This window comes from Kitasatospora hibisci (assembly GCF_043950205.1).
Lineage (GTDB): Bacteria > Actinomycetota > Actinomycetes > Streptomycetales > Streptomycetaceae > Kitasatospora > Kitasatospora hibisci.
Map to the genome: position 1 here is coordinate 6,778,454 of NZ_CP171642.1, position 56,534 is coordinate 6,834,987.

The window sequence follows — 56,534 nt, forward strand, 5'->3', positions numbered from 1 at the left end:
CGACCTCCACGGTGAGCACCCGGTTGTAGAAGAGGCGCAGTTGGACCGGGGAGCCGGCGTGCACCAGGGCGTTGGTGATCAGCTCGCTGGTGAGCAGCTCGGCCCAGTCGGCGAGCGGGCCGAGGCCCCACTCGGTGAGCGTGTCCCGGGTGAACCGGCGGGAGTGCGCGACCATCGCGTGGTCGTCGCTGAGCGGCAGGGTGGCGATCCGGTCCGAGCCGGCCGGCCGGACCTGGGCCAGGATGATCGCGATGTCGTCCTCACTGGTGCGGCCGGTGAGCTCGGCCAGCACGGCGTCGCAGGTCTGCTCGAGCGAGCGGCGCCGGTCGGCGACGGTGCGGCAGAGCAGGTCGAGGCCCTCGTCGAGGTCGCGACCGCGCCGCTCGACCAGCCCGTCGGTGTAGAGGCCCAGGATGCCGTCCTCCGGGAGGGTGAACTCGACGCTCTCGAAAGGGACTCCGCCGACGCCGAGCGGGGCGCCGGCCGGCAGCTCCAGCAGCCGGGCCCGGCCGTCGGCCTCGGCGATCACCGGGGGCAGGTGGCCGGCGCAGGCGGCGGTGCAGTGCCGCTCCACCGGGTCGTACACGGCGCAGACGCAGGTGGCGAACTGGCCTTCGCCGAGCGCCGTGGTGGCCTCGTCCAGGCGGTGCAGCACCCGCGCCGGGTCCAGTTCAAGGGTGATCAACGTCCTCGCCACCGTGCGGAGTTGGCCCATGGTGGCGGCGGCGCGGATGCCGTGGCCCATGACGTCGCCGACCACCAGGGCGACCCGGCCGGAGGAGAGCGGCACGACGTCGAACCAGTCGCCGCCGACCTCGCTGACCACGCTGCTGGGCAGGTAGCGGTAGGCGATCTCCAGCCCGAGGGTGCGGTGGATCTCCTGCGGCAGCAGGCTGCGCTGCAGGGTCAGCGCGGTGTCCCGCTCGCGCCGGTAGAGCCGGGCGTTGTCCATCGCGAGCGCGGTGCGCGCGGCCAGTTCCTCGGCCAGCGCCCGGTCGGCCTGGCCGAACGGGACGGGATTGCGGATCCGGATGAACTCCGCGCCGCCGAGCACGATTCCGCGTGCCAGCAGCGGCACCATGAGATAGGAGTGCACCCCGGCGTTCACGCCGGGCTCGACGCGGTCGGGCGAGGCGACGATCCGGCGCAGTGCCTCCTCGTCGACCTCCGAGACGAGGATCGAGCGCCCGGTGCGCAGGCTCTCGGCGTAGACCTTCGCCGACTGCGAGGTCTCGCCGACCTGGTCGGCGGCCGCGGACAGCGTCCCGTCGGCGCTCGCCTCGCCGACCGCTACCGCCCGCATCAGCACCGAGCCGTCGTTCGGGACGGGCCCCGGCTCGTCGCCGCTGAGCACCGTGTCGCGCAGGTCGACGGTGACGAAGTCGGCGAAGCGCGGGATCACCACCTGCACCAGCTCCTCGGCGGTGCGGTGCAGATCGAGCGTGGTGCCGATGCGGGTGCTGGCCTCGTTGAGCAGTGACAGGCGCTGCTGGGCCGCCCAGGCCTCGTCCAGGGCGCGCTGGCGCGCGGCGGCGGCGTCGCGCTCCCGGGTGAACAGCAGGGCGTTGTCGATCGACACCGCGGCCCGCACCGCCAACTCCCCGGCCAGCGCCAGGTCGTCGTCCTCGTACGGGCGCTCCACCACGGTCCGGTAGAAGCCGGCGACGCCGACCGGTGCGCCGCGCGCGATCAGCGGCACCACCATGAAGGAGAGGACGTTCTGCTCGCGCACGGCCGCCGTCCGCACCGGGTCGTCGGCGAACCAGGCCATGCCGGCCTCGTCCATCCGCGGCACCAGCACCGGTTTGCGGTGCCGCAGGCTCCACGCGTACGGCGAGCCGGGCCGGAACCGGTGTATCCCGCCGGTCCGGTCGATCGGCTCCAGGGTGGAGCCGTGCACCGAGTGGAACGCCATCCGGCGCAGCACGGCCGAGCCGTCCGGCATGGTGCGGGCCTCGCGCTCGCCGCGGACCAGGTCGTCCAGCACCTCGACCACCACGGTGTCGGCCAGCCGGGGCGTCGCGACCTCGGCCAACTCCCGGGCGGTCTGGACGAGATCGAGCGTGGTGCCGATCCGGGCGGAGGCGGCGTTGACCAGCGCCAGCCGCTCCTGGGCGGCCTTCGCCTCGCGCAGCGCCTGCTGGCGGGCCAGCACGGTCTGGTGCTGGCGCAGGTAGAGCCGGGCGTTGTCGATGGCCACGGCCGCCCGTGAGGACAGCTCGTCGCCGAGGGTGATGTCCGCCTCGGCGAAGGACTCCCGCTCGCCGCGCCGCGAGTACACCACCATGCCGAGCGTGGTGCCGCGCGCGACCAGCGGGGTGATCCGCACCGAGCGCGGCCGGTCGCCGAGGTAGGCCTGGCGGCGGCTCTCGGCGATCCCCTCGCTCAGCAGCGGCAGCTCCCAGGAGGGCACCACCACCGTCCGTCCGGTCGTCATCGCCCGCGAGTACGGCGAGTCGGGCGCCAGCTCGTAGACGGTGTCCACCGGCAGGGCCTCGGCCGGGTAGAGGGGGTCGGCGGTGGCGAGGGCGAGCCTGCGCACCAGGTGCGGGGAGGCCGGGTCGAGCGGCTCGACGTTGCGGCCCGCCACCAGTGCCTCCAGGGCGAAGACACCGCTGATGTCGGCGACCCGCGGGACCATCGCGTCGGCCAGCTCGCGGGCGGTCTGCCGCAGGTCGAGCGTGGTGCCGATGGACGCGGTGGCGTCGACGAGCAGGGCCAGGCGCTCCTGGGCCCGCGCGGCCCGGGCGTCCGCGCGGAACCGCTCGGTGATGTCGACGACGGTCGAGCTGACCCCGAGCACCTCGCCGGCCTGGTCCTCCAGCCGGAAGTACGAGGCCGACCAGGCGTGGTCGTGCGCCGGGTCGCCGGGGGTGCGGCCGTGCGAGCGGGCGTCCATGACCGGCTCGCCGCTCTCCAGCACCTGCCGCATCACCGCCTCGCTCTCGGCGCCGTTGAGCCCGGGAAGCAGCTCGGTGAGCCGGTGCCCGAGGTGCTGCTCGACGGAGAGGCCGTTCACCCGGGCGAGTGCGTCGTTCAGCCGGACGAAGGCGAGCCGGGTGTCGTACACGGCCATGCCGACGGGGGACTGCGTGAAGAATCCGTCGAGAATGGCGAGGTCTGCCTGGATCCGGCGAAGCGTGGTGACGTCGGAGGCCACGGCGAGCACCAGCGGGCTGCCGCCGGGCCCGGCGATCGGGTGGGTGCGGAACTCCAGGTTGACGTGGTGGCCGTCCCGGTGCCGGACCGGGAACACGCCCGACCAGCCGCGGCCGTCCAGGATCTCCTGGAACAGCTCCAGCACGTCGGGCCGCTCGTCGTCGGAGACCAGCAGCTGGGCGGCCTTGGCGCCGATCGCCTCGTCGGCGGTGTAGCCGAGCAGCGCCTCGGCGTCGTCGCTCCAGTGCAGGATCCGGCCGTCGGCCTCGATCAGGGCGGTCGCGATCGGCACCATCAGCAGGGCGTCCGGGCGTGGCCCCCCGCCCGGCTCGCCCCGGCGCGACCGGCCGGGCCCGTCGGCATCCCGCTGCTCGTTCACCATGGCCAGAGAACCGCCCGGAGATCGTTTCCACCAGCCCTGCCATCTTCCCACGCAGGCCCGGCCGCCCGCTCGTTCCGGCGGCGGCCCGGTCGGCGGCCCGGTCGGCGGCCCGGTCGGCGGCCCGGCGGGCTCCGGAAGGGACGGCCTAGTCCAGCGCCTCCAGAACGACGGCGTTGGCCAGGCCGCCCGCCTCGCACATGGTCTGCAACGCGTAGCGGGCGCCGCGCTCGCGCATCGCGTGCACCAGGGTGGTCATCAGCCGGGTGCCGCTCGCGCCGAGGGGGTGACCGAGGGCGATCGCTCCGCCGTTGACGTTCACCTTCGCCGGGTCGGCCCCGGTCTCCTGCAGCCAGGCCAGCACGACGCTGGCGAAGGCCTCGTTCACCTCGAACAGGTCGATGTCCGCGAGCGAGAGCCCGGCGCGCTGCAGCACCTTCTCGGTGGCGGGCAGGACGCCGGTGAGCATCAGCAGCGGGTCCGAGCCGGTCACCGCGAAGGAGTGCAGCCGGGCCAGCGGGCGCAGGCCGAGCCGGGCGGCCGTCTCGCTGCTGGTGATCAGGACGGCCGAGGCGCCGTCGTTGACCGGGCTGCTGTTGCCCGCCGTCACCGACCAGTCGATCTGCGGGAACCGCTCGGCGAAGGACGGGTCGGCGAAGGACGGTCGGAGGCCGGCCAGCACCTCGGGCGTGGTGCTCGGCCGCACCGATTCGTCCGTCGTGACCGCGGTGCCGTCCGGCACGGTCACCGGGGCCAGTTCCGCGGCGAAGCTCCCGGCAGCGTGGGCCCGGGCGGCCTTGGCGTGCGACGCGGTGGCGAACTCGTCCATCGCCTCGCGGGTGATCGACCACTTGGCGGCGATCAGCTCCGCGCTCACGCCCTGGGGCACCAGCCCGCCGGGGTAGCGGGCGGCGACCGCCGTGCTGAACGGGTCCGCACCGGGCGGCACGTTGGACCACATCGGCACCCTGCTCATCGACTCGATCCCGCAGGCCACCACCAGGTCGTACGCCCCGGCGATCACCCCCTGGGCGGCGAAGTGGACGGCCTGCTGGGAGGAGCCGCACTGCCGGTCGACCGTGGTGGCCGGCACCGACTCGGGGAGTCCGGCGGCCAGCCAGGCGTACCGGGTGGTGTTCATGGCCTGCTCGCCGACCTGGTCGACGCAGCCGCCGATGACGTCGTCGACGAGCGCCGGGTCGACGCCGCTGCGGGTGATCAGGGTTCCGAGGGTGTGCGCCAGCAGCTCCACCGGGTGCAGGCCGGAGAGGGCGCCCCCCGGCTTGCCCTTGCCGATGGGGGTGCGGACGGCTTCGACGATCACGGCGTCACGCATGGCGACCGCCTTCCTGTGAGGCTGGTTGGATTTCCAAACTTACTAGAGAGTAGTGAGTTTGGGAATCCAACGCTATGGAGTTGCGGGAGGGCGGACCGCCCGCGTGCCGCCCGCCGGCCCGGCCCCGTCCTGGCCGTTCTGCAGCGAGCGGAGCAGGGCCACGCCGGCCGGATCGACCGAGCGCCGGCTGTTCGTCAGGGCGACGACCCCCACCTGCTTCACGGGGTCGAAGGCGACGAACGAACGGAAGCCGCCGGTCCCGCCGTTGTGCCAGATCTGCAGGTGTCCGCCCTGGCGCTGGTGCAGGCGGTGGCCTAGCCAGCCGAGGTGCGCCCAGGCGAAGGGGTTGACCCGGTGGCGGACCTCCCGGGTGAGAGCGATCGCGGGCGCCAGGGGCGAGTCGTCGTCCGGGCCGGACGCCAGCTGGGCCCGGATGAGGACCGCGAGGTCGCTCACGGTCGAGTGCAGGCCGCCCGCGCCGACCAGGTCCGCCAGGTACCAGGCGGGCACCGGCCGGCCGCCGGGCGTGTGGCCCCGGGCGAGCCGGGCGGACCGCTCGCCGTCGACCGCCACGACCGTGTCGGTCAGGCCGAGGGGGGCGCAGACCTCGCGCGCGATCAGCTCCTCGTACCCGAGGCCGGACCGGTGCGCGAGGGCCAGGCCGAGCAGCCCCGCCCCGAGATTGGAGTAGCGGAACCCGCGCCCGGGCGTCGTGCGGAGCCGGGTCCGGGCGAGCCCGGCCAGCAGCACGTCACGGGTGCAGTGGCGGTACGGGTCGGGCTTGTTCGGGCGGAGCAGTGCGGGCAGCAGCATCCCGGCGGGCAGCCGGGGCAGTCCGGAGGTGTGGGTGGCGAGGTGCCGGAGGGTGATCGGGGTGCCGCCCTTGGCGGGTACGGCGGCGCCGTCCGGCCGTGCGTCCGCGAGCACCGAGGCGAGCGGCTCGTCGAGTGCGGTCGAGCCGGCGAGCACCAGTCGCGCCAGCACGAGCGAGGTGAACACCTTGGTCACCGAGCCGATCTCGAACAGCGTGTGCGGGCCGGGCACGTCGCCGGCGGGATCGGCGCCGGTGGTTCCGGCGCGCCCGGCGCCGCGGATCTCCACCGCGCCGCCGGCCAGTCCGGCGACCACCGCGCCGACGTGTTGGCCGGCGAGCCGGTCGGCGGTCTGCTGGACGAGGCTGCCGAGGTCGTTCATGGCGGCGAGCCTAGGGGCCGCCGCTCGCGCCGTCGTCCGCCGTGGCGACGATTCCCCACCCCGCCGGTCTGCCGCCCGGGCCGCTCCCCGCGGTCCGGGCGGGTCCGGGCAGTTCCCGCCGGGCTGCGGCGCGAACTGCCCGGACCCGCCCCAGCAGGGGGCAGCCCGGTCTCCGGGTGCGCGCGGCAGTGCCGCGTGCCCCGCCGTGGAGCCGTCGGGCCGTCAGCAGCCCAGGTTCGAGCCCGGGACGGTGCCGAGCATCCGGGTGAAGTTCTGGTACGCGTCGATCCGGCTCTGTACCTGCGCCGGGTTGCCGCCGTTGCACTCCAGGCTGCCGTTGATGCTGCGGATCGTCTCACCGAAGCCGTAGCCGTTGACCATGGCGTTGTGCGGGGTCATGGTGCCCGGCCCGGTCTGGGTGTTCCAGTACCAGAGCGCGGTCTTCCAGGCCACGGCCGGATCGGTCTGCACCAGGTTGGGGTTGTGCAGCAGGTCGATGCCGAGGGCGTCCCCGGCCGCCTTGTAGTTGAAGTTCCAGCTCAGCTGGATCGGGCCGCGCCCGTAGTACGCGGCCTGCCCGGCCGGGCACCCGTACGGCTGCGAGGTGTCGCAGTAGTGCGGGTAGTTGGCGGTGTTCTGCTCGACCACGTACACCAGGCCGCCGGTCTCGTGGTTGACGTTGGCGAGGAAGGCGGCGGCCTCCTGGCGGCGGACGGTGTCGCTGCCGGTGGCGGCGAAACCGGGGTAGGCGCCGAGCGCGTCGAGCAGGCCCTGGTAGGTGTAGAAGGCGTTCCGGTTCGGGAACATCTGGTTGAACTGCGTCTGGCTGACCGGGAATCCGCCGGGGTTCGGGGTCGTGGTCGGCGTGCCGGTGGGCGTCGGGCCGCAGGAGTACGGCTCCCAGTACCAGGTGCTGATCACCGGGTCGTAGCCGGGGTTGTCGTGGGTGGCCCGGTAGAGCCCGCCGTTGGTGTAGCGGACGATGCTCCCGGTGGTGTAGGTGCGGCCGGCCACCCAGGCCGGGTGGTCGCAGCTGCCCGGGGTGGGCGTGGGCGTGGGGCCGCTGCCGCCGCAGGCGCCCTGGTCGGACCAGACGCCGGAGCCGGCGGTGCTGGGGGCCTCGTTCTGGGTCCACCACTTGGCGTACCAGTTGTGGCCGCCGTAGGAGACGGTGGCTCCGCCGGTGTAGGCGGTGGCGGCGTTCCAGGACGCGGCGCAGGTGGCGGCGCCGGCCGGGGCGGTGGGCAGCAGCAGTGCGAGCGCGAGCGCCGTGATGACGGCGGAGAGCAGTGCGAGCAGGCGTTTCACGGACACTTGATCACCCCTTGTGCGGTGGGGGCCGCACGGTCGTGGAGGCGGGAAGGTTCGGCGCAGGGAGTGGTGCCGAGGCACGTGGTGGTGCCGGGCGGGGTAGGGACGGGCGTCGGGGCGGGGCGGCCCCGCGGTGTGAGGGCTCGTCGTGGGGGACGGGCCGACCGGGGTGCGGGCCGGGTGCGGGGCTGACCGAGACTCAAGCGGAATGGTCTATACCTGTCAAGGGGTTGGCCCGGCGCATCCGCGGATTCGGCCTGAATCGGGCGGTGGGGTGCGCGGACCGGACCGGATCGAGGGGGCGGCCGGGCGCGCAGGTGGCCGGCGGCGCCTGGCGGGTCGTCGCGGCCCGCCGGCTCCGGGCGCCGGGGCGGGTCTGGGAGGATGTCCGGATGGACCAGACCCCCGGCCCCGCCGCCCCGCCGCCCGGCGGCCTCGGCGCGCCGATCCGGGCCGGCATCCCCGAGCACGGCCGGGTGCCCAAGTACTACGCCGTCAAGGGCCGGCTGGAGGGGCTCCTCGACGAGCTGGGCGAGGGCGGCGTGCTGCCCACCGAGCGCGACCTCGCCGCCCGTTTCGAGGTGGCCCGCGAGACGCTCCGCCAGGCCCTGCGGGACCTGCTGATCCAGGGCCGGATCCGCCGGCGCGGCCGCAGCACGGTGGTGGCAGGGCCCAAGCTGGAGCAGCCGCTCTCGCTGGCCAGCTACACCGAGGGCGTCCGGCGGCAGGGGCGGATCCCGGGCCGCACCCTGATCGGCCTGGAGCGGTTCGCCGCCGACCCGGTGCTCGCCGGGCAGTTGGGCCTCGCAGCGGGGGAGGAGGTCTGGCACCTGGAGCGGGTGCTGCTCGCCGACGGCGAGCGGGTCGGCCTGGAGAGCACCTGCCTGGCGGTGGCCCGGGTCCCGGCGCTGGACCGGGAGTTCGACCCGGGCTCGTCGTTCTACGCCTTCCTGCGGGAGAAGGCCGGGGTCGAGTTCGGCGCCGCCGACGAGCGGATCGAGACGGTGCTGGCCTCCCCTCGGGAGGCCCTGCTGATCGGGACGCCGCCCGCGCTGCCGATGCTGCTGCTGCACCGGCTCACCCGGGACGACGCCGGCGTCCCGCTGGAACGGGTGCGCTCGCTCTACCGCGGCGACCGGTTCAGCTTCACCACCCGCCTCGAAGTCGACTGACGCGTCGGCGCGGGCCCGACCGGCGCCGCCGGGCCCGCGCGTGAAGCGCCTCGCGCGGCGTCGCCGCCGGGGTCGCCGCACCGGCCATCTCGGCCGTCGCGCGGGGCACCTCTTCGATCACCGAATGATAACGGGTCTGGACCGAATTCGAGCACTGTTCACGCCCGGGACGAAACCGCGGCGACCGCCGTCCATCCGCCGCTCCGACCGTTGTCACCGCTCCTCCTCCGCCCCCTTCCCCGCCGTGACGAAGCATCAGGAGACGAACGTGACCGCCGGATTCCCCCGCCGCAGCCTGCTCCTCGGCGCCGCCGCCGTGCTCGCGGCCGGCCCGCTGGCCCGTACCGCCGTGGCGGCGACCGCCACGGCCCGCACCCCGAAGGTCCTGGTCATCGGCCTGGACGGCACGATGCTCGACCGCATCAAGGACGCCGACGCGCCCAACCTGGACGCGCTGATGGCCGGCGGCCTCACCGCCGCCAGCAGCCTCTACGCCAACCCGATGGCCGCCACCGCCTCCGGCCCCGGCTGGTCCACCATCGCCACCGGTGTCTGGCCGGACAAGCACAAGGTCAAGGACAACAACTTCACCGCGCCCGCCTTCGCGGCCTACCCGGACTTCCTGACCCGGATCGAGAACGCCGTCCCCGCGCTGTCCACCTACGCCGTCGCCTCCTGGGCGCCGATCGCCGACACCATCTACTCCGGCAAGGTCGACACCCGCGTCGCCACCCCGTCCGCCGAGTACGACACCGGCACCACCGCCCGCGCCGTGGCCAGGCTCCGCGACGGCGATCCGGACGCCGTCTTCGTCCAGCTGGACAACGTCGACCACGCGGGCCACTCCAGCGGCGCCGCGAGCCAGGCCTACCTGGACGCGATCCACGGCGTGGACGCCCAGGTCGGCCTGATCGTCGCCGCCGTCCGGGGCCGTGCCACGTACGGGCAGGAGGACTGGCTGATCATGGTCACCGCCGACCACGGCCACACCGACGCGGGCGGTCACGGCGGGTCCGCCTGGAGCGAGCGGCAGACCTTCGTGATCGCCAACGGTTCCGCCTTCCCGGCCGGTTCGGTCCGCCACGACGTGCGTATCGTCGACATCGCGCCCACCGCCATCGCCCACCTCGGCCTGGCGATCGACCCGGCCTGGCAGCTCGACGGCAGCCCGATCCCGACCCTCGTGCCGGACGCCTTCGACTCGCTGCGCCCGCAGCTCACCGGGCCGGTGGACGAGACCGGCATCGCCGCCGGCACGATCGGCTTCACCCACACCCCGCCGAGCGGCTGGTCGGTCGACAACTCGGCGATGGGCACCGGCGGTGTCACCGAGTGGCGAGGCTGGTCCTTCACGACCGACGAGTTCTGGACCAAGACCCAGCGCGACCAGTACCGCGAGCTGAACGTCCGCTCCCGCAACGTCTTCGCGGTCGCCGACTCGGACGAGTGGGCCGACAAGGCGTTCAAGGGCAACTACGACACCACCCTGGTCAGCCCGGAGTACCCGGTGGCCGGGCTGAGCAAGGTCCCGGTCTCCTACACCGCCTACTACCAGCAGGAGGGCGCCCAGACCGCGCAGGTGCTGGCGGTCTGGGACGGCGGCACGCCGGTGCCGGTCAAGAGCCACACCGTCGAGACCAACGGCCGGCAGAGCCTGGTGCTGACCGTTCCGTCGAGCGCGAGAAGGCTTCGGCTGCGGTTCCGGTACACCGGCAGCAACAACTGGTACTGGGTCCTGGACAACGTCCGGGTCGGCTGACCGGGCCCGGCAGCCCCGGGGCGGGGCCCGGACGACGGGCGGCCGCGCCCCGGGGGGATCCGGGGGCTCACCCGGTGGCGGCCAGCGCGGCCCGCAGCCGCTCGGCGACCTCCGCCGCACCCGACTCGTCCGGGTACCTCGCACGCGGCCAGAAGAAGCCGCGCAGCCCGTCCTCCGGGTTGCGCGGCACCACATGCACGTGGAGGTGCGGCACCGACTGGCTGATCCGGTTGTTGGCCGCGACGAAGCTGCCCGCCGCACCGAGCCCGTGCTCCACGGCCGCCGCGACCCGCTGGACCTGGAGGAAGAACGGGCCCACCTGCGCCACCGGCAGGTCCGTCAGGGTCCGGTGGTGGGCGCGCGGCACCACCAGGACGTGGCCGGGGAAGAGCGGCCGCCGGTCCAGGAAGGCCACCGCCGCCTCCTCGTCGAGCACCCGGTGGGCGGCCTCGGTGCCCGCGACCACCGCGCAGAAGACGCAGTCCATCCGCCCATTCAACCGAGCGCCCGCCCGCCCGGCGCGTCCGCGAACCCCGGCCCGTGCGGATTCACCCGCCCGGCCGCCGCCCGGCCGCCGGGCCGTGGGCGCGTGCGGCTACTCGTAGCGGTACAGCAGGGACTCGCGCTCGGCCTGCTCGATCGCCTCGACGGTCAACGAGGGGTCCCGCAGGTGGGAGAGGGTGACCTCGGCCGAGCGCGGCTGCTCGTCCTCGGCGAGCCAGCCCTCCGGTTTCCACGCCGAACTGCGCAGGAACGCCTTCGGGCAGTGTGCGTAGACCTCCTCGACCGCCACCACGATCGCGCTGCGCGGCGGCTTGCCGACCGCCGTCAGGTGCTCCAGCAGGCGCGGGTCGGTGGAGACGCAGGCGCGGCCGTTCACCCGGAGCGTGGTCTCCCGGCCCGGTACCACGAAGATCAGGCCGACCCGGCCGGTCTCGACGACGTTGTGCAGGGTGTCGAGCCGCTTGTTGCCGGTGGCGTCCGGTATCGCCAGGGTGTGCTCGTCCAGCACCGAAACCAGCCCGGCCGGCCCGCCGCGCGGCGAGACGTCGCACCGTCCGGCCGCGTCGGCGCTCGCCACGAAGACCAGCGAGGAGCAGGCGATCAGCCGCCGGGCCACGTCGTGGACGCGGTCCACCTGCTTGCGGCGGGCGAGGTCGCTCGGCTGCTCGTAGATCTCGCGCAGCTGCGCGGCCTCGCGGACGGCGTCCGCGCGGAGCGACTCGAACAGGCTCGCCGGCGTGCCGCCGGGCGTCGCGGGCCCGGTGGTTGACGGTGTGACGGTCCCCGGTGTTGTGGTCATGCCGGGGAATTTAGCGGAGCTCCGCCCGGCGGCTTCGACCGCCGCTCACGAATGCCCCGGATGCCCCTGTCCACCAGCGGCTTTGCGCCGATAATGGGGCCAAGGGCTCCCGTGGGAGGTGGTAGCCGTGATCGTCAGGATCTGGGCCGGCCAGGTCGTTGCCGGGCACATCGAGGAATTCTGCAGCGTGCTGCTCTCGCAGGTCATCCCGCAGCTCGGGGAGACGGACGGCTGCCTGGGCGGTGAGCTGCTGCGCTCGGTCTCCGAGGACGGCCACCGGGTGCTCGTGGTGAGCCGGTGGCGCGACGAGGAGGCCCTACGCGGGTACGCCGGGCCGATGTGGCGGATCCGGCCGGTCTGGTCGGAGGGCGAGCTGCGCTACCTCGTGCACCCGCCCGAGGTCACCCACTTCACGCCGGTGGCGGCCGCCCGTCCGGCCTGAGCCGGCACGCGCCTCAGGCCGGACGGGGTTCCTGTTCTGGCCGGCGTCTCGGACCGGCAGCCGTCAGACGATCAGCGGCACCGGGTGGATCTCGTCCGCGGGGTGGCCGGTGCGCTCGTGGATGCGCTGCACGGCCTCCTTGGACGGCGCCTCGGAGAGACAGTAGACGGTGCCCGAGGCCGGGTCGGCCCAGGCCTGCTCGAAGTGCACGCCCTCGTCGCCCTCGATGGCGAGATCGGCCTGGTGGGCCATCCGCAGCTGCTCCTCGGTGATCCCGGTCATGCCGTGGTGGACGTCCATGAACTTCGCCATCGCCCTCGCACCTCCTGGGTCCGGGCCGGCGGTCGCCGACCGGCTACCACCAGCCTGCGCCCGCCGCACCTCGGCCCGCCACCGGGGGCGGGCCCGCCCGCGCGCCGGCCCCGGTCGCCCGGGACACCCGCGCCCATTCCCGGCCCGCGCGTGAAACAGGCCACAGCGGAAGCCTCTCCCTCGGCCCCTGCGGGCCATGGCACAATGACGTCAGCAGTAGCAGTGACGTTCAGCGCACTCCGGGGTCGGTGAAAATCCGAACCGGCGGTTACAGTCCGCGACCCGTCCGCAGCCAGCGGCCGGTTGACCAGGTGAAATTCCTGGACCGACGGTTAAAGTCCGGATGGGAGGCGTGCGCGGCGGACGAAGAGCAGTACCCGAGGCACCCCTGACGGGGCTCGGGGAGGTGTGCGACGGGAGAGCCCTCTCCCCTCGGTTCCGGCAGCCCGGCGACGGGTCCTGCCGTCGGCCGTGCCGCGCACCGTACGGCTGCGCCCGTCCGCATCCTCTCCCGTGCCGCCCCGGAGTCCGCGCCCCAAGCGCGAGGAGAACCCGGGTGTTCACCGGCATCATCGAAGAGCTCGGCGAGGTCGTGTCGATCGAGGAGATCGGCGACTCCTCGCGGATCCGCCTGCGCGGCCCGGTGGTCTGTCAGGGCGCGCACCACGGCGACTCCATCGCGGTCAACGGCGTCTGCCTGACCGTCGTCGACACCCCTGAGCAACTGGCCGCCGGCACCGGTGAGTTCAGCGCCGACGTGATGGCCGAGACGCTGCACCGCTCAAGCCTCGGCGAGTTGAAGCCGGGCTCCCGGGTCAACCTGGAGCGGGCGATGGCGCTCGGTGCCCGGCTCGGCGGCCACCTGGTGCAGGGTCATGTCGACGCCACCGGATCGCTGTTGAGCCGTGAGCCGGGCGAGCGCGACGCCGACGGGAACCTCCGTTGGGAGGTGCTGCGCTTCTCGCTGCCGGCGAGCATCTCCCGCTACCTGGTGGAGAAGGGCTCGATCACCGTGGACGGCGTCAGCCTCACCGTGGTCGAGGCCGCCCGGGACAGCTTCACCGTCAGCCTCATCCCCGCGACCCTGGCGCTGACCACGCTGGGCGCCAGGACCGTCGGCGAGAGCGTCAACCTGGAGGTCGACGTCCTCGCCAAGTACGTGGAGCGCCTGCTGGAGTCGCGTACCCTGCCCGCCGGGCTCGCCCCCGCCGAGACCGCCGAGGACGCCTCGTGAACTGGCTCAACGGCACCGTCCACCTGGTCGGCCAGGACGTCTACCGGTCCGACATCATCGGCAACCTGCTCGGCCTGACCGCGCTGGCCTTCGGCTGGCGCCGTTCCCGGCTCACCTGGCCGGTCCAGCTCCTCTCCGGCGTCGTCCTGGTGGGTGCCTACTGGAGCGCCCACCTGAGCGGCGGCGTCGGCAAGCAGGTCGTCGTCATCCTCGCCGCCGTCTGGGGCTGGACCCAGTGGCAGCGCGGCAAGCAGGAGAGCCGGCGAGCCACTCCGGCCCGGGCCGGGGCACCGGGCCGAGAGGGCCCGGAGGCGGGCGGGCGAGCAACCGACGGGGACGTCCAGGTGCGGTTCGCGACCGGCCGTGAGCGCGCCGCGCTGATCGGCGGCACCGCGCTGGGCACCCTCGCGGTCGGCACCCTGTTCACCGTCTACCCGCTGTCCTGGGACGCCTGGCCGGACGCCTACATCTTCGTCGGCACGCTGGCCGCGATGGTGGCCCAGGCGCGCGGCTGGGTGGAGTTCTGGTTCGCCTGGGTCGCGGTCGACCTGGTCGGCGTCCCGCTCGCCTTCAACAACGGCCTGGTCTTCTCCGGCCTCACCTACAGCATCTACTTCGTCCTGGTGCTCCTCGGCCTGCGCGCCTGGTGGCAGCGCGGCCGCACGGTCCGCCCGGCGAAGGACACCGTCCTCCAGGGAGCCTCCGCATGAGCACCGACCGCGTCACCGAAGAAGACCTCGTGCTCGACCCGGTCGAGCGGGCCGTCGCCGACATCGCGCTCGGCCGGGCCGTGATCGTCGTCGACGACGAGGACCGCGAGAACGAGGGCGACATCGTCTTCGCCGCCTCCGCGGCCACCCCCGAGCTGATGGCCTTCACCATCCGCTACAGCTCCGGCGTGATCTGCGCCCCGATGACCGGCGAGGAGCTGGACCGGCTCAAGCTGCCCCCGATGACCCAGGTCAACGAGGACCGCAAGGGCACCGCCTACACCGTCTCGGTGGACGCCCGTGAGGGCGTCGACACCGGCATCTCGGCCGCCGACCGCGCCCGCACGGTCCGGCTGCTCTCCTCGCCCGGCACCGAGCCGGGCGACCTCACCCGTCCCGGCCACGTCTTCCCGCTGCGCTCCGTCGAGGGCGGCGTGCTGGTCCGCCCCGGCCACACCGAGGCCGCCGTCGACCTGGCCCGGCTGGCCGGGCTGCCCCCGGCCGGCGCCATCGCCGAGGTGGTCAACGACGACGGCACCATGGCCCGGCTGCCCGAGCTGGTCGCCTTCGCCCGCGAGCACGGCCTGGCGATCATCTCGATCGAGGACCTCATCGCCTACCGCCGCCGTACCGAGCTCCACGTGGACCGGGCCGCGATCACCGCGCTGCCCACCGCGTACGGGGAGTTCACCGCGGTCGGCTACCGGGGCAGCATCGACGGGGTCGAGCACCTCGCCCTGGTCGCCGGCGGGCTGGACGCCGACGGCAGGCTGCCGGACGGCGAGGACGTGCTGGTCCGGGTCCACTCCGAGTGCCTCACCGGCGACGTGTTCGGCTCGCTGCGCTGCGACTGCGGCCCGCAGCTGGAGGCCTCGCTGCGCCGGGTCGCCGAGGCCGGCCGCGGCGTCGTCCTCTACTTGCGCGGGCACGAGGGCCGGGGCATCGGCCTGGCCCACAAGCTGCGCGCCTACGAGCTGCAGGAGCAGGGGCGCGACACCGTCGACGCCAACCTGGACCTCGGGCTGCCCGCCGACGCCCGCGACTACAGCATCGGCGCGCAGATGCTCGGCGACCTCGGCGTGCGCTCGCTGACCCTCCTCACCAACAACCCGGAGAAGCTCGCCGCGCTCACCGAGCACGGCCTGAAGGTCAAGGGCCGCGAGGCGGTCCAGACCCCGGCCGGCGAGCACAACCTGCGCTACCTGCGCACCAAGCGCGACCGGATGGGGCACGACCTGCCCGGCCTCGACTCCTGAGGCCCGAGCCCTGACCCCCGGCCCCGCCCGCCCGGCGGAGCCCTCCCCTCCACGCACGATTCCACGTACCGCAGCACCGAAAGGGAACAGCAGATGAGCGGCCACGGAGCCCCCGAGCTGACCATCGAGAACGCCGCCGACCTCAAGGTCGCCGTGATCGCCGCGCAGTGGCACGAGCAGGTGATGAACGGCCTGCTGGACGGTGCCCACCGCGCGCTCAAGGAGCTCGGCATCGCCGAGCCGACCGTGCTGCGGGTGCCCGGCACCTTCGAGCTGCCGGTCGCCGCCAAGCGCCTCGCCGAGCGCGGCTACGACGCGGTGATCGCCCTCGGCGTGGTCGTCCGCGGCGGCACCCCGCACTTCGACTACGTCTGCCAGGCCGCCACGGCCGGCCTCACCCAGGTCAGCGTCGACACCGGCGTCCCGGTCGGCTTCGGTGTCCTGACCTGCGACGACGAGCAGCAGGCGCTGGACCGTGCGGGCCTGCCGGGTTCCGCCGAGGACAAGGGCCACGAGGCGGTGACGGCGGCCGTCGCCACCGCCGCCGTGCTCCGCACGCTCTGACCGACCCGCCCCGCACGGGCCCGGAACACCCCCGGACCGTGGACGTCCACCGGACTGTCCACGGTCCGGAATCGTTTACCGCCTGTCAGCCCGCACGCCGTAAGGTGAGTCCATCATGGCTTCGAAGACATTCGAGGAGCTCTTCACCGAGCTCCAGCAGAAGGCCGCCACCGGCGACCCCTCGTCCTCCCGCACCGCGCAGCTCGTCCAGCAGGGCGTCCATGCGATCGGCAAGAAGGTCGTCGAGGAGGCCGCCGAGGTCTGGATGGCCGCCGAGTTCCAGTCGGACGAGCAGACCGCCGAGGAGATCTCCCAGCTCCTCTACCACCTTCAGGTGATGATGGTCGCCCGCGGGCTGACGCTCGACGACGTCTACAAGTACCTCTAGCACCGGCCCCCTGCACCACGTCCAGGGCACGTGCACACCACCCCCCAACCAGGTAAGGAACTGACCTCCATGCTGCGCATCGCCGTTCCCAACAAGGGTTCGCTCTCGGGTCCTGCGGCGGAGATGCTCCATGAGGCCGGCTACCGCCAGCGCAAGGACCCCAAGGAGCTCGTCCTCGTCGACCCGGACAACCAGGTCGAGTTCTTCTTCCTGCGCCCGCGGGACATCGCGGTCTACGTCGGCTCCGGCCGGCTGGACATCGGCATCACCGGCCGTGACCTGCTGCTGGACTCGCACTCCAACGCCGAGGAGGTGCTGGCCCTCGGCTTCGGCGGCTCCACCTTCCGGTTCGCCCGCCCGGAGGGCGTGGACGTCAAGGACGTGCAGGGCCTGGAGGGGCTGCGGATCGCCACCTCCTACACCGGTCTGGTCGAGCAGCACCTCGCCGACCACGGGGTGAAGGCCACCGTCACCAAGCTGGACGGCGCGGTGGAGACCGCGGTGCAGCTCGGCGTCGCCGACGTGATCGCCGACGTGGTGGAGACCGGCACCAGCCTGCGCAACGCCGGCCTGGAGGTCTTCGGCGAGCCGATCCTGGTCTCCGACGCCGTGGTGATCCGGCCCAAGGGCGCGGGCGAGGATCCGGCCGTCGACCAGTTCCTGCGCCGCCTGCAGGGCGTGCTGGTGGCCCGCCGCTACGTGCTGATGGACTACGACATCCGGGCCGAGAACGTCAGCGCCGCCGTCGCGCTGACCCCCGGCCTGGAGTCGCCGACCGTCTCGCCGCTGCACACCGAGGGCTGGGTGGCGGTCCGCTCGATGGTGCTCCGCAAGGAGGCCCAGCGGATCATGGACGACCTGTGGGGCATCGGCGCCCGGGCCATCCTGGTCACCAACATCCACGCCTGCCGCCTCTGAATCATCCCGTCCACCACCGGCCCTCGGGCCGCGTCCGCCGTCCCGCCGGGGCCGCCCGCCGATCCCGGAGGGGCGGGCGCAGGCCGGGAGGTAAGCACCGGTTCAATGGGGCGGGCCGCCGACTCCGGCGGCCCGCCCCATCCTCTGAACGACCCCCGGAGAACCACGTGACCACCCCCGCCGAGCTCCCCGTCACCTGGGCCCCGCGCCGCACCCGTGCCGTGCTGCTGCCGGTCTGCGGCCTGCTGGTGGTGATGTTCGCGGTGATCGCCGTGGCGCTCCCGGCGAACTGGCAGCTCAACGACCGGATCATGATGGTGCTCAGCGGGCTGCTGTTCGCGGCCGCCGGCGTCATGCTGGCCCGCCCGCGGGTGAGCGCCGACGCCGAGGGCGTCACCGTGGTGAACTTCGTCCGCAGCCGCCGGCTGGACTGGGCCGAGATCGTCCGGGTCAACTTCCGCCAGGGCGACCCGTGGGCGACCCTCGACCTCGCCGACGGCACCTCGCTCGCGGCCGTGGGCATCCAGTCCGGAGTCGGCAAGGCCCAGGCGATCGCGGACGCCCGGGCGCTGCGCGACCTGGTCGAGGGCCGCGGCCGCTGAGCGGCCGAGCCGCCGGGTCCCCGTCGCCGAGCGGCCGAGCCGCCGGACCCCTGCCGCCGGACCCCTGCCGGTGGACCCCTGCCGGTGGCCCGCGCTGTGGGTCCGAACACCGGGCCGACGGCCGTACGGGTATCGTCTACGCTGGTAAAAGCAGGGCAAAGACGCCCGACCGCGCTGAGCCCTGCCCGAGAACGACCTGAGGAGTGACTTCCCCCGTCCATGGACGATCCGTCCGGTAGTACCTACGCCGCCCCACTTCCGGCCACCGGAAGGCAGGCGGCACTATGATCACCGCCTGGCTGCTGTTGTCGGCGGCCTTCCTGCTGATCCTCGTCAACGGCCTCTTCGTGGCCGCCGAGTTCGCCTTCGTGACCGTCGAGCGCGGGGCCGTCGAGCGTGCCGCCGCGGCCGGTGACGCCAAGTCCGCCCGGGTCTCCAGGGCCCTGCGGCACCTCTCCTTCGAGCTCTCCGGCGCCCAGCTGGGCATCACCGTCACCTCGCTGGTGGTCGGCATGCTCGCCGAGCCGGCGCTCTCCGTCATCCTGAGCCCGGTCTTCACCGGGATCGGCCTCTCCGAGGGCGCCGCCCGCGGTGCCGCGGTGATCGTCGGTATGGTGCTGGCCACCGTCGTGCAGATGGTGATCGGCGAGCTGGTCCCGAAGAACTGGGCGATCTCCCGGCCGCTCCAGGTGGCCCGCTCGGTGGCCGCCCCGCACATGGCCTTCTCCTACGTCTGCCGCCCGCTGATCAGCTTCCTGAACGGCTCGGCCGACCGCACCGTGCGCGCCTTCGGCATCGAGCCGCAGGAGGAGCTGGGCCACGCCCGCACGCCCGCCGAGCTGGTCTCGCTGGCCCGGCACTCGGCCAGGGCCGGCGCGATAGACGAGGAGTCGGCCACGCTGTTCGTGCGGACCCTCGGCCTCGGCGAGCTCACCGCGGAGTCCGTGATGACCCCGCGGGTCGACGTCGCCGCCCTCCAGCGCGACGCCAGCGCCGCCGACGTGGTCAACCTGACCCGGGCCACCGGCCTCTCCCGCTTCCCGGTCTACGCCGACAGCCTGGACGAGGTCACGGGGACCGTCACGCTCAAGGACGCCCTCGCCGTGCCGCCCGCCGACCGCGCCTCCGTGCGGGTCGCCGACCTCGCCGTGCCACCGCTGCTGGTGCCCGAGACGCTCCCGGCCGAGCGGCTGCTCGACCAGCTGCGCCGGCTCCAGCCGATGGCCATCGTGGTCGACGAGTACGGCGGCACCGCCGGCGTCGTCACCGTCGAGGACATCGTCGAGGAGATCGTCGGCGCGGTGCAGGACGAGCACGACCCCGCCGACACCCCGGACCTGGTCCCGCTGCCGCCCGTCGACGGGCGGCCCGTCTGGGCGGCCGACGGCCGGGCCCGGATCGACCAGCTGGAGGGCATCGGCCTGCACGCCCCCGACGGGCCGTACGAGACGCTGGCCGGCCTGGTCGCCGACCTGCTCGGCAAGCTGCCCGCCCCCGGCGAGTGCGCCGAACTGCCCGGTTGGCGCTTCACCGTGGAGGCGGTGGACCGCCACCGCACCAGCCGGGTCCGGGTCGAACGCACCGGCGAACCGAACCGCACCGGCGAGGACGAGGACGGCATCCGATGACCGCGCTCCAACTGGCCGTCGCCATCCTGCTGCTGCTCGGCAACGCCTTCTTCGTCGGCGCCGAGTTCGCCGTCGTCTCGGTCCGCCGCAGCCAGATCGAACCGCTGGCCGAGGCCGGCAACCGGCGTGCCCGCACCGTGCTGCACGCGCTCTCCAACGTCTCCGCGATGCTCGCCGCCGCCCAGCTCGGCATCACCGTCTGCTCGCTGGGCCTCGGTGCCCTCGCCGAGCCGACCATCGCCCACCTGCTGGAGGGGCCGTTCCACGCGATCGGCGTCCCGTCCGGCCTGATGCACCCGCTCTCCTACGGCATCTCGCTGGCGGTGGTGGTCTTCCTGCACATGGTGATGGGCGAGATGGTGCCGAAGAACATGGCGATGGCCGGACCGGAGAAGGCTGCGCTCTGGCTCGGCCCGCCGCTGGACCGGCTCGCCCGCTGGCTCGCGCCGGTCATCCGCGCCCTGAACGCCTTCGCCAACGGCGTGCTCGGGCTGTTCCGGGTCGACGGCAAGGACGAGGTCGAGTCGGTGTTCACCACCGAGCAGCTGATGTACCTGCTGGCCGACTCCCGGGACGCCGGACTGCTCGACGAGGACCGCCAGGAGCGTCTGGAGGACGCCCTGGAGCTGGGCCGCCGCCCGGTCACCGACGTGCTGCTCAAGCCGGAGCAACTGGTCACGGTGGACACCAAGGTCACCGCGGCGCAGGTGGAGGAGCTGGCGTTGCGCACCGGCTTCTCGCGCTTCCCGGTCACCGACGGCGACCCGGCCGGCCACGGCTACCTGGGGTACGTGCACCTCAAGGACGTCCTGGACGTCGACGACCGGTCGGCGCCGGTCCCGGCCCGCCTCTGGCGGCCGATCACCGTGCTGCGCGGCTCGCTCCCGCTGGACGACGCGCTCGGCGCGATGCGCCGGGCCACCTGTCACCTGGCGGCGGTGCTCGACCAGGACGGGCGGACCCTCGGCGTGGCGATGCTGGAGGACGTGTTGGAGGAGCTGGTCGGCGAGATGCACGACCCGGACCACCGCACGGTGGCCTGACCGGCGTTCCGCCGCGGGGCGGACGCAGGGGAGCGCCCCCGGCGGTCCGTTCCCGGCGGGGCCGCCCGCCGCCTTTCGCTCCGGGCGATTCTGCCCTGAGCATGCAGGCGTTCCCATGCCGACCACCCTGGTGCAGGGTGGTCGGCATGAGGCTTCTGCTGTTGGGTGGAACGGAGTTCGTCGGGCGCGCCCTCACCGAGGACGCACTGGCACGGGGATGGGAGGTGACGGTCTTCCACCGGGGGACGCACGCGCCGGCGGACGGCGTGCGCGCCCTGCACGGGGACCGCACGGCCGAGGGCGGCCTGGCCGCGCTGGCCGAGGGGGAGTGGGACGCCGTGGTGGACACCTGGGCGGGCGCGCCGTCGGTGGTGCGCGACAGCGCCGGGCTGCTGGCCGACCGGGTCGGCCGCCACGTGTACGTGTCCAGCCGGTCGGTCTACGCCTTCCCGGTGCCGACGGGGGCCGCCGAGGCCGAGGACGCCCCGTTGGTGGACGGCTCGCCCGACGACGGCGAGGTCCCGTACGCGGAGTCCAAGCGCGGTGGGGAGCTGGCGGTGCTGGACGCGTTCGGGGAGCGCGCGCTGCTGGTGCGGGCAGGCCTGATCATCGGCCCGTACGAGAACATCGGCCGACTGCCCTGGTGGCTCAACCGGATCGCCCGCGGGGGCCCGGTGCTCGCCCCGGGGCCGCGCGACCTCGCGCTGCAGTTCGTCGACGTCCGCGACCTCGCGTCCTGGACCCTGGACGCGCTCGAAGCGGGCCGGTCCGGGCCCTACGACCTGGTGAGCCCGCCCGGGCACGCCACCATGGCCGAGTTGCTGGAGGAGTGCGTCCGGGTCACCGGTGCCGACGCCGAGCTCCGCTGGAAGGACCCGGAGGCCGTGCTCGCGGCGGGTGTCGAGCCCTGGTGGGAGCTGCCGTTCTGGCTCCCGCCGGGCGAGCTCAACGACGCCATGTACGGCGCCGACGTCAGCCGGGCGCTGGCGGCGGGGCTGCGCTGCCGCCCGGTCGCGGAGACGGTCGCCGACACCTGGGCCTGGCTGCAGGCGATCGGGGGCACGGCGCCGCAGCGCCCGGACCGGCCCGCGGTCGGCCTGGACCCGGAGCGCGAGGCGAAGCTGCTCTGAGCGCGGTGCCCGGCGGCGCTGATCCGCCGGAACCCCGGCCGCCGGGCGCGTCCGACGGCGGCCGGGGCGCGGCGGATCAGCCCCGGCCGTCGATCAGCTCGCCGTAGGCCTGGACGAGGTCCGGCAGCCGCAGGGTGGCCAGGTCCTCGCGGCCGGGCGGTTCGCGCAGCAGGGTGAGCCGCAGGTCCCGGTAGGCGCAGGACTTCTCGTACAGGGTGCGGACGAACCGGCCGTTGCCGAGCTCGTCGATCCAGCCCTCGCGGACCACGTGGGTGCAGATGCTGGCCAGCTCCTCGGCGGCGTCCTCGTCCCAGCCGTCGCCGTCCCGGTCGGCGAGTGCCGCACCTATCGCGGTCAGCTCGCCGGGGCGGTAGCTGGGGAAGTCCACCCGGGTGGTGAAGCGGGAGTTGAGGCCGGGGTTGGTGGCGAGCAGCCGGTTCATCCCCTCCGGGTAGCCGGCCAGGATCACCACCAGCCGGTCACGGTTGTCCTCGGCCCGCTTCAGCAGGACCTGCAGCGCCTCGTCGCCGTACGCGTCTCCCTTGCTGTAGCCGGAGTTGGAGAGGCTGTAGGCCTCGTCGATGAAGAGCACGCCGTCCAGCGCGGAGTCGATCAGCTCGTTCGCCTTGACCGCCGTCTGGCCGAGGAACTCGCCTACCAGGTCGGCTCGTTGGGCCTCGACCAGATGGTCGCCGGAGAGCAGGCCGAGGGCGTGGAAGACCCGGCCGAGGATGCGTGCGACGGTGGTCTTGCCGGTGCCGGAGGGGCCGGAGAAGACGAAGTGCCGCTTGGGGGGCTGGACCGGCAGGCCCTGCGCGGCCCGCAGCCGGGACATCCGCAGCTGGGCGGAGAGCGCCCGGACCTGCCGCTTGACCGGCTCCAGGCCGACCATCCGGGAGAGCTCAGCCAGGGCGGCGTCCAGCTCCTGTTCGCTGCCGGCCGGGGGAGTGCCCCGCCGTGGGCCGGACCGGTGCCGCCCGCTGTGACCGGGGCGAGCGGCGGGACGGCCGGGCCCGGGCGCTCACCGGCAGGCGCGGTCTGGCCCGGCGGCAGCGGGGTGCCGGCCGCCCCGGGGGTGGCGGGTCTGGGCGCCGGATCGGTGCCGACGGCGTCCTGTTCGGCCGGGAGCGGCCCGGACGGCGGCCCGCCGGAGTAGGCCTCGGCAGGGTAGGAGTCGGCGGAGGAGGCCTCGGCGGAGGGGGTCTCGGCCGGTCCGGCCCCGCCGACGAAGGCTCCGGGCTCGAACCCGGCGGCGTCCTGGCTCCCGGCCCCCACCGCGTCCAGGTCGGCCACGGAGCCCGGTCCGTCGGTGTCGAACCCGATGTCGCCGGCCGCCGTACCCGCCTCGCGACCGGCCGCGCCCACGGCGTCCAGCAGCGCGTCCCCCAGACCGTCCTCGGCCGCGATCGCCGCGAGCCGGGCCGCGGTGTCCATGAACGCCGGGTCGGCCCGGTGCACCGCCCGGTAGAGCGGTAACGCGGCGGCGCTGCGCCCGGCCCCCTCGTACGACCGCGCCAGCCAGTACCGCAGCTCCTTGCGCTGCGGCTGCTCGGAGCGGCAGCGGGCGAGCGAGGCCGCCAGCGGAGCCTGCGCCTGCGCGCACATGTCCAGCCGGACCCTGGCCATGCCGGCGAACAGCCCGGCCTCGATGCCGAGCAGCGGGTCGTCCAGCAGCCGGTCGGTGTCGCGGATCAGCTGTTCCCAGTCCTTCAGCAGGTAGGAGCGGCAGGCGTGCAGGAAGCGGGCCGACGGGTCATCGACGGGGGACGGGCACTCCTCCAGGGCCTGGTCCAGCTCGGAGAGGTGGCGGCCGTCCAGCCAGTGAGAGGCGTGGGCCAGGGCGAGGTCCCGGGAGTCCTCCAGCACCGGCTGGACCCACCAGCCCAGCCAGTACCAGGAGCTGAGCGGCCGGCTGTGGCGGCGGCGCTGCTCGCCGAACCGTCTCTGGTGCCGGTACATCGCCAGCAGGGCGCCGGAGGTGTCGCTGCGCAGCGCGTGCAGGCCCAGCCAGGCGTCGGCCATCCCCGGGTCCAACCGGACGGCCGTCCGGAACTCCTCCTCCGCGCGGGCGTACGCTCCCGCCGTGTAGGCGTCCATCGCGCGCAGCCAGGCGCGGTCGGCGAGCCGGTTCGGGGCCGGGCCGCCCGCATTGTCGCCGTCGGAACTGTCCACCGTCGTCACTCACGCCCCCCGCGGTGTGCCTCGGGGCTCGGCCGGCGTCGGAGTCGTCGTGCGCGGAGCCGGCCGGTGGTCGAACGCCCCCGGGACGCATATGCGCCTCCCGGAAATCGTACCGGCGCAGGGCTGATCCGGAAGGGTGCCGCGCCGGGTCAAATACGATCGAGGGCGCGGGTGTTGGGCTTCCGCCAGGGCCGTGGGGGCCCGGGAGGGCGCACCGGCGCGCGCGGACGGCGCACAGGGCGCCCGGCGGGGGGACGGCACCCCCGGCTCACGGGGGAACAAGCCGGGGGTGCCGAGTCGAGGTGTTGCGCGGTCCGTGGACGCGGCGACACCGGAAACCTAATTCCTGACGATACCGCAGGTCAAGGGCTTGTTGAAGGTTCACCGACGGTGCTCGACATGATCCGCCCGGTCACTCCGTCGACCCGCGTCGCGGCGTACGGGCGGCTCGGGTCGACGGCGAAATGCGCCGTTTCGGCCCGCGCCCAGCCCTCCCAGAACTCCGCCAGTGCCGGGCCGTCCCGCTCCTCGCCGCGCCGCCGGGCGTCCTCGGCCGCCAGCTCCATCCAGACCACCCGCGCCAGCCACGGCCGCACCGCGCGCCGCCCGGCGCCGACCCCCTCCACCAGGACCACCGGTGCGCTCGGCGCCGCCGCCGTCGAGGCGAAGCGGCGCAGCGTCCAGTCGTACACCTCGTACGCGGCGTCCCGGCCGGCCGCCAGCGGCTCCAGCACCTGCGCCGTCAGCCGCCCGGTCCAGCCGAACGGCTCCGCGTGGGTGGCCAGGTCGTCCAGGTGCACCACCGGGGCCCCGCCGAGCACGGCGGCCAGCCGGCCGGCGAAGGTGGTCTTGCCGGACCCGGCGTGGCCGTCCACGGCGACCAGCCGCACCGGCCCGCAGGACGGCGCGAGGCCGAGCAGCTCGGCCGCGAGCGCGGTCAGCTCCGCGGCGGACTCCCCGGAGCCGCCCCCTGCCGGCCGGCCGGGGCCGAAGGCACCAGCGCCAGCCGGCCCGGCGGTACGGACACCGGGTCGGTCCGCGGACGGGGGTTCGAAGGTTTGGGAAGCAGCCACAACGGCCACCCTACGGCCGCCCACGTGCCGATACGGACAGTGATCCCCTGCAGGTCGTGACGGCAGTGCCGGGAATCGGGCATACTCGCATCGCCACGCTAGTGAACGGCCGTTCACCGCAATCCGGTGCCGGTCGGTCCGACCAGCCACACCCGCGTCGGGCCCGTCACTCCGGGGCCCGGTGCCCGAACGAGGAGGCGACCAGCCGCCATGACCACCTCCCCTGTGAAAGCCGTGGACCGTCAGCTCCCCAGCGAGGAGGCCCGCGAGCTGCTGGGTCTGACCCGGGAGCTGGTCCAGCGCGAGCTGCTGCCGCGCGCGGCGGAGGACGAGGCCACCGGCCGCTTCCCGCGCGAGGTCTTCCGCACCCTCGGCGCGGCCGGCCTGCTCTCGCTCCCGTACGACGAGAAGTACGGCGGCGGCGACCAGCCGTACGAGGTCTACCTGCAGGTGCTGGAGGAGCTGTCGGCCGGCTGGCTGGCGGTCGGCCTCGGCGTCAGCGTGCACACCCTCTCCTGCCACGCCCTGGCCACCTTCGGCACCGAGGAGCAGCGCGCCGAGTGGCTCCCGGGCATGCTCTCCGGCGACCAGCTCGGTGCGTACTGCCTCTCCGAGCCGCAGTCCGGCTCGGACGCCGCAGCGCTGCGTACCCGCGCCGACCTGGACGGCGACGACTACGTCGTCAGCGGCACCAAGGCGTGGATCACCCACGGCGGGCAGGCCGACTTCTACAGCGCGCTGGTGCGCACCGGCGAGCCGGGTGCGCGCGGCATCAGCTGCCTGCTGGTGCCGGGCGGCGCGGCCGGTCTCTCGGCGGCCCCGCCGGAGCAGAAGATGGGCATGCGTTCCTCGCCGACCGCCCAGCTGCACTTCGACGGCGCCCGGGTGCCCCGCGAGCGGCTGATCGGTACGGAGGGGCAGGGCTTCCAGATCGCGCTCGCCGCACTGGACTCGGGCCGTCTCGGTATCGCCGCCTGCGCGATCGGCGTGGCCCAGGCCGCGCTGGACCTCGCCGTCGACTACGCGCGCACCCGCCGCCAGTTCGGACGCCCGATCGCCGACTTCCAGGGCCTGTCCTTCATGCTGGCCGACATGGCCACCCAGATCGAGGCCGGCCGCTCGCTCTACCTGTCCGCCGCGCGGCTGCGCGACGCGGGCCGGCCGTTCTCCAAGGAGGCGGCGATGGCCAAGCTGTTCTGCACCGACACCGTGATGCGGGTGACCACCGACGCCGTCCAGGTCCTCGGCGGCTACGGCTACACCCAGGACTTCCCGGCCGAGCGCTACATGCGCGAGGCCAAGGTGCTGCAGATCGTCGAGGGCACCAACCAGATCCAGCGCCTGGTGATCGGCCGTCACCTGACCAAGGGCTGATCCCGTCGCCGGCCGGCTCGGCCGCGGCCGGCCTTCGTGCACGACTGTGGCCCGTCCGGGGATCCCCGGACGGGCCACAGCCGTTCTCCGGGGACTTCGCGGGCGCCCCGGAGGGGGGCGGAGCGTCCGCGGGGAATTCCGCGAACGCCGTGGGGTGCGTTCCCGGAGCCACCCCGGGAATCCCCGGCCCGGGGTAGCGGAAAGCGGCGGTCTCCGGGGCGGGGGATATCCGCCCGGAGACCGCCGGGGTGCCGCTGAGCGGCGCCTGGTCAGGCCGCGATCTTCCGCATCTGGAATTCACGGTCGGCGGCGTCGTCGCTCTGAAGCTCGGCCACCCAAGCCTCGAAGTCGGCGATCTCCTCCAGGCTCGGGGCCGGACGGACCGCCTCGATGAGGGCAGTGCTCATGGAAATGTCACCCCCGTTCTTCCTGAGTTCCTGCTGTGGGCTGGAAGGCCTCTGATCAGGGCCTCTTGACCGAGTCGATGTCGTACTCGGTCACCCAGGCCTCGAAGGCCGCGAGCTCCTCGTCGGTCGGAGCGATGCGCGTAGCCATGTCTGTCACCCCCGTTCGTGCGATATGTTCCGTACATCGGGAGGGAGCGCCCAGGAATGCCCGGCGGGTCATCCGCGGGCGTCCCCCGGATCAGCTCGACGCTCGAATTCAGCGCATCTTCATCGAGTTGATGTCGTACTCGGTGACCCAGGCCTCGAAGGCCGCGATCTCCTCGTCGGTCGGAGCCGGACGGGTAGCCATGAATTTCCACCCCCTTTCCTTGATCGACTGCGGGGCGACGCTAGCGCGTTGCATGTCCACATCAGCAACGTGATGCGAGTCACACGCCGGGAGTGTTTGCGGTGATCGTCACTCTCGACTGCGTACATGTCATGACGTAGAGTCTGGCGAAGATCATCCAGTCGACGCCGACGGGGTGCCGGAGTTTCGCGCCCCAGGTCGGCCGGGCCGCAGCACGCCCGTGCGCGAGCCGGGACCGCGGGTCCGAGCGCCAGTGAAGCGCCGTCACCGGGCGCACCGGTCCGTCGACCTGCACATCGGAGGGGGAGTCCCAATGCCTGTCGAGGCGATCGGAGCCGACCTGCGTGCCTTCGCGGCCGTGGACGAGGCCGAGGATCCGCTGCCGCTGATCCGGGCGCTGGACGAGGGCAAGGCCTACCCGGGCATGCGCACCGCCGAGGAGGCCATCATGGCCGAGCTGCGGCTGGAGGGTGCCGCGGCGGTGCTGGACGTCGGCTGCGGGCTGGGCGCCGACGCGATCGCGATGGCCGGACGGGTGCCGCAGGGTGCCCGGGTCACCGGGATCGACCTCAGCCGCACCATGGTCGCCGAGGCCCGGCTGCGCGCCGCCCGGGCCGGTGCGGCGGTCTCCTTCGAGGTCGGCAGCGCACTCGAACTTCCCTTCCCAGTAGGAGAGTTCGATCGCTGTCGGGCCCAGACCCTGCTGCAGCACGTGCCCGACGCGCCGCGCGCGATCGCCGAGATCGCCCGGGTGCTGCGCCCCGGCGGCCGGGCGGTCGCCTTCGAGTTCGACCTCGGCACGACCGTGCTCGACCACCCCGACCGGGCGGTCACCCGGACGATCCTCGACTACGTCGCCGATGCGGCGCTCCAGGGCTGGATCGGCCGTCAGCTGCCCCGGCTCTACCGGGAGGCCGGCTTCACCGAGGTCGCGGTCCACCCGCACCCGGTGCCCAACGACTTCGCGTTCTTCCTGTTCACCATGCGGCGACCGCTCGCCCAGCTCGTCAAGGACCGGGTGCTGACCGCCCGCCAGGTGGTCGCCTGGAAGGGCCGGCTGGAGCAGCTGCACGAGGGCGGCCACTACCTCGGCGGCACCACCGGTTACCTGGTGTCGGCCACCAAGGCCTGACCCCGCTCCGGCGCCCGGACCACCGCGGGCGCACCGGCCGCAGGCCGGGCCCCGGCACCGCCGTGCCCTCGACACTCCGCAACCCGCAGTTCCGTACCACCGAGAGAAGTGTGCTTTCCCGTGCCAAGACGGCAAGACGGCGATCCGCCCGTGACCGAGACACCCGAGACCCCCGCCGGGGCTGAACAGCGCTCCGGCATCGCGGCCCTGGCCGCCCGGCTGCGCGACCGGGACGAGTGGAAGTTCTTCGCCGTCCTGCCCCGCGCCCACCGGGGCCTGGCCGTCGCCTGGTGGGCGCTGATCCTGGTGCGCGGTGCCCTGCCCGCCCTGTTCGCCGTCGCCACCGGCCTGCTGGTGGACGCGATCGGCGACGGCGCCTCCCTGACCGGCCCGCTCTGCGCCGCCGGCGCGGTGTTCGTCCTGCTCCGCATGCTGGTGCCGCTGCACTCGCAGGTCGGCGTCGCCCTCGGCGAGCGCCTCTCCTGCCTGCTGCACGACCTGCTGGTCGAGACGACCACGGCGCCCGCCGGCATCGCCCACCTGGAGTCGCGCGAGCTGGCCGACGAGCTGGCCGGCGCCCGTGACTTCGACCAGGGCACGGTCGGCCCGCCGATGGCCATCTCGGTCGGACTGATCGCCGGTGGCCTGGTCGAGGCGGCCGTCGGTGCCGGCCAGGTGATCGTGCTCGCCGCCTACACCTGGTGGGCGCCCCTGCTGGTCGGCGGCGCCTGGCTGGCCACCCACTGGCTGCTGAAGGAGAGCAGCTTCTGGGACCGCAACACCGGCGAGGTGCTGGACGCCCAGCGGCGCTCCGACTACACCTACAAGCTGGCCGTCGACGCCCCGGCTGCCAAGGAGCTGCGGATCTTCGGGCTCGGCGACTGGACGGTGGCGCAGTTCGCCGCCGCCCGCCGCCGTCTGGTGGAGCTGCGCTGGCAGACCACCAGGCTGCAGCAGCGGCCGCTGCGCTGGACGATCCTCGTCCTGGTCGCGGCCAACGGCGTCACCCTCTGGTCGCTGGCCCGGGACGCCGCCTCCGGCGCCGTCGGGACCGGCGAGGTCGTGGTCTTCGCGCAGGCCGCGGTCGGCGCCAGTGCGATCGCCTTCGGCGGTCTGAACTGGGCCCTGCCGCCCGCCGCCGGTTCGGTCGCCGCGGTCCTCGGCCTGCGCGAGAGCATGGCCGAGGCCGGCCGGCTCGGCGGCACCGGCGAGCTCCCGGCCGGCGAGGCCCCGCGGGACGGGATCCGCTTCCGCGAGGTGGGCTTCTCCTACTCGAACGACGACCGGCCGGTGCTCGACGGCCTCGACCTCACCATCGAGGCCGGGACGTCGCTGGCCGTCGTCGGCCTCAACGGTGCCGGGAAGACCACCCTGGTCAAGCTGCTCTGCGGACTGTACGAACCCACCAGCGGCACGATCGAGGTGGACGGCACCGCGCTCGGCGACCTCGACCTGGCCTCCTGGCGCCGCCGGCTCACCGCCGTCTTCCAGGACTTCAACCGCTACGAGCTGCCGCTGCGGGACAACGTCGCACCGCTCGGCGCCCCCGACGAGGTCATCGAGGCCGCGCTGGCCGACGCCGGAGCAGCGGACCTCGCCGACCTCGACACCGTCCTGGCCCCCGGCTACGACGGCGGCCGCGACCTCTCCGGAGGCCAGTGGCAGCGGGTCGCCGTGGCCCGCGCGCTCTGCGCGGTGCGTCAGGGCGCCGGGGTCGTCGTCCTGGACGAGCCCACCGCCCAGCTGGACGTCCGGGGCGAGGCCGAGATCTTCGACCGGATCCTCACCGCCACCAAGGGGTGCACCACCGTCCTCATCTCCCACCGGTTCTCCACCGTCCAGCACGCCGACCGGATCTGCGTCGTCGCCGACGGACGGGTCGCCGAGCTGGGCACCCACGACGAGCTGATGGCGGCGAACGGCCGGTACCGGCAGATGTTCGACCTGCAGGCGTCCCGATTCGAGGAGGAAGCCGATGGCATCGCCGGCTGACAAGACCAAGCCCGCCGACCCGCTGCCCTCGTCCGTCCGGGCGCTGGCGCGCTCGCTGCGGCTCGGCTACCAGGCCAGCCCGCTGCTGATCGTGGTGGCCTTCGGGACCACGGTCGCCGCGGCCGCCCCCGACGCGTTGTTCGCGGTCGGCCTGGCCGCACTGCTGCACGGGGTGCTCGTCCAGGACGGCGGACGCATCCTCGCCGCCGCGCTCTTCCTCGGTGCCCTCGCCACCGGCAGCTGGCTGCTCGGCATCGTCAGCGACCGGGCCAACCGCCGCTTCGCCGACCGGGCCGCCGTCTACGTCGAGTCGCACGTCGCCCGGCTGCAGTCGGCGGTGACCACCCTGGAGCACCACGAGCGGCCCGAGCACGCCGACCGCATCTCCGTGCTGCGCAACCACGCCGGCGCGCTGAGCTACCTCTACCAGGAGCTCTTCGGCACCGTCGGCGTCCTCGTCCGACTGGCCATCACCCTGTTGCTGCTGATGTCGGTCGACCCGTTGCTCGGCCTGCTCGGCGTGCTGGCCGTCCCCGGCGTGCTGGTGTCCGGCTGGCGCTCCGGCGTCGACAAGAAAGCCGAGGAGGCAGGAGCCCAGCACGAGCGCCGCGCCCGCCACCTGTTCACCCTCGCCACCTCGGCGGGCGCGGGCAAGGAGATCCGGGTCGCCGGCGTCCAGCGCTGGCTGCGCGACGCCCGGCACGACGTCTGGGACCGCCGCTACCGGCCGCTGGCCCGCTCCCGCTGGATCACCGCGCTCTGGCAGGCCGCCTCCCACGCGCTGTTCGGCGCCGCCTTCGTCCTGGCCGTCGCGCACGTCGCCAACGGCTCCGGCTCGGCGGCCGCCGACAGCCTGCTGCTGCTCACCGCGGGCAGCCGACTGGCCCAGTACGTCGGACAGACCGTCACCCAGGCCCAGTTCTACCGGACCATCTGGCTCGACGTGTCGCGCCGGCTGACCTGGCTGGAGGACCTCGCCGCCGCCGACCGGGCCTCGGCCGACCTGCCGCTGCCCGCCCGCCTCACCGGAGGCATCCGGCTGGAGCGCGTCGGCTTCCGCTACCCCGGCTCCGAAGAGGCCGTCCTGGAGGACGTCACCCTCGACCTGCCCGCCGGCAAGGTGGTGGCGGTGGTCGGGGAGAACGGCGCCGGAAAGACGACCCTGGTCAAGCTGCTCTGCCGGTTCTACGCCCCGACCTCGGGGACGATCACCGTGGACGGCACCGACCTCGCCCGGATCTCCCCGGCCGGCTGGCGCGAGCGGATCAGCGGCGCGTTCCAGGACTTCTTCAAGTTCGAGTACCAGGTCCGGCAGTCGGTCGGCCTCGGTGACCTCCCGCGGCTCGACGACCCCGCCGCCGCCCGGGCGGGCATCGCCCGCGCGGGGGCCGAGGAGCTCGTCGACGGGCTCCCCGACGGTCTGGACACCCAGCTCGGGCCGACCTGGGAGAAGGGCGTCGACCTGTCCCACGGCCAGTGGCAGAAGGTCGCCCTGGCCCGCGGCTTCGTGCGCGAGGACCCGCTGCTGCTGGTGCTGGACGAGCCGACCTCCGCGCTCGACGCCGAGGTGGAGCACGCGCTGTTCGAGCGCTACGCCGAGGCCGCCCGGACCGCTGCCGGTGACGGCTCCGGCCGGATCACCGTCCTGGTCTCGCACCGCTTCTCGACCGTGCGCATGGCGGACGTCATCGTCGTCCTGGACGGCTCCCGGGTCGCCGAGTACGGCTCGCACGCCGAACTGATGGCGCGCGGCGGCCAGTACAGCGAGCTGTACGGCATCCAGGCGGCCTCCTACCAGGCGGGCGCGCGCGCCGTCCCCGCCGAGGCGCACTGATGGCCGGGCCCGCCCGCACCGCCCGGCCGGCGGTCGACGAGCACACCCTGCGCGAGCCGAGCTGGTCAGGTGGTGCACTTCCACCACCTGACCGCCCGCAGTTCCCTCGGCCTGTCGCCACGTGCCGCGTAGAGTCCGGCTCGGGTCGATCGAGGGGCCGGTTTTCGCCATCACGTGGAAGCGGCCCCCGGTTCGTTCACGGGGGTGACTATCGGGGGTTCGACGGGATTCGCACAGGGCGGTCCCGTGTTTTGCGCGGGATTCCCGCGCTGCGGAGCGGCGTGACATTCCGTGCGCATTCCACCGGCATTCCGGTGCCGGGAATCGCGCAGTCCCGTACGGGGCGGGCGGGGCGGCGGCAGCCTCCCGGCGCGCCGCGGCCGGTTCCGGGCCCGGCCGTGCAAGTGGCCCGCCACCGGCGACCGGTGACGGGCCGACACGTTCCGCTGCCCGTCGTCCGGGCTGCTCTCTGCTCGCTCGGGTCGTATCGGCCGCTCAAGTCGTGCTTCCGGCAGGCCGAACGGTCGTCGGGGCCGCTCTGGCGCGGGCGGCCGGGAACGTCAGCGACGGGCCAGCCGCGCGCGCGAGCGCTGCACCGGGATGCCCGGCGCCGTCGCCACCCGCACCGGGCGGTGCGCCACCGCGTGCGAGAACGGCTGGGTGCGCCAGTCGAGTTCGGACGGGAGCGCCAACAGGGCCTCCAGGCCCGTGGGTTCGGCGTCCTCCGCGGTCTCCACCTCGGCCAGGTCGTCCGTCGGCGCACCCGAACCAGGGCAGAGCGCGGGGGAGAAGGGGTGCCAGGCGGTCGGCAGCACCGCGTGCTGCGGCAGCCGCTCCTCGTCGCCCACGAGGGCGATCGGGCGCCGGCACGCGGGGCAGTGCACCCGGATGATCTCCCAGGTGTCCCCCTCGCCCGGGTCCATCCCCGGCGCGGGGTCGGACGGGACCGCGAGGTCCTCGCGGTCGGTCATATCGTGGGTGTCGTCTGCGCTCAACGAACGCTGGTCAGTGGCACGCATGGTGATCCCCCTCGGATCGGGCCCGGCGTGGTCGCCCGGGGCCACAACCAGCACTTCCCTGCGACGCGGACTCATAACCCTGCAGGCTGTCGCACCGTGATGCACCGGGTGTGTCCTTCGCCACATTCGCCGGGCATGTGCCGCCCGGCACCCCGTACGACCGCGCGTGCCACCGCACGCTCCCGCCCTGGCGCCGCACGCGCCGTCGACCGGGTAGGTTTGCGCCTTGTGGAGGATCTCGACCAACGCATCGTCCGGCTGCTCCTCCAGGACGGCCGGATGAGCTACACGGACCTGGGCAAGGCCACCGGCCTGTCCACCTCGGCGGTGCACCAGCGAGTGCGCCGCCTGGAGCAGCGCGGCGTCATCCGCGGCTACACCGCGATCGTCGACCCGGACTCCGTCGACCTGGCGCTCACCGCTTTCATCTCGGTGAAACCGTTCGACCCCAGCGCCCCCGACGACACCCCCGAGCGCCTCGCCGGGCTGCCGGAGATCGAGGCCTGCCACAGCGTCGCCGGCGACGAGAACTACATCCTCAAGGTCCGCGTCGGCGCCCCCGGCGACCTGGAGGACCTGCTCGCCCGCATCCGCAGCGCGGCCGGGGTCTCCACCCGTACCACCGTCGTCCTCTCCACCCCGTACGAGGCGCGGCCCCCGAAGCTCTGAGCACGTCCGACGAGGTGCAGACTTGGGGCCATGACCGAACGCACCTCCCGGACCGTCCTGCTGCGCGGCGGCGCCGTCTACAGCCCCGCCGACCCCTTCGCCACGGCGATGCTCGTCGAGGGCGAGCACGTCGCCTGGGTCGGCAGCGACGGCGCCGCCGAGGCGTACGCCGATCTCGCGGACGAGATCGTCGAACTGGACGGAGCCCTGGTCACCCCCGCCTTCGTCGACGCCCACGTGCACGCCACGTCCACCGGACTGGCGCTCACCGGCCTCGACCTGACCGGCAGCCCCTCGCTGGCCGCCGCCCTGGCCGCCGTCACCGCCTTCGTCGCGGCGCAGGAGGAGACCGGCGGCGTGCTGATCGGCCACGGCTGGGACGAGACCGGCTGGCCCGAGGGCCGCCCGCCCACCCTCGCGGAGCTGGACGCGGCCGCGAGGGGTGCCGCCGTCTACCTCTCCCGCACCGACGTGCACTCCGCGCTCGCCACCAGCGCGCTGCGCACCCTCACCGAGGGCCTCGCCGACCGTCCCGGCCACAGCGCCGACGGCCCGCTCACCCGCGACGCCCACCACGCAGTCCGGCGGACCGCGCTCGCCCACCTCACTCCCGAGCAGCGCCGGCGCGCCCAGCGCGCCACCCTGGCCCGCGCCGCCGAGCTCGGCATCGGCGCGCTGCACGAGTGCGCCGGCCCGGAGATCTCCTCCGAGCAGGACCTGGCCGCCCTGCTGGAGCTCGCCGCGGCCGGCGACGGGCCCGAGGTCTTCGGCTACTGGGGCGAGTCGGGCGGCGTCGAGACCGCCCGCCGGCTCGGCGCGGTGGGCGCCGGCGGCGACCTCTTCGTCGACGGTGCGCTCGGCTCGCACACCGCCTGCCTGCACACCCCCTACGCCGACGCCGATCACACCGGCGCCGTCTACCTGACCGCGGGGCAGGTCGCCGATCACGTCGCCGCCTGCACCGAGGCCGGCCTGCAGGCCGGGTTCCACGCGATCGGCGACGCCGCGATCACCGCCGTCCTGGACGGCGTGCGGGCCGCGGGGGAGCGGGTCGGTGCCGGCCGGGTCAAGGCGCTGCGCCACCGGGTCGAGCACGCCGAGGCGCTGGACGAGAAGTCCGTCGCCGCCTTCGCCGAGCTCGGCCTGACCGCCTCGGTCCAGCCCGCCTTCGACGCCGCCTGGGGCGGGCCGGACGGCATGTACGCCCAGCGGCTCGGGACCGAGCGGGCGGCGGCGCTCAACCCCTTCGCCGCGCTGCTGCGGGCCGGCGTCCCGCTCGCCTTCGGCTCGGACGCCCCGGTCACCCCGCTCGACCCGTGGGGCACCGTCCGCGCGGCCGCATTCCACCGGACGCCGGAGCACCGGATCTCGGTCCGCGCCGCGTTCACCGCCCACACCCGCGGCGGCTGGCGCGCCATCGGCCGGGACCAGGACGGCGTCCTCGTCCCCGGCGCGATCGCCAGCTACGCGATCTGGGCCGCCGACGAGCTGGTCGTCCAGGCCCCCGACTCCCGGGTGGCCGGCTGGTCCACCGACCCCCGCTCCGGCACCCCGGGTCTGCCCGACCTGACCCCCGGCCGTCCGCTGCCGGCCTGCCTGCGCACCGTCGTCCGCGGCCGGACGGTCCACCGGGCGGCCTGGTAGCGGCTGCCGTAGGGGAGATCAGGGGGGACAGGACCGGGTGCGGGGCCGGGCGCTCCGGGAGGCCCGGTGCAGCCCCCGCCGCCGACGGGCCCGTCCGCTCGACCGGCGTCCGTCCGTCCGGCCCGGACGGACGGGCCGGGGCCGAGCACCCTGACCTCACGGCCGGATGTCATTCCGGGGTACCTTCTTCGGACAGCGTCCGAACAGTCGGCCCCGCACTCGCGGCGCCGCGCCGAGAGAAATGGTGCGCCGTGGCACTGCCCTTCCAGGCCGAGCGGTCGGAACCCCGGCCGGTCGCGGTTCCGGCCCCGTCCGGCCGTGCCGCCCGCGCCGTCGCCAAGGTCCGGGCCGGGCTGCCGCGCACCGGGCTGGCCGTCCTGGCCGGCCTGCTGCTGGCGCTCGCCTTCCCGCCGTTCGACCTCTGGCCGCTGTCTCTGGTCGGCGTCGCCGCGCTCTCGCTGCTCACCCTGGGCCGCACGGCCCGGCAGGGCGCCTGGACCGGCTTCGCCTTCGGCCTGCCGTTCTTCCTGCTGCTGCTCAGCTGGCTGCGGGTGGTCGGCTGGGACGCCACCATCGGCCTCTCGGTCGTGGAGGCGCTCTTCCTGGCGGCCCTCGGCGCCGGCCTGGCGCTCACCTCCCGGCTGCCCGGGTGGCCGCTCTGGGCGGCCTGCCTCTGGGTCACCCAGGAGTGGGCGCGCGACCGGCTACCACTGGGCGGATTCCCCTGGGGCCGACTGGCCTTCGCCAACACCGCCACGCCGTTCACCCCGCTCGCCGCACTCGGCGGCGCGCCGCTGGTGACCTTCGCCGTCGCCCTCGCCGGCACCCTGCTGGGCTGGGCCGCACTGCGGCTGCGCGGCCCGCGCCGGGCGCCGAAGGCCGCCGCGCTGGCCGCCCTCGGCGCGGTCGCCACCCTGCTCGCCGGCTACGTCGTCCCGGTTCCGACCGCCGCGGCCGACACCGTCAAGGTCGCGGTGATCCAGGGCAACGTGCCCAACCCCGGCATGGACTTCCTCGGCCGCCCGATGATGGTCCTCAACAACCACGCCGCCGCGACCGAGAAGCTCGCCGCCGACATCAAGGCGGGCCGGGTCGAGAAGCCGGACATCGTGATCTGGCCGGAGAACTCCTCCGACCTCGACCCGTTCAGCGACCCGCAGGCCTACCGGCGCATCGACGACGCGGTGAAGGCGATCGGCGTGCCCACCCTGGTCGGCACCCTGGTGGACGGTCCGGACGAGCAGCACGTCCAGAACGAGGGCATCGTCTGGGACCCGAAGACCGGCCCCGGTGCCTCCTACACCAAGCAGCACCCGGTGCCGTTCGGCGAGTACGTGCCGTTCCGCGACCAGCTGATGAAGGTGATCACCCGCCTCCAGCGCGTCGCCCGGGACTTCTACCCCGGTGACCACAACGGCGTCATGCAGCTCGGACCGGCCAGGATCGGCGACGTGATCTGCTTCGAGGTGGCGTACGACGAGATCGTCCGCGACACCGTCGACCAGGGTGCCCGAGTGCTGGTCGTCCAGACCAACAACGCCACCTACGCCAAGACCGGCCAGCCCGAGCAGCAGCTGGCGATGTCCCGGCTGCGCGCGGTGGAGCACGGCCGGGCCGTGCTGATCGCCGCCACCAGCGGCATCAGCGCCGTGATCGCGCCCGACGGCACCGTGCAGCAGCGCACCGAGGAGCTGACCGCGGCCGAGCTCTCCGCGACCGTCCCGCTGCGCGACGGCACCACGGTGGCCGACGAGGTCGGCGCCGTACCGGAGTGGACGCTGGCCGTCGGCGGCCTGCTGGCCTGCGGCGCCGCCGTGCTGGGCCGTCGCCGGCGCTCGGGCGCCCCCGGAACACCGGCCGACCGGGGATCGTTGGACCAGGTGGTGCCGTAGCCGGCCCGGACCTCCCGGGCGGCGCGCAGAGCACCTCTTGGAGTGAGTTCGAACCGTGACCCAGCAAGCTACCCCCGCCCGTCCGGCCCAGCGCGGAAAGCTCCGGCGGGTGCTGCCACTGCTGATCACCGTCTGGCTGGTCCTGGAGATCTGGCTGCTGGTCCAGGTGGGCTCGTGGCTGGGCGGCCTGACCGTGGTGCTGCTCCTGCTCGCCGGCGCACTGATCGGCGGCTCGCTGATCAAGCGGGCCGGCGCGAAGGCGTGGGCCGCGGCGGTCGCCCAGAGCCGGGACCCCAAGTCGCAGCAGCCGCAGACCGGCACCAGCATGACCGTGCTGGCCGGCCTGCTGCTGATCGTGCCGGGCTTCCTCTCCGACGTCCTGGCACTGACCCTGCTCCTCCCACCGACCCGGGTGCTCTGGCGGGCCGCCGGGCGGCGCTTCGTCGACAAGGCGCTGCGGAGCACCTCGGCCGCCGGCACCGACCCGTTGGCGGACGCGATGCGGCTGCAGGAGCAGCTGCGCATCCACCGTCCGGACGGCAAGGTGATCCAGGGCGAGGTGGTCGAGCCGGGCGCCGGTCCGGGTGCCCCGCAGGGTCCGGACACCACCTACCGCCCGCCGCTGGCCGGCTGAGCCCCGGGCTGCCCCGCCCCGACCGTCCCCCGCCCCCGGCGCCCCTGTCCGCACGCGTCCCGCGGCGCCCGCCCGGTCCCCACGGCCGGGCGGGCGCCGCCGTTCCCCCGACGCTTCGCCCCGGCACGCCGACCGCCGATGCTTCGCCCGGCGCGCCGACCGCCGTTCCTCGGCCGGATCCGACCGGCTCCGGACAACGCGAAAGGGACCCTGGTGGCCAGGGTCCCTTTTCGGGTGCTCCCGCCGGGTGGCGGGGGCGGGTCAGGCGCTCTTGCGGGTGTCGCGCGGGTGCACCGCGAGGTTCATCCCACCGGAACGGAGCACGGCCAGGCGCTCGGCCAGAACCTCCTCCAGCTCCTCGCGCGTCCGGCGCTCCATCAGCATGTCCCAATGGGTGCGCGTGGGCTTGGTCTTCTTCTCCTCCGGCTCGTCACCGTCGAGAAGCACCGCTTCCTGCCCGCAGAAGCGGCATTCCCAGGCCGAGGGGATCTCCGCCTCGACCGAGAAGGGAACCTCGAATCGGTGTCCGTTCTGACATGCATACTCGACGGTCTGGCGGGGAGCCAGATCGATACCACGGTCGGTCTCGTAGCTAGTGGCCCCGAGTCGCGTGCCGCGGAGAGCTCGCTCGCTCATGAATCGTGCCTCCCGGGCTTATGGCCCACAGGACTAGTGGTCGCTGTTCTTCGTCGTTCGGTCAACGCTCGGCTTCCGACGAAGATTCCCGTCCCGGGACATGCGTCGTCTGTCGTGCCGCCCCTGTTTGTACCCATCGGCGCCCGATTTGTCACATCTGGCCGGTGATATCACCCCAGGTGTCACCTATTTCACATCCGGTGATCCGTCGATGGTCTCCTCACGAGCCTACCGGGGCGGGTTCCGGCGGCGGGCGCCGCCCCGGTCCCGGGCGTGGCTCAGGCGAGCGGACGGAACCGCAGGGCGGGGTGCTCCTTGCCCAGGTCGACACCCGGGCCCGCCTCCGCCGACGGCTCCACCGGGGGGATCGGGACCCCCGGCACCACCGCGGGCGGGACGACCGGACGCGGCGGCACCTCGGCCGGTGCCGCCGCCTCGGTCCGGGTGTCCCGGTGCGGCAGCAGCGCGATCACCGCGTCGCGCAGCGGGGCCGGCGCCTCCTCGTCCAGCGGGTCGACGGTGGCCGGCACCTGGAGCCGGACCGGTGCGCTGTTGCCGATCCGGGCGTAGCCCCGTCCGGCGGGGGCGTGCGCGGCGGGCACGATGTCCAGCGGTGCGCCCAGCGCGGCGTGCCCCTCCTCCGGGCCGGTCGGGCCGAGCAGTACCCGGGCCCGGGTGGTGGCCCGGACGGTCGGGGTGATCCGGTCGCGGGCCTCGACGTCGTCGGCGATCACCACGGTGACCCGGGCGGCGCGGCCGTGCCGCAGCGGCAGCTCCAGGAGGTCCTGCGGGTCGGGCCGGCCCTCGGCGTGGGCCAGCTCGCTCAGCTCGGTGGGGTGGTCGAGCAGCAGCCAGAGCGGCCGGGTGACGTCCTCGGGCGGCGCGATCCCGGCGTGTCGGGAGGCGTTCAGTGCGGTCAGCCGGCGTTCGGTCTCCTGGGCGGCCCACTCCAGTGCGGCCAGCGCGCCGTGCAGGCTGGTCTCCACGGTGTGCACGCCGGGCCGGTTCACCAGGCAGGCGTGCTCGCCGGTGCCGGCGCCGTCGATCACCACCAGGTCGGCGAAGGGGAGTGCCTGCAGCGCGATGGAGCGGATCAGGCTGGAGGTGCCGTAGCCGGCCGTGCCGAGGGCCAGCAGGTGCGGTTCGGCCGAGCGCGGGCCGGTGCGCCAGACCACCGGCGGCTGCTGGGTGACCGCCCCGCCCTGGCCGACGGGGATGGTGCGGGCGCTGCCGTCCTCGTCGGTGAAGCCGAGCACGATCTCGCCGGGTGCGGCGACGAAGCGCTGCACCGCGATGTCGGTGGGCAGCGGGGCGAGGGCGGCGATCCGCAGCTTGTTGGACTCCTCGTCCCAGTCGAAGCGGTACTCCCGGGCCCGCCCCGCCTTGCCCTGGACGACCTGCTCGATCCGGGCCCGGGCGGCGGGCTCGGTGTCGGTGAAGTACGCCGGGTAGGCCAGCTCCAGCCGGGAGAGCCGGCCCTCGCCGTCGAACTCCCAGGAGCGGAAGACGTCCTTGTAGCCGCCCTCGTGGCGGTAGAGCGGGTTGAGGTCCTCGGGCCCGGTCAGGTACGGCGTGAGGGCCGCGTAGAGGGCGGTGAGCTTGATGTCCGCGACGTCCGGCTCGGGCGGCGCGGGCGCCGCCTTGGGCGCCCGGCCGACCCAGGCGGCGCTCGCCATGAGGGCGATCAGCGCGAACAGCAGTCCGTGTGGCAGCAGGTAGATGCCCAGGCCCATCGCGGCGACGAGGAAGATCGTCGGCCCGCGCCGCTCCTTCGGGGTGGCCTCCCAGCGGGCCTTGGCCCAGGCGGAGTGGTGGCGCAGGCCGCGTCCGATGACGGTGAGCGGCGCGAACATGTCGGAGGCGTGGTCGCCGGCCGTGCGGGCGAGTTCGCGGCCCTTGCTGAGGTGGAGGTTGAGCGGCATTCCTTGACTCCCCGGGCGAGTGGGACGGTCGGGTTTCGGGGGACGGCCTTCAGCGGTCCTGCGGTCCTGCGGTCCTGCGGTCCTGCGGTCCTGCGGTCCTGCGGTACGACGGGGCCCGGGGCGGTGGGATCCGCGCCCGGGCCCGTACGGGGGGTGGCGGCGCTAGAACTTGATGCCGCCGAGCAGGCTGGCCAGGCTGGCACCGCCCGCGGTGATGCTGGGGGCGATGGAGGAGCCGGCCACGTAGAAGCCGAAGAGGGCGCAGACGATCGCGTGGGAGACCTTTAGTCCGTCCCGACGGAAGAAGAGAAAGGCGATGGTGCCGAACAGGACGATGCCGGAAATCGAGAGGATCACGTTCTGCTCCTCGGTGAGGGGGACAGGGGCGGTGTCACGGAAAGTGCCATAATCGTGACAAAAAGTAATAGATGATGGAACGGTGCAAATGGGTGGTTTCTCTCGGGCAATACCGGCCCGGGCGCCGGGCGGAGGTATGCGAACCGCCCCGGTCGGGGTGGTCCTGCGCTTCCTTGCGGCGCGGCGAGGCATTCCCGCGGGGCGGGTGGGAAGCGTCCGGGGGGCACCGGAAGTTCGCTCGAATGGCTGTCCGGCCCTTTCGCCCGCGTGCCGTGCCGGGGAAAGGCGCACCCGCCGTACGCCCGCCGTACGCCCGCCGCACATCCGCGATCCGGACGAGTGCTGGATCATCGCCGGTCCGGCCGTTACGGTGCGGACAGACCGCAGCACGGCGCAGAGACCGCACGCGCAAGAGAGGCCAGCCATGACCGACACCGCCAGCCAGCAGCCCGCCGACGCCCCGGACGCCGAGGTGATCGCGCTCGCCGGCAAGCTGTTCGACGCCGCCCGGGCCGGTGGCGCCGAGACCCTCAAGGCCTACGTCGACGCCGGCGCACCCGCCGACCTCACCAACGACCGCGGCGACACCCTGCTGATGCTCGCCGCCTACCACGGCCACACGGCCGCGGTCACCGCCCTGCTGGACCGCGGCGCCGATCCGGACCGGGCCAACGACCGCGGGCAGACGCCGCTCGCCGGCGCCGTCTTCAAGGGGGCCGACGACGTGCTCGACGCCCTGCTGGCCGCCGGCGCCGACCCGCGGGCCGGCACCCCGTCCGCCGTCGACACCGCCCGGATGTTCGGCAAGGAGGGGCTGATCGCCCGGTTCGAGGCCCGCTGACCGGAGGCCGTAGGCTCTTGACCATGGAGAGCACCCCGGCCGTGGAAACCGGCACCACCGACACCACCGTCCTGCGCGACGCCAAGGGTGACGCCATCGAGATCCGCGTCACCGGCTACGGCCACCCCGACGCGCAGAGCCTCTCGGCGGAGGTTCAGGAGGAGTACGTCCGGCGCTACGGCGACGGGGACCTCACCGTGCTGCACCCGGACGACTTCGAGCCGCCGGCCGGGCTGTTCCTGATCGCCTACCTCGGGGGCCGGCCGGTCGCCTGCGGCGGCTGGCGCGCCAAGCGGGCCGATGCGCACGGCCTGCGGGACGGCGACGCCGAGCTGAAGCGGATGTTCGTGGTGCCCTCCGCCCGGGGTCGCGGCCTCGCCCGGGCGGTGCTGAGCCGGCTGGAGGAGACCGCGGCCGCCGCCGGGCGGACCAGGATCGTCCTGGAGACCGGCACCGAGCAGCCCGAGGCGGTCGCGCTCTACACCTCCGAGGGGTACGGGCCGATCCGGAAGTTCGGCATCTACCGCGAGCACCCGCAGAGCATCTGCCTGGGCAAGGAGTTCGGCGGCGGGTCCGCCGTCTGACCCGGCGCCCGCTGGGTAGGCTCCCCGGCGGACCGACGGCCGAGCGGGCGGGGGCAGGGCATGGACGAGCAGGCGCGACCCGACGCCTCCGCCCGACCGGGCCCGGTGCCCGGTCCGGAGCGGGAGCCCCGGCCGGTGTCGCCGCCCCTGCCGCCGCCGCCTCGGCCCGTTCCCCTGCCTGTTCTCGCGGCGCCCGACGGGCCGCTGGAGCGGCTGGTCGCGCACGGGGCGCGCACCGTCGGCACCGGGGCGGTCTGGGCCGTCGGCGACGCCGGCGGGACCCTCGGCCGCGGGTGCACCGGGGTCCTCGGCCAAGGCTCGTGCGCCCGGCAGGCGATGGGCCCCGACACCCTCTTCGACCTGGCCAGCCTCACCAAGATCGTCGCACTCTGGTCGTGCGCCGGAGCCCTCCGGCAGGCCGGCCGGCTCCCGCTCGACCGTCCCCTCGGCAGCTACTGGCCGGCCGCTGCCGGCCACCCGGCCGGCGAAGTGACGGTCCGTCAACTTCTTACTCACACTGCAGGCATGCCGCTGCGCACCAACTTCGAGGCGCTCTACGGCCGGGACCGCGCCGTCGTGCTGGCCGGCGTCCTCGCCGCGCCGCTGTACCGGCGGCCCGGGACGGCCGTCGAGTACACCGACCGGGCCGCCGTCCTGCTCGGCCACCTGGTCGAGTCGCTGGCCGGAGCGCCGCTCGACGAACTCGCCGGCCGGCAGGTCTGGCGGCCGCTCGGCATGGCCGACACCCGCTTCGGTCCGCTCGGCCCGGCCGACACCGCCCGCACCGCGCCCACCGAGTACGACCGGGCGGCCGGTTCCCACCTGCGCGGCGTCGTCCACGACCCGTCCGCCCGGCTGCTCGGCGGCGTCTCCGGCAACGCGGGCGCGTTCTCCACCGCCCGGGACCTCGAACGGTTCCTCACCGCCCTGCTGGACCCGCCGGGTGCACTGGACTGGGTCGGTCCGTGGACGGCCGAGTCGCTGCGCGAGCAGACCGGTGGCCTGGCCCCGGCCCGCGGACTCTCCTGGCTCTGCGCCCCCGGCACCGATCCCGCCGAGGGCACCTTCGTCCACTACGGCTTCACCGGCACCGGGATCTGGCTCTCCCTGCGGCTCGGCCGCTGGGCGCTGCTGCTCACCAACAAGGTCCACTACGGCCGCGAGCTGCAGCCGCTCACCGACCTGCGCAACGCCTTCCGCCGGGCGGTGTTCGGCTGACCCGGCGGAGGCACGGTACGGGCGGAGGCGGAGGGGCGGGTGGGAGCCGCAGGGGACTCAGAGCAGGGTGCTCCAGTAGTACCAGGACTGGACGCGGACCGCGCTGACCTGCGCAAATGTGCCTGTATGCGGGCAAGTAGCGGAAAATCGGACAAGCCTCTGACCTGGACTGTCCCGGGGCGACCCGCTCGAATGTGCCCTCAAATGTGCCCCTGTGCTGCGCCGCGTACGTCCAGCTTGAGGGGACGGCGGCCTCCGCGCGACGAACGCTACTGCCAGTCCGGACGCGGCCGTCAGTCGGGCCGGGGCTGGTGAAGAGGGCCGGCCGAGTAGTAGGCGCTAAGGGCTGTCCCGCTATTCGAAGCGCCGCCAATTGCATCCGATGCGAACTCGCGACGGTTCGCGAATCGTTGCGAGCAACGGCACCCACCAGTGTGCTGACCATGGAAGTTGGCCCAGCCTGCTGGTGGCGACGGTAGCGACGGACGTGATGATGACGCCAGCCGGTGTCACTCGTCCGGCTGACCTACCTGCGGTTTGTCCGCCGACTCGCATCAGATGCGGTTTTCTCGCATACGACGCGAGTGACGGAGGGTGGTGGACCGATGGGGTTCAACGGGTCGATCCCAGGTGCGGCGCGGCTGCACCTGGTGGACGGAGTCGCGCTGCTGCGGCCGGAGGAACAGGTCTTCACCGCGATGCTGACCGGGTTCGCCAACCAGCAGCTCGCGCGGAACCTGGCCCGGACGACGGTGGAAGGCCGGGAGAACACGGTCAAGGCATTCGCCGCCTACGTGAACACCTACCCATGGCACTGGACGCCGGCGATGGTCGACGAGTGGCTCGGCGACCTGCGCTCGCTACGGGACCTGCGCCGTTCCACGATCCGGTCCTACTCGGAGGCGGTTCGGGCGTTCTGCCACTTCGTCACCGACCCGCTCTACGACTGGGCGGCCACGTGCGAGGAGCGGTTCGGCACCCACCCGGTCCAGGTCGTGCACGAGTGGAACACCGCGGTGCACGTCCAGGACAACGAGGCCGACGCGAAGAAGCGGGCGTTCACCAAGGCCGAGCTGCACGCGTTCTTCGAGCACTGCGACGACGAGGTCGCCCGGATCCGGGCCTTCGGCCGCAAGGGCTGGCTGCCGGCGTTCCGCGACGCCACCCTGTTCAAGACCGCCTACGCCTACGGGCTGAGGCGCAACGAGACGCGGATGCTCGACGCCGCCGACTTCGGCCGCAACCCGCACGGTGCCGAGTACGGCGAGTTCGGCCGCTGCCAGGTCCGGTTCGGCAAGGCCAAGAAGGGCTCCCCGCCCAAGCGCCGCGGCGTGCTGACTGTGTTCGGCTGGACCCCCGACGTCCTGGACGAGTGGTTCACCGAGGTCCGCCCGCTTCTGGGCACCGACGGCAACCCGGCGGCCTGGCCCTCCGAACGCGGACTGCGGATCGGCTGCCAGCGCATCAACTCCCGCTTCATCGCCTACCGCAAGGCCCTGGGCCTGGACGACGGGCTGGACTACCACTCCTTCCGAAGGTCCTACGTCACCCACCTCATCGAGGACGGCTGGGATCCCCGCTTCGTCCAGGAACAGGTCGGCCACGAGCACGCCAGCACCACGTCCATCTACACCTGCGTCTCCTCGGACTTCCGCACCCGCACCCTGCGCCGGCACCTGGACACCACCGTCGCCGCCGCCCTCCAGGCCCAGAACGGGAGGCAGGCATGAAGCGCAAGGTCGGCTACACCTGGCGGCTGCGTGAGCTGATGGCCCAGCACCGCATCTTCACCGCGACCGAACTGGTCCCCCTGCTGCGCGAACGCGGCATCGACCTGTCCGCCTCCCAGGTCCACCGCCTGGTCTCCGGAACACCGGAGAGGCTGTCGCTGCAGGTCCTGTCCGCACTCTGCGACATCCTCTCCTGCACCCCGGCCGACCTGGTGACCACCACCGCCGAGAACGCCGGCGTCCGCAAGACCGCCACCGGCGACCTGCCCACCCCGCCCTCCAACGTCGCGAAGCTCCGGCCCCGCGCGGCCCGCATCCTGCCCGACGCATGAGCCGCCCCTACGCCACCGACGAGCAGTACGAACGCTGGTTCATGGCCGAGTGCTGCCGCTGCGGCCAGCGCAGACACAAGGCCGGCACCTGGCCGGACGGATACGTCTGCCGAACCTGCTCGGACCGCGCGGTGCGAACACGAGGCACCTGCCCGGGATGCGGCCAGGACCGGGCCCTCCCCGGACTCCACCCCGTCGACGGCTCCGCGATCTGCACGACCTGCGCCGGCTTCTCCCAGACCTTCGACTGCTCGCGCTGCCACTTCGAGGGCAAACTCCTGGGCGGCCGACTCTGCGAGCGTTGCACGCTCACCGACCGGCTGACCGCCCTCCTGGACGACGGCACGGGCCACGTCCGCCAGACACTCACGCCCTTGCTCGACATGCTGGTGGCGATGGACGAGCCCAGAAGCGGCCTGGCCTGGCTGGCGATGCGCCGCGACCATCCCGGAAACGCCTCCCAGATGCTGCGACGACTCGGACTCGGACAACTACCCCTGACCCACGACGCCTTCCACGAACTCCAGCCCTGGCGGGCAGCAGCTCACCTGGAAGAACTCCTGATGGCCAGCGGCGTCCTGCCCGCCGTCGACAAGTACATCTGCTCCTTCCAGCGATGGCTTCCCGGCCACCTGGCGGACATCACCGATCCCGAGCACGTCAAGACGATCAAGCTCTTCGCAACCTGGCACGTCCTTCCCCACCTGCGGGAACGAGCCGACCGGAGCCACATCACACCGAGCATCCGCCGCTTCGCAGCCGACCAGATCAAGCACGCGACCACCTTCCTGCAGTGGCTCAGCACCCGGGACAGCGCCCTCTCGTCCTGCGGCCAACTCGACATCGACGCCTGGTTCGCGGACAACACCGAACACAGCCGCACCTGCCTGAGGCCCTTCCTCAACTGGGCCAGGAAGAGCCGCCGTTGCCCATGCTCCCTGTCCATCCCCACCATGAAGATCTCCAGACGACCCGCACTGAGCGAGGACGAGCGCCTGGCCGCACTCGGCCGACTGCTGACCGACACAGACACACCGATGCGCCTCCGTGTCGCCGGCGTCATCGTCCTCCTCTACGCGCAACCCCTGACCCGGATCGTCCAGCTCACGGTCGACGACGTGCTCCACGACGGAGAGACCACGCTTCTGCGACTCGGGGAGCCCGCCTCTCCCGTCCCCCCACCAGTCGCAGCCCTGCTGTTGGCATACATCGCAGACCGCGACAACATGAACACCGCCACCAACCAGGCATCCCGCTGGCTCTTCCCCGGCCGCCGGGCCGGCCGACCGGCCCGTCCCGACCACATGTCCTCACGACTGCGCGAGATCGGCATCCCGGTCGCAGCCGCCCGCGGCGCCGCCATCCGACAACAACTCCTCGAACTTCCCGCCCCCGTCGTCGCTGACGCCCTCGGCTACCACGACAAGACCACCAGCCGCCTCCTCAGAGAGACCGGAGGGACCTGGAGCCGATACGCCGCAGGCAATCACAACCGGTCACCAGCGGGTTGGCTCCCTCGGGGAGCTGGCGAAAGCTGAACACGAGAGCCCCCAGTACCGACATCAAGTGCGACCTGGAGCTGGCTACGACGGCCAGATGACGACGCCATCACGCACAACCAGCGGCTCCGCCTGGCGTGATTCATAGAACCGGGTCCACCCCAGGTCCACACTGCCGTCGAAGCGTCGGTGGCAGTCGCCGGCCTTGGTCGCAAGCCAGCTGAGCAGTTCACCGGTGAGATCGAACTGGTCGGGGTGAATCTCCTGCCGACTGGTCAGAGCCCACACACCGCACCAGGTGCGCTCTCGGCGAAGGAGAATCGAGACGAGCGCGCCGCCAACCTTGAACGCCTCGCCGTGATGGCCCAGAAGGGGCTGAGGATGGTCCTCGACGACGAGTTCGCCGTCGTCGGTCTCGTTCACGAACGGAAACTCGGTCACGATGCGGAGGATCTCCGGCTTGGGGCAGAGCCCGAGGTGCCATCGGAGCTCGGCGAGCTCCTCCTCGGACAGCTCGTCGCGCAGGTCCAGCGTGAGCATGAGCTCAAAGATGTCAGCCATAGCCGCACACGCTAGCGCCCGCCCCTGACGGTCCCGTCACTCGCGGTTCTGGACGGGCATCCTCGGGCGCCCAGACGGAGGCAGCAGCTCGCGGTTACTGCCCGTGATCAGTCGGCTGGCCTCGCAGAGGAACTCACGACAGTTCAATACGCGAGCTCACCAGTAAACCGCGCCGCCCTCATCATGGGCTATCGAGAAGTGGAGTCCAGTCCGGTGTATCGAGATCGAGGTCTGCTGTGCGTACGGCGTATCCGACGGCCATATCCACGATGCCATCGCTGCCGCCTCTGATGGAGTACCACTCACCGACGTACACGCCGATCACTTCCCAGTGGCGGCCAGGACGAACAGACAGGACGGGCGCGCCGGAGCACCCGCCACCGGCGGGCGTGCTGAGCTCGAAGAAGCGGTTCCCACGGATGTCGTTGCGCTCCAGAGGGCGGCTAATGCGACGTCGGATGTGGCCCTGGGAGAACACCATCTCAGGACGTGGGAGACGGCGGAAGCCATCCATGGCGCCCGAATCGTAGAGAACAGCTTCGGGATAGCCCCAAAGCGTGTAACCGAGGCTGGCGTGCTCCTGAGCGCGACCGAACGTGAAGGGTGAGGCGTAGTTGCCGGGCGCAAGTCGCAGCACTGCTACGTCCTGTGTGGGGTGCTTCTGGATACCGACGATGGCTGCGGCCCTCCACTGACCATCGACGCCGGTGAGCAGTGCGGCATGTTCTCCGATCACCAGAGTGTCGGCGACGTGGCCAGCCGTCATGGCGAGGCATCCGTCACCGGCTTGAAGCATGAAGGCGGACCCGGCGTGAGCCTTGTACGCGAGGGTGCCATCGCGGCGGGGCACCAAGCGGGCGAGGGCGACCACGGAGTTGTCGATACGGTCGCTGTCTTGGGCGGGCATGCCGAAAGGTTTACCAGGCTGGGCAGGGCGTACTCAAAACAGGCCCGCCCGGCTCAGAGCACCTGCGCATCATTCTAAGCAGGCTCAAGATCCGTGGATAGGTCCCGGGAAGCACTCAGATCCGAGCACTCACCCGTCACTGTCCGTAAAGAGCGCCATCGGACGGTCGGCGAATCCGCGACAGTTGAATACGCGAGCCCACCAGTACTCGCGGTACGGCGGTGGACGGGCGGCTGACTGGCCATACCGGGGCGCCACGAATCCGCTTGGGCCCGCCCGCGGGCGACGCGTAGCCTCTTGGCCATGTGTTACCACGCGTTCAACGGCGCCTTCCGGCACTACGTGTGCCTCGAGTGTCGGCTCTCCTTCAAGGGCAGCACGTGGCCGATCCGGAAGCGCATCTGTCCTGGTTGTCGTCAGGAGCTCGTCTTCGCAGGCTACGACTTCGCCGCGCCCCGGCGACGCGACGCCAAGGCGTGGTCCGTCGTTGCCACCGTGCTCGCGGAGGGGCTGACCTACGACCACCGCCCCGGCTGCGGCTGCTCGCGGCTCCCTTCGTTCCGCCCCCGGACCCAATCACAGGTGCGTGTCCGCCGACGCGCGGCCGAGCGGCTGGGCCTGCCTCTGTCGGTGACCCTCGCCCGCCGCGACGCCTTCACCCCGGAGAGTCGCGACGAGCTCCCACCCTCCCCGCCGGCCGCCAAGCCCGACACGACCTGAGCGTCGCGCCGGGTGGTGTCAGACGGGGAAGAGCAAGTGCAGCACCAGGCATGAAGGTCCCGGGATAGCGATGCGATGATCTTGACCCCGAGTTCATCAGTTGATGGGCACATGAGCCAGGTCGGGCTGGTGTCGTAGCAGGTCAGCGCGGTGTGACTCGGCGAAGGGCCGCGAAAGTGTGGGCACACGATTTCAGGGAGGATCTTCCTCTGTACTGGCCTGTCGTGTGATCATGCGGGCATGTACTTGCGGAAGACCCAGCGCCGGAACAAGGACGGCAGTGCCGTGCGGTACGTCCAGCTCGCCAACAACCGGCGGGTGGACGGGCAGACGCAGGCCGAAGTGCTGGTCAACCTGGGCCGTGAGGACAGGCTCGACCTGGACGCGCTGCGCCGCCTGGTCGCCTCGATCAACCGCTACCTCGGCGAGGACGACGACGTCACGGCCCCGCTCGGGACCCAGGCCGGTCCGCTGCAGGTGGAATCCTCCCGCCCGATCGGCACGATCTGGCTACTGGACCAGCTGTGGAAGCTGCTCGGCATCGACACCGCCCTGGCCCGGCACCTGGACGGGCGCCGTTTCCGCACCGACGTCGAGCGGGTGCTGTTCGCCCTGGTCGCCAACCGCGCCGTCGCCCCCGGCTCCAAGCTCGCCGCAGGCGAGTGGGCCACCCGCGACGTGGTGATCCCGGGCCTGCCCGAACTGGACGGCAACAACCAGGCCCTGCGCGCGATGGACCTGCTCATCGAGGGCGACGCGACCGGCGCCGTGCAGGAGACGGTGTTCTTCGCCGCCGCCCACCTGCTCAACCTCGAAGTCGACCTGATCTTCTTCGACACCACCAGCACCTACTTCGAACGCGACGGCGAGGACGAAGAATCCGACGAGGCCCTGCGGCGGTTCGGACACTCCAAGGACCACCGCAAGGACCTGCCGCAGATCGTCATCGGGCTCGCGGTCACCCGCGAGGGCATCCCGGTCCGCTGCTGGGTCTGGCCCGGCAACACCTCCGACACCACCGTGATCACCCAGGTCAAGGACGACCTGCGCACCTGGCGGCTGGGCCGGGTGGTCACCGTCGCCGACTCCGGATTCTCCTCCGAGGCCAACCTGGCCTACCTCACCCGCGCCGGCGGCCACTACATCACCGGCGTCAAGATGCGCGAGACCAGCAAGAAGGCCGACGCCGCACTCGCCCGCCAGGGCCGCTACCAGGAGGTCCGCGACAACCTGCGGGTCAAGGAGGTCCGCTTGGACGGCGACCCGGGCCGCCGCTGGGTCGTCTGCCACAACCCTGCCGAGGCCGCCCGCGACGCCGAGCGACGCGAGCAACAACTCACCGCTATCAGCGATGAGTTGGAGCGAATCGCCCAGGCCCGCACCGCCGACGCGAAGAAGGCCAAAGACAAGGCGGCCAAGACCGGCAAGCGCCCAGTGAAGCCGAACGACGCCGTCCACCGCAAGGCCGAGTGCGCGCTTCGCGACCATCCCAGCCTCGGGCGGTGGCTCAAGCAGCACCCCACCACCGCACGCCTGTCGATCGACCGGGCCAAGGTCGCCGCCGAGTCCCGACTCGACGGCAAGTACCTGCTGGCCACCTCCGACCCGGACCTGTCCGCCGAGGATGTCGCGCTCGGCTACAAGAACCTGCTGGAAGCCGAACGTTCCTTCCGCACGATGAAGTCCACGCTCTACCTACGGCCGGTCTTCCACCGCCTGGACGAGCGGATACGCGCCCATGTGCTGCTGTGCTGGCTGGCCCTGCTGCTGATCCGCGTCGCCGAACGCCGCACCGGCACCACCTGGCGCACCATCAGGAACGAACTCGGACGGATCCACCAGGTCACCCTCGCCGGGCCGGCCGGACGCCTGCAGCAGACCACCCGCATCACCGACACCCAAGCCCGGCTCTTCAAGGACTGTGGAGTACCGATGCCACCAAAGATGAGCGGCATCCAGACCACCGAATAGCCCCTGAGCTGGGAAAACATCCACCAGAGCCGTGGACACACGCCTCCAGCAGTCCCGCATGCCGTTCCCGCAGGTCAACCCGCGAATCCGCCCACCACGTGTGCCCGCCTACTGATGAAGTCGGGTTGACGTGACAGGCGTGATCACTGCATCGGAGCAGTCCTGGATAGCCCCGTTCACCGGGCTGAGCCCTCGCGCGTTCGGCAAGCTGATCACGATGCTGCGGTGCGAAGGTGCCGATGCGGTCCGCCCAGGACGCCCCTGGTCACTCTCACTTGAGGACCGCACCCTCCTCGTCGCAGCCTACTGGCGCACGAACCTGACGCTACGGCAGCTCGCACCCCTCTTCGGAATCTCGAAGTCGACGGCCGACCGCGTCGTAGACCACCTCGGGCCCCTGCTCGCGCTCAAGCAGCGACAGCGATTCCGGAAAGACACCGTGCTCATCGTGGACGGCACGCTGGTCCCCACCCGCGACCACAGCATCGCCGAGAAGTCGAAGAACTATCGGTACTCCACCAACCACCAGGTCGTCATCGACGCCGACACCCGACTGGTCGTCGCCGTCGGGCGCCCGGTCCCCGGCAACCGCAACGACTGCAAGGCCTGGGTCGAGTCCGGCGCGAAGGCCGCCGTCGGCCGGACTACGACGATCGCCGACGGCGGTTACCCGGGCACCGGCCTCGTCATCCCGCACCGCCGGCCAGCTGGCGGCGAGCTTTGCCAGTGGAAGCAGGAGCACAACCGTTCCCACAAACAGGTCCGCGCCCGAGTCGAGCACGTCTTCGCCCGGATGAAGACCTGGAAGATCCTCCGCGACTGCCGACTCAAGGGCGACGGAGTCCACCACGCCATGCTCGGCATTGCCCGCCTGCACAACCTGAGCCAGACCGCGTAGCCGAACGATAACCCCACCCCGCGGTTCGCCCCAGCGCGCCGGTGATCAATTACGGGACAGCCCTTAGCCACGGAGCATAGCTGGGAGCTTTGCCATTTGCTTGGGCCTACTGTAGTCCAACATTGGCGTAGCCAAGATTCGTTTCTCGGGAATCCTCGGCGCGTCCTCCGCCATGGGGGGAGATGTTGGTGTATGCAGGTCGAGGCCCTCTGGCTGCGGACGCCGGAAGGGGAGCGGGGAATCGGGGTGGCTCGTGGGAAGTAGCGCCTTCGAGGAGCTGTCGCAGACAGGCGAGCTGGGGCCTGTCACACTCGATCTGTTGCGGCGGCTGGTTCATCAGGTACGCGGAACCTACGGCTTTCCGCCGCCTGAGGGGTACACGGAGTGGAGCGATGATGCAGCCTACGACGTAATTACGGCGATGCTGACCCGAAAGGGAGAGGGGCGTAAGTTCGTCACCAGCTGCTCCGTTCTCGCCGTCGACGAAGCCTCGCTGGAGCGCCTATTTCTCGCAGCGATCAAGAACTTCCTCATCGATGAGGCGAAGAAGACGCCGCGGGGCAAGCTCCGGCGCCGAATCGCCCGTCTGATGAGCGAGGACCCGGTCTACCGGAAGGGCCCGGGTTCGCCACCGCGATGGGCATTGGCCGAGCATGCCGAAGGCGCCATATGGCAGGGAGACCTCGACGGCCTGATTGCGCAAGCGGCACGGGTGACAGGAGTCGGCATCACCCGCTGGAACCATTCCGGCCCCACACCCAAGCAGACGGTCCATGCCCTCAAAACCATTCTCCTGAACGTGCTGCATTATGCGCAGGGCGCGGTGCGGGAGGAAGATCTCGCCAAGGTGCTCCAGGCCCGGTTCGAGCTCTTGGCGCCGGCTCGTTTCATCACGCTGTACGCAGACGAGGGGACTGTCTCCGAACTCGTCCTACAGCGCTCGGCTGATACGGCCGATCCTGTCGGGGGCGAGGGGGTGGCCGACGACATCTGGCAGCGTCTGTCCCCCAACGAGCGCCTGCTGCTTCCCTACCTCGACGAGGACGCTCATCACGCGGCGCAGCTGTTGGAGATCCGGCGCGGCCACGCGGCTGCTGTTCTGTCGAACCTCAAGACGACGCTCGCTATGGCCTTGTCGGCGGAAAGCGACCAGCAGTCGGTGATGGCGGCGCTGCTGCGGCGCTGCGGCGGTGCCCCGTCCTGAACGGCCTCGAGTTATGTCGTCCGGATCCGGTGAAGAGAGAATGCACTGATGGACCACAGCCACGGGGGAGACGGTATGAGTTCTGTCCACACCACGGCCTACCAGCGGCTGGTGGCCGCCGCGGCGCAGTTGAAGGTACCCGACGCTGTCCTCCGGGTAACCGCCGCACCACCCCCGGACCCGCAACCTGGCCAGATCTGGCGCGCGGTCTGGGAGGACGTGGTCCAACTGCTGCTCGTCACAGCGGTCGGCGACGATGACACTGTGCAGGCTGTACCGGCGTCCTTCGAGCGGTTCGCCGACGCCGACACCTTGCTCCTACCCGCTTCAACATCCACCTTGGAGGAGCCGTTGGCACTGTGGTGGGGCTTGGAGACCACCCTTCCGTGGTGTGTGCTGGACCGGCAGGTCAGCGAGCTGACCAGCCGCCCTCCCACCCTCACCGCACACACGCTCGCCGATGCCCTAGCCGACTCGCAGCGTGGCAGTGCCGCAGCCGTGTCCGCTTCGGGCAACGAGTACCGCGAGGTCCTGGCCGACCGGATCGCGGTCCTGCGCTCGGGGCAGTGGGCCCCGCAGGGCTCAGGAGGCTTGCCGCAGCTGTTTCGAGCCAAGGCTGTCACCGCGGCGGATCTCGCAGCCGAGCTGAAGCTGCCGCCGCCGCAAGCATTGGCCGTGTGGAGGGGACAGCAGCCCCTCACCGCCGATCAGGCCGCCGCGCTGGCCGAGCGCCTCGGTCAGCCGGCCGGCCAGTTGATCGCAGCCAACCCGGCCCTGCCGCCGGATGTCGTGCACGAGCTGAACCGCCCCTTGCGCCGCGCGCAGGTGAAGGTGCTTGCTGGGCGATACGACGAGGGGGAGCACGATGCGCGGCTGCGTGCCGCGTACGGCATCTTCGCGCTTGCGGCGCGTCAAGGGGGACCTGCCGGACCGAACTGGACGGCACGCACGGACCGCTATTTCGAACTGGTTCTAGGCGAGTAGGGGAGTGCCGCGTGGTCGACTACGTGCTCGCCGGCGCGGCCCGGACCCAGGCCTCGGCGATGGTCGAGGAGCTCGAAGCGGCCCGTCCCGGTGCGGTGGATCGCCTGGGGCAGGGCGCTCTCGCGGAGCTGAGGAGCTGGCCCGAGCTGATCGTTGTGGATGTTGAGGAGAGTACGGCGGAGCAAGGATGCAGTGTCGCCGGGGCGTACGACTTCGGGCCGCCACCGCGTCTCTCGGTCGCCACCTCGGCCAGCCACGCACGGCGGGACTTCACCGCCCTGCACGAGCTGGGCCACCATCTGCAGAAGAACAACTTCGCCCTCATGGATGCCTTCAGCAGGGAACCTGATGGTGGTGTCCTCCTCGAGGACGCGGCCTGTGACGCGTTTGCCGCGGAGATCCTGCTGCCCGCCTCCCTCGTCGACCGGCACCTCGACGCCAAGGGACCCGACGCGTCGGCGATCACCCACCTGTGGCGGGCGAGCAATGCCTCCCGGATGGCGGTGTGTGTCCGGGCCGCCCAGCGGCTGCCCGCGCCCGGACACGTCCTTCTCCTCGACCGTGCGGGGCGCCTTGCCTTCGGCGCCTCCCACGGTCTTCCGCCCCTGCCGCGCGGCAGCCTCCAAAGCGACATCCCCGTCGTCGACCGCGCCGCGGCCGGCTCCGGCCGCGCCCAGGGGCGGACCCGGGTCCGCTACCGCGACGGCATCCTCGGGCGTGAATTGCACACCGACATCGCGCCGATGGACGGCTACCTCGTCGCCGTCCTCGTCGCCGACTCCGCCCCTTGGCGCGCCTTCACCCCGCCAACCCCCGACACCGGCCCCCGGTCACGCGAGTACATCTGCGCAAACTGCGACGAGGAGTACCACTCCTTCGAACCGGCCTGCCCGCGCTGCCACGTCCCCAGCTGCCCTGAGTGCGGCCGCTGTACCTGCCCGTCCCGCGTGGCCGAACGCCTGTGCCCCAACTGCTTCACCCTGCACCCTCCCAGAATGTTCTCGCCGGGCAGCGACCTCTGCCTGAACTGTTCCTGACGCTCCGCAAGTCCCATCCGCACCGCCTTCACCGCTACTCGCGAGTTACGTCGTCTGTCCCAGGCGAAGCACCCGAACCGGGTGCTCACGGATCCTGGGCGCCGGCCTCGGGGCCGTCGGAACCCCGGCCGGCAGGAACAGAACGATGGCCATTCAGATCACCGCAGTACGTCTGTCCCCCGGCGGCACCACGCACGAGCACATCACTCACCTGTGGTGGACCAACCAGACGTCCGGCAGCACCGGAAGCAGTACCCGGGCGCAGCTCGTCGACTGGATCGAGAACCAGTCTGGCAAGGCCTACACCAGCGACGCGGCCGGGCGCCGCGCGGAAGTCTTCGTGGTGACGCCCGCCAAGGGCGAGAAGTACCTGCGGACCCGCGCGGACGGCGTGTGGACCGATAACCTCCTCGCCCTTCCCCGGCGCTGACCCAGCGCTTGGTACGGACCGTCAGGCGTGCCGCCGCTCCCGGCGGCACGCCGAACGACCCGCCCGCCCCACCAATTCCCGGGAGAACCCGGGGCCGACCGTGCATCACACCTTCAGGAGGACTCATGTCCCAGGACAGCCACGGGCCCGCGCCCGTCACCATCGTCGTCAACACCCGCCCGCACACCTGGGAGGCGAAGGAGATCACCTTCGAGCAGGTCGTCGACCTCGCCTACCCTGGCCAGGTGCCGACCGACCAGGACACCTACACGGTCCGCTACAGCCGCGGCCACGACGGACACGGAGCGGGCAGCCTCACGGCCGGCCACAGCGTCACGGTGAAGAAGGGGATGGTCTTCGATGTCTACCGCACTTCTCGCTCGTGACCCCGACCTGGCCCGACTTCTCGACGACGGCTATGACGTCGTCGTCCACGGAGGCCACATCATCGTCCGGCACATCCCGTACGTCACCGAAGACCGCAGCGTCGAGCACGGCTTCCTCGCCTACCCCGTGACCGTCAGCGGAGACCGCCTGGTTTCCGGAACCGACCACCGCATCTGGTTCAGCGGCTCCGTCCCGTGTGACGAGCACGGCCGGCCGTTGGCCCTGGCGAGCCCCGAGCTCCGGGAGATCGCCGAGGGCGTGCGGGCGGACTTCATG

General features: G+C 72.7%; 51 protein-coding genes, 1 pseudogene and 1 riboswitch (2 of these 53 running past the window's edge). Of the genes and pseudogenes, 36 read left to right on the forward strand and 16 right to left on the reverse strand.

The window, feature by feature from the left end:
* The 4 genes from ACF9IK_RS29570 to ACF9IK_RS29585 form a co-directional block, all read right to left on the reverse strand.
* Nucleotides 1-3,541 carry the 5' portion of a SpoIIE family protein phosphatase gene (locus ACF9IK_RS29570; RefSeq protein ID WP_395297124.1) on the reverse strand. It extends 173 nt beyond the left edge of the window, so the window shows 3,541 of its 3,714 coding nt (coding positions 1-3,541); its start codon is at nt 3,539-3,541; its stop codon lies beyond the left edge, outside the window.
* Between the two features lie 145 nt (nt 3,542-3,686).
* On the reverse strand, nt 3,687-4,874 hold the full coding sequence (locus ACF9IK_RS29575; RefSeq protein WP_395297125.1) for a thiolase family protein: 1,188 nt from the start codon (nt 4,872-4,874) through the stop codon (nt 3,687-3,689).
* Between the two features lie 72 nt (nt 4,875-4,946).
* Nucleotides 4,947-6,068 (reverse strand): serine hydrolase domain-containing protein, encoded by a 1,122-nt coding sequence (locus ACF9IK_RS29580; protein ID WP_395297126.1) that lies wholly within the window; start codon nt 6,066-6,068, stop codon nt 4,947-4,949.
* Between the two features lie 222 nt (nt 6,069-6,290).
* Nucleotides 6,291-7,376 (reverse strand): glycoside hydrolase family 19 protein, encoded by a 1,086-nt coding sequence (locus tag ACF9IK_RS29585; protein WP_395298718.1) that lies wholly within the window; start codon nt 7,374-7,376, stop codon nt 6,291-6,293.
* Nucleotides 7,377-7,771: 395 nt separating this feature from the next.
* On the opposite strand from ACF9IK_RS29585, the gene ACF9IK_RS29590 reads away from it, so the two are divergent.
* A complete protein-coding gene (locus ACF9IK_RS29590) occupies nt 7,772-8,551 on the forward strand; it encodes a GntR family transcriptional regulator (protein ID WP_395297127.1) in 780 nt (259 codons plus the stop codon).
* Nucleotides 8,552-8,819: 268 nt separating this feature from the next.
* On the forward strand, nt 8,820-10,310 hold the full coding sequence (locus ACF9IK_RS29595) for an alkaline phosphatase family protein (RefSeq protein WP_395297128.1): 1,491 nt from the start codon (nt 8,820-8,822) through the stop codon (nt 10,308-10,310).
* Between the two features lie 67 nt (nt 10,311-10,377).
* Here ACF9IK_RS29595 and ACF9IK_RS29600 read toward each other — a convergent pair whose 3' ends face one another.
* On the reverse strand, nt 10,378-10,797 hold the full coding sequence (locus tag ACF9IK_RS29600) for an HIT family protein (RefSeq protein ID WP_395297129.1): 420 nt from the start codon (nt 10,795-10,797) through the stop codon (nt 10,378-10,380).
* A 108-nt stretch (nt 10,798-10,905) separates the two neighbouring features.
* Nucleotides 10,906-11,613: an MSMEG_1061 family FMN-dependent PPOX-type flavoprotein gene (locus ACF9IK_RS29605; protein WP_395297130.1), complete on the reverse strand. Its 708-nt coding sequence runs from the start codon at nt 11,611-11,613 to the stop codon at nt 10,906-10,908.
* A gap of 127 nt (nt 11,614-11,740) precedes the next feature.
* On the opposite strand from ACF9IK_RS29605, the gene ACF9IK_RS29610 reads away from it, so the two are divergent.
* Complete coding sequence (locus tag ACF9IK_RS29610; RefSeq protein ID WP_395297131.1) at nt 11,741-12,055, forward strand: antibiotic biosynthesis monooxygenase family protein; 315 nt, start codon at nt 11,741-11,743, stop codon at nt 12,053-12,055.
* A gap of 63 nt (nt 12,056-12,118) precedes the next feature.
* On the opposite strand, the gene ACF9IK_RS29615 is transcribed toward ACF9IK_RS29610, so the two are convergent.
* Nucleotides 12,119-12,367 carry an SCO4226 family nickel-binding protein gene (locus ACF9IK_RS29615; protein WP_395297132.1) on the reverse strand — a complete coding sequence of 83 codons (249 nt, stop codon included), beginning with the start codon at nt 12,365-12,367 and terminating at the stop codon, nt 12,119-12,121.
* A 231-nt stretch (nt 12,368-12,598) separates the two neighbouring features.
* Nucleotides 12,599-12,726, forward strand: a riboswitch (FMN riboswitch).
* Between the two features lie 197 nt (nt 12,727-12,923).
* Between ACF9IK_RS29615 and ACF9IK_RS29620 the strand changes: the two genes are divergently transcribed.
* The 10 genes from ACF9IK_RS29620 to ACF9IK_RS29665 all read left to right on the forward strand — a co-directional run bounded on the left by ACF9IK_RS29620 (nt 12,924) and on the right by ACF9IK_RS29665 (nt 21,840).
* Entirely contained in the window at nt 12,924-13,601 is a 678-nt protein-coding gene (locus ACF9IK_RS29620) for a riboflavin synthase (RefSeq protein WP_395297133.1), read from the forward strand.
* Complete coding sequence (locus ACF9IK_RS29625) at nt 13,598-14,311, forward strand: nicotinamide mononucleotide transporter family protein (RefSeq protein WP_395297134.1); 714 nt, start codon at nt 13,598-13,600, stop codon at nt 14,309-14,311. Before ACF9IK_RS29620 ends, ACF9IK_RS29625 begins: the two co-directional genes overlap by 4 nt.
* Nucleotides 14,308-15,567, forward strand: a complete 1,260-nt coding sequence (locus ACF9IK_RS29630) for a bifunctional 3,4-dihydroxy-2-butanone-4-phosphate synthase/GTP cyclohydrolase II (RefSeq protein WP_395297135.1) — start codon at nt 14,308-14,310, stop codon at nt 15,565-15,567. Before ACF9IK_RS29625 ends, ACF9IK_RS29630 begins: the two co-directional genes overlap by 4 nt.
* 93 nt (nt 15,568-15,660) lie before the next feature.
* Nucleotides 15,661-16,131 (forward strand): 6,7-dimethyl-8-ribityllumazine synthase, encoded by a 471-nt coding sequence (gene ribH, locus ACF9IK_RS29635; protein ID WP_395297136.1) that lies wholly within the window; start codon nt 15,661-15,663, stop codon nt 16,129-16,131.
* 115 nt (nt 16,132-16,246) lie between these two features.
* Nucleotides 16,247-16,519 (forward strand): phosphoribosyl-ATP diphosphatase, encoded by a 273-nt coding sequence (locus ACF9IK_RS29640; RefSeq protein WP_030306151.1) that lies wholly within the window; start codon nt 16,247-16,249, stop codon nt 16,517-16,519.
* Nucleotides 16,520-16,588: 69 nt separating this feature from the next.
* On the forward strand, nt 16,589-17,437 hold the full coding sequence (hisG, locus tag ACF9IK_RS29645) for an ATP phosphoribosyltransferase (RefSeq protein ID WP_238861818.1): 849 nt from the start codon (nt 16,589-16,591) through the stop codon (nt 17,435-17,437).
* Between the two features lie 167 nt (nt 17,438-17,604).
* Entirely contained in the window at nt 17,605-18,039 is a 435-nt protein-coding gene (locus tag ACF9IK_RS29650) for a PH domain-containing protein (protein WP_395297137.1), read from the forward strand.
* Between the two features lie 284 nt (nt 18,040-18,323).
* The gene (locus ACF9IK_RS29655) at nt 18,324-19,667 is read left to right on the forward strand and encodes a hemolysin family protein (RefSeq protein WP_395297138.1); all 1,344 of its coding nucleotides are present in this window, start codon (nt 18,324-18,326) and stop codon (nt 19,665-19,667) included.
* On the forward strand, nt 19,664-20,710 hold the full coding sequence (locus ACF9IK_RS29660; protein WP_395297139.1) for a hemolysin family protein: 1,047 nt from the start codon (nt 19,664-19,666) through the stop codon (nt 20,708-20,710). The genes ACF9IK_RS29655 and ACF9IK_RS29660 overlap by 4 nt, the downstream gene beginning before the upstream one ends.
* Nucleotides 20,711-20,856: 146 nt before the next feature.
* Nucleotides 20,857-21,840 (forward strand): NAD-dependent epimerase/dehydratase family protein, encoded by a 984-nt coding sequence (locus ACF9IK_RS29665; RefSeq protein ID WP_395297140.1) that lies wholly within the window; start codon nt 20,857-20,859, stop codon nt 21,838-21,840.
* A gap of 76 nt (nt 21,841-21,916) precedes the next feature.
* On the opposite strand, the pseudogene ACF9IK_RS29670 reads toward ACF9IK_RS29665, so the two are convergent.
* A pseudogene (locus ACF9IK_RS29670) lies at nt 21,917-23,937 on the reverse strand (AAA family ATPase).
* Nucleotides 23,938-24,383: 446 nt separating this feature from the next.
* Nucleotides 24,384-24,962 (reverse strand): uridine kinase family protein, encoded by a 579-nt coding sequence (locus tag ACF9IK_RS29675; RefSeq protein ID WP_395298719.1) that lies wholly within the window; start codon nt 24,960-24,962, stop codon nt 24,384-24,386.
* A 342-nt stretch (nt 24,963-25,304) separates the two neighbouring features.
* Here ACF9IK_RS29675 and ACF9IK_RS29680 point away from each other — a divergent pair, with 342 nt between their 5' ends.
* Entirely contained in the window at nt 25,305-26,468 is a 1,164-nt protein-coding gene (locus ACF9IK_RS29680; protein ID WP_395297141.1) for an acyl-CoA dehydrogenase family protein, read from the forward strand.
* Nucleotides 26,469-26,737: 269 nt separating this feature from the next.
* On the opposite strand, the gene ACF9IK_RS29685 is transcribed toward ACF9IK_RS29680, so the two are convergent.
* The gene (locus tag ACF9IK_RS29685; RefSeq protein ID WP_395297142.1) at nt 26,738-26,875 is read right to left on the reverse strand and encodes a hypothetical protein; all 138 of its coding nucleotides are present in this window, start codon (nt 26,873-26,875) and stop codon (nt 26,738-26,740) included.
* A gap of 662 nt (nt 26,876-27,537) precedes the next feature.
* Here ACF9IK_RS29685 and ACF9IK_RS29690 point away from each other — a divergent pair.
* The 3 genes from ACF9IK_RS29690 to ACF9IK_RS29700 all read left to right on the forward strand — a co-directional run bounded on the left by ACF9IK_RS29690 (nt 27,538) and on the right by ACF9IK_RS29700 (nt 32,182).
* The gene (locus ACF9IK_RS29690; protein WP_395297143.1) at nt 27,538-28,356 is read left to right on the forward strand and encodes a methyltransferase domain-containing protein; all 819 of its coding nucleotides are present in this window, start codon (nt 27,538-27,540) and stop codon (nt 28,354-28,356) included.
* A 150-nt stretch (nt 28,357-28,506) separates the two neighbouring features.
* On the forward strand, nt 28,507-30,348 hold the full coding sequence (locus ACF9IK_RS29695; protein WP_395297144.1) for an ABC transporter ATP-binding protein: 1,842 nt from the start codon (nt 28,507-28,509) through the stop codon (nt 30,346-30,348).
* Complete coding sequence (locus ACF9IK_RS29700; protein WP_395297145.1) at nt 30,332-32,182, forward strand: ABC transporter ATP-binding protein; 1,851 nt, start codon at nt 30,332-30,334, stop codon at nt 32,180-32,182. Before ACF9IK_RS29695 ends, ACF9IK_RS29700 begins: the two co-directional genes overlap by 17 nt.
* Nucleotides 32,183-32,742: 560 nt before the next feature.
* Here ACF9IK_RS29700 and ACF9IK_RS29705 read toward each other — a convergent pair.
* Nucleotides 32,743-33,201, reverse strand: a complete 459-nt coding sequence (locus ACF9IK_RS29705; protein WP_395297146.1) for a hypothetical protein — start codon at nt 33,199-33,201, stop codon at nt 32,743-32,745.
* A gap of 228 nt (nt 33,202-33,429) precedes the next feature.
* Between ACF9IK_RS29705 and ACF9IK_RS29710 the strand changes: the two genes are divergently transcribed.
* The 4 genes from ACF9IK_RS29710 to fxsA all read left to right on the forward strand — a co-directional run bounded on the left by ACF9IK_RS29710 (nt 33,430) and on the right by fxsA (nt 38,040).
* Nucleotides 33,430-33,870 (forward strand): Lrp/AsnC family transcriptional regulator, encoded by a 441-nt coding sequence (locus tag ACF9IK_RS29710; RefSeq protein ID WP_395297147.1) that lies wholly within the window; start codon nt 33,430-33,432, stop codon nt 33,868-33,870.
* A 30-nt stretch (nt 33,871-33,900) separates the two neighbouring features.
* Nucleotides 33,901-35,514 (forward strand): amidohydrolase, encoded by a 1,614-nt coding sequence (locus ACF9IK_RS29715; RefSeq protein ID WP_395297148.1) that lies wholly within the window; start codon nt 33,901-33,903, stop codon nt 35,512-35,514.
* A 251-nt stretch (nt 35,515-35,765) separates the two neighbouring features.
* The gene (lnt, locus tag ACF9IK_RS29720) at nt 35,766-37,406 is read left to right on the forward strand and encodes an apolipoprotein N-acyltransferase (protein ID WP_395297149.1); all 1,641 of its coding nucleotides are present in this window, start codon (nt 35,766-35,768) and stop codon (nt 37,404-37,406) included.
* Between the two features lie 55 nt (nt 37,407-37,461).
* Nucleotides 37,462-38,040 carry an FxsA family membrane protein gene (gene fxsA, locus ACF9IK_RS29725; protein WP_395297150.1) on the forward strand — a complete coding sequence of 193 codons (579 nt, stop codon included), beginning with the start codon at nt 37,462-37,464 and terminating at the stop codon, nt 38,038-38,040.
* Nucleotides 38,041-38,301: 261 nt separating this feature from the next.
* On the opposite strand, the gene ACF9IK_RS29730 is transcribed toward fxsA, so the two are convergent.
* From ACF9IK_RS29730 to ACF9IK_RS29740, 3 genes are all read right to left on the reverse strand, one after another.
* Nucleotides 38,302-38,676: an RNA polymerase-binding protein RbpA gene (locus ACF9IK_RS29730; RefSeq protein WP_030396357.1), complete on the reverse strand. Its 375-nt coding sequence runs from the start codon at nt 38,674-38,676 to the stop codon at nt 38,302-38,304.
* Nucleotides 38,677-38,954: 278 nt separating this feature from the next.
* Nucleotides 38,955-40,598: a hypothetical protein gene (locus ACF9IK_RS29735; RefSeq protein ID WP_395297151.1), complete on the reverse strand. Its 1,644-nt coding sequence runs from the start codon at nt 40,596-40,598 to the stop codon at nt 38,955-38,957.
* A gap of 162 nt (nt 40,599-40,760) precedes the next feature.
* Nucleotides 40,761-40,955, reverse strand: a complete 195-nt coding sequence (locus tag ACF9IK_RS29740; RefSeq protein ID WP_238861855.1) for a hypothetical protein — start codon at nt 40,953-40,955, stop codon at nt 40,761-40,763.
* A gap of 424 nt (nt 40,956-41,379) precedes the next feature.
* Between ACF9IK_RS29740 and ACF9IK_RS29745 the strand changes: the two genes are divergently transcribed.
* From ACF9IK_RS29745 to ACF9IK_RS29770, 6 genes are all read left to right on the forward strand, one after another.
* Complete coding sequence (locus ACF9IK_RS29745) at nt 41,380-41,796, forward strand: ankyrin repeat domain-containing protein (RefSeq protein WP_395297152.1); 417 nt, start codon at nt 41,380-41,382, stop codon at nt 41,794-41,796.
* Between the two features lie 95 nt (nt 41,797-41,891).
* On the forward strand, nt 41,892-42,380 hold the full coding sequence (locus ACF9IK_RS29750; RefSeq protein ID WP_395298720.1) for a GNAT family N-acetyltransferase: 489 nt from the start codon (nt 41,892-41,894) through the stop codon (nt 42,378-42,380).
* Between the two features lie 60 nt (nt 42,381-42,440).
* Complete coding sequence (locus ACF9IK_RS29755; protein ID WP_395297153.1) at nt 42,441-43,598, forward strand: serine hydrolase domain-containing protein; 1,158 nt, start codon at nt 42,441-42,443, stop codon at nt 43,596-43,598.
* 605 nt (nt 43,599-44,203) lie between these two features.
* Entirely contained in the window at nt 44,204-45,328 is a 1,125-nt protein-coding gene (locus ACF9IK_RS29760; protein WP_395297154.1) for a tyrosine-type recombinase/integrase, read from the forward strand.
* Nucleotides 45,325-45,660, forward strand: coding sequence for a helix-turn-helix domain-containing protein (locus ACF9IK_RS29765; RefSeq protein WP_395297155.1), 336 nt, complete (start codon nt 45,325-45,327; stop codon nt 45,658-45,660). The genes ACF9IK_RS29760 and ACF9IK_RS29765 overlap by 4 nt, the downstream gene beginning before the upstream one ends.
* On the forward strand, nt 45,657-47,198 hold the full coding sequence (locus ACF9IK_RS29770; RefSeq protein WP_395297156.1) for a hypothetical protein: 1,542 nt from the start codon (nt 45,657-45,659) through the stop codon (nt 47,196-47,198). Before ACF9IK_RS29765 ends, ACF9IK_RS29770 begins: the two co-directional genes overlap by 4 nt.
* Nucleotides 47,199-47,243: 45 nt before the next feature.
* Here the strand turns inward: ACF9IK_RS29770 and ACF9IK_RS29775 are convergent, their stop codons facing one another.
* Nucleotides 47,244-47,720, reverse strand: a complete 477-nt coding sequence (locus tag ACF9IK_RS29775; protein WP_395297157.1) for a hypothetical protein — start codon at nt 47,718-47,720, stop codon at nt 47,244-47,246.
* Between the two features lie 181 nt (nt 47,721-47,901).
* The gene (locus ACF9IK_RS29780) at nt 47,902-48,627 is read right to left on the reverse strand and encodes a S1 family peptidase (RefSeq protein WP_395297158.1); all 726 of its coding nucleotides are present in this window, start codon (nt 48,625-48,627) and stop codon (nt 47,902-47,904) included.
* A 303-nt stretch (nt 48,628-48,930) separates the two neighbouring features.
* Between ACF9IK_RS29780 and ACF9IK_RS29785 the strand changes: the two genes are divergently transcribed.
* From ACF9IK_RS29785 to ACF9IK_RS29825, 9 genes are all read left to right on the forward strand, one after another.
* Nucleotides 48,931-49,347 carry a hypothetical protein gene (locus ACF9IK_RS29785; RefSeq protein WP_395297159.1) on the forward strand — a complete coding sequence of 139 codons (417 nt, stop codon included), beginning with the start codon at nt 48,931-48,933 and terminating at the stop codon, nt 49,345-49,347.
* 240 nt (nt 49,348-49,587) lie between these two features.
* Entirely contained in the window at nt 49,588-51,318 is a 1,731-nt protein-coding gene (locus ACF9IK_RS29790) for an IS1634 family transposase (protein ID WP_395297160.1), read from the forward strand.
* Nucleotides 51,319-51,448: 130 nt separating this feature from the next.
* Nucleotides 51,449-52,216: a transposase gene (locus ACF9IK_RS29795; protein ID WP_395297161.1), complete on the forward strand. Its 768-nt coding sequence runs from the start codon at nt 51,449-51,451 to the stop codon at nt 52,214-52,216.
* A gap of 253 nt (nt 52,217-52,469) precedes the next feature.
* On the forward strand, nt 52,470-53,420 hold the full coding sequence (locus ACF9IK_RS29800) for a hypothetical protein (protein ID WP_395297162.1): 951 nt from the start codon (nt 52,470-52,472) through the stop codon (nt 53,418-53,420).
* A gap of 75 nt (nt 53,421-53,495) precedes the next feature.
* A complete protein-coding gene (locus tag ACF9IK_RS29805) occupies nt 53,496-54,404 on the forward strand; it encodes a hypothetical protein (RefSeq protein ID WP_395297163.1) in 909 nt (302 codons plus the stop codon).
* Nucleotides 54,405-54,415: 11 nt separating this feature from the next.
* Nucleotides 54,416-55,441 (forward strand): ImmA/IrrE family metallo-endopeptidase, encoded by a 1,026-nt coding sequence (locus tag ACF9IK_RS29810; RefSeq protein ID WP_395297164.1) that lies wholly within the window; start codon nt 54,416-54,418, stop codon nt 55,439-55,441.
* Between the two features lie 145 nt (nt 55,442-55,586).
* Nucleotides 55,587-55,871 carry a DUF3892 domain-containing protein gene (locus ACF9IK_RS29815; RefSeq protein ID WP_395297165.1) on the forward strand — a complete coding sequence of 95 codons (285 nt, stop codon included), beginning with the start codon at nt 55,587-55,589 and terminating at the stop codon, nt 55,869-55,871.
* A 125-nt stretch (nt 55,872-55,996) separates the two neighbouring features.
* Nucleotides 55,997-56,257: a multiubiquitin domain-containing protein gene (locus ACF9IK_RS29820; protein WP_360207963.1), complete on the forward strand. Its 261-nt coding sequence runs from the start codon at nt 55,997-55,999 to the stop codon at nt 56,255-56,257.
* Nucleotides 56,232-56,534, forward strand: partial view of a ThiF family adenylyltransferase gene (locus ACF9IK_RS29825; protein ID WP_395297166.1) — the beginning only. It continues 867 nt past the right edge of the window; 303 of the gene's 1,170 nt are visible here — the first part of the coding sequence; the start codon lies at nt 56,232-56,234; its stop codon lies off the right edge, out of view. The genes ACF9IK_RS29820 and ACF9IK_RS29825 overlap by 26 nt, the downstream gene beginning before the upstream one ends.

Excerpts from the sequence above, each read along its gene's own strand:
- ACF9IK_RS29575 (WP_395297125.1), bottom strand. The coding sequence starts at position 4,874 with ATGCGTGACGCCGTGATCGTCGAAGCCGTCCGCACCCCCATCGGCAAG.
- ACF9IK_RS29580 (WP_395297126.1), bottom strand. The coding sequence starts at position 6,068 with ATGAACGACCTCGGCAGCCTCGTCCAGCAGACCGCCGACCGGCTCGCC.
- ACF9IK_RS29590 (WP_395297127.1), top strand. The coding sequence starts at position 7,772 with ATGGACCAGACCCCCGGCCCCGCCGCCCCGCCGCCCGGCGGCCTCGGC.
- ACF9IK_RS29600 (WP_395297129.1), bottom strand. The coding sequence starts at position 10,797 with ATGGACTGCGTCTTCTGCGCGGTGGTCGCGGGCACCGAGGCCGCCCAC.
- ACF9IK_RS29605 (WP_395297130.1), bottom strand. The coding sequence starts at position 11,613 with ATGACCACAACACCGGGGACCGTCACACCGTCAACCACCGGGCCCGCG.
- ACF9IK_RS29615 (WP_395297132.1), bottom strand. The coding sequence starts at position 12,367 with ATGGCGAAGTTCATGGACGTCCACCACGGCATGACCGGGATCACCGAG.
- ACF9IK_RS29630 (WP_395297135.1), top strand. The coding sequence starts at position 14,308 with ATGAGCACCGACCGCGTCACCGAAGAAGACCTCGTGCTCGACCCGGTC.
- ribH (WP_395297136.1), top strand. The coding sequence starts at position 15,661 with ATGAGCGGCCACGGAGCCCCCGAGCTGACCATCGAGAACGCCGCCGAC.
- ACF9IK_RS29640 (WP_030306151.1), top strand. The coding sequence starts at position 16,247 with ATGGCTTCGAAGACATTCGAGGAGCTCTTCACCGAGCTCCAGCAGAAG.
- hisG (WP_238861818.1), top strand. The coding sequence starts at position 16,589 with ATGCTGCGCATCGCCGTTCCCAACAAGGGTTCGCTCTCGGGTCCTGCG.
- ACF9IK_RS29655 (WP_395297138.1), top strand. The coding sequence starts at position 18,324 with ATGATCACCGCCTGGCTGCTGTTGTCGGCGGCCTTCCTGCTGATCCTC.
- ACF9IK_RS29660 (WP_395297139.1), top strand. The coding sequence starts at position 19,664 with ATGACCGCGCTCCAACTGGCCGTCGCCATCCTGCTGCTGCTCGGCAAC.
- ACF9IK_RS29665 (WP_395297140.1), top strand. The coding sequence starts at position 20,857 with ATGAGGCTTCTGCTGTTGGGTGGAACGGAGTTCGTCGGGCGCGCCCTC.
- ACF9IK_RS29680 (WP_395297141.1), top strand. The coding sequence starts at position 25,305 with ATGACCACCTCCCCTGTGAAAGCCGTGGACCGTCAGCTCCCCAGCGAG.
- ACF9IK_RS29685 (WP_395297142.1), bottom strand. The coding sequence starts at position 26,875 with ATGAGCACTGCCCTCATCGAGGCGGTCCGTCCGGCCCCGAGCCTGGAG.
- ACF9IK_RS29690 (WP_395297143.1), top strand. The coding sequence starts at position 27,538 with ATGCCTGTCGAGGCGATCGGAGCCGACCTGCGTGCCTTCGCGGCCGTG.
- ACF9IK_RS29700 (WP_395297145.1), top strand. The coding sequence starts at position 30,332 with ATGGCATCGCCGGCTGACAAGACCAAGCCCGCCGACCCGCTGCCCTCG.
- ACF9IK_RS29705 (WP_395297146.1), bottom strand. The coding sequence starts at position 33,201 with ATGCGTGCCACTGACCAGCGTTCGTTGAGCGCAGACGACACCCACGAT.
- ACF9IK_RS29715 (WP_395297148.1), top strand. The coding sequence starts at position 33,901 with ATGACCGAACGCACCTCCCGGACCGTCCTGCTGCGCGGCGGCGCCGTC.
- ACF9IK_RS29730 (WP_030396357.1), bottom strand. The coding sequence starts at position 38,676 with ATGAGCGAGCGAGCTCTCCGCGGCACGCGACTCGGGGCCACTAGCTAC.
- ACF9IK_RS29735 (WP_395297151.1), bottom strand. The coding sequence starts at position 40,598 with ATGCCGCTCAACCTCCACCTCAGCAAGGGCCGCGAACTCGCCCGCACG.
- ACF9IK_RS29745 (WP_395297152.1), top strand. The coding sequence starts at position 41,380 with ATGACCGACACCGCCAGCCAGCAGCCCGCCGACGCCCCGGACGCCGAG.
- ACF9IK_RS29755 (WP_395297153.1), top strand. The coding sequence starts at position 42,441 with ATGGACGAGCAGGCGCGACCCGACGCCTCCGCCCGACCGGGCCCGGTG.
- ACF9IK_RS29760 (WP_395297154.1), top strand. The coding sequence starts at position 44,204 with ATGGGGTTCAACGGGTCGATCCCAGGTGCGGCGCGGCTGCACCTGGTG.
- ACF9IK_RS29765 (WP_395297155.1), top strand. The coding sequence starts at position 45,325 with ATGAAGCGCAAGGTCGGCTACACCTGGCGGCTGCGTGAGCTGATGGCC.
- ACF9IK_RS29770 (WP_395297156.1), top strand. The coding sequence starts at position 45,657 with ATGAGCCGCCCCTACGCCACCGACGAGCAGTACGAACGCTGGTTCATG.
- ACF9IK_RS29775 (WP_395297157.1), bottom strand. The coding sequence starts at position 47,720 with ATGGCTGACATCTTTGAGCTCATGCTCACGCTGGACCTGCGCGACGAG.
- ACF9IK_RS29780 (WP_395297158.1), bottom strand. The coding sequence starts at position 48,627 with ATGCCCGCCCAAGACAGCGACCGTATCGACAACTCCGTGGTCGCCCTC.
- ACF9IK_RS29785 (WP_395297159.1), top strand. The coding sequence starts at position 48,931 with ATGTGTTACCACGCGTTCAACGGCGCCTTCCGGCACTACGTGTGCCTC.
- ACF9IK_RS29790 (WP_395297160.1), top strand. The coding sequence starts at position 49,588 with ATGTACTTGCGGAAGACCCAGCGCCGGAACAAGGACGGCAGTGCCGTG.
- ACF9IK_RS29805 (WP_395297163.1), top strand. The coding sequence starts at position 53,496 with ATGAGTTCTGTCCACACCACGGCCTACCAGCGGCTGGTGGCCGCCGCG.
- ACF9IK_RS29815 (WP_395297165.1), top strand. The coding sequence starts at position 55,587 with ATGGCCATTCAGATCACCGCAGTACGTCTGTCCCCCGGCGGCACCACG.
- ACF9IK_RS29820 (WP_360207963.1), top strand. The coding sequence starts at position 55,997 with ATGTCCCAGGACAGCCACGGGCCCGCGCCCGTCACCATCGTCGTCAAC.